At 71.7% G+C, this 55,807-nt stretch carries 51 protein-coding genes (2 of these 51 only partly in view); 22 read left to right on the top strand and 29 right to left on the bottom strand.

Annotation, left to right across the window (positions count from 1 at the left end; all coding sequences use genetic code 11):
* From OEIGOIKO_RS15110 to OEIGOIKO_RS15090, 5 genes are all read left to right on the top strand, one after another.
* Nucleotides 1–506: the 3' portion of a pilus assembly protein TadG-related protein gene (locus tag OEIGOIKO_RS15110; protein WP_125058702.1), read on the top strand. Its footprint begins 220 nt before the window's first position; 506 of the gene's 726 nt are visible here — the last part of the coding sequence; the start codon falls outside the window, past its left edge; its stop codon occupies nt 504–506.
* 32 nt (nt 507–538) lie between these two features.
* Nucleotides 539–1,123, top strand: a complete 585-nt coding sequence (locus tag OEIGOIKO_RS15105) for a hypothetical protein (RefSeq protein ID WP_125054494.1) — start codon at nt 539–541, stop codon at nt 1,121–1,123.
* A 3-nt stretch (nt 1,124–1,126) separates the two neighbouring features.
* Complete coding sequence (locus tag OEIGOIKO_RS15100) at nt 1,127–1,759, top strand: OmpA family protein (protein ID WP_125054493.1); 633 nt, start codon at nt 1,127–1,129, stop codon at nt 1,757–1,759.
* Nucleotides 1,760–1,871: 112 nt separating this feature from the next.
* Nucleotides 1,872–2,453, top strand: a complete 582-nt coding sequence (locus tag OEIGOIKO_RS15095; RefSeq protein WP_125054492.1) for a TetR/AcrR family transcriptional regulator — start codon at nt 1,872–1,874, stop codon at nt 2,451–2,453.
* A gap of 109 nt (nt 2,454–2,562) precedes the next feature.
* Nucleotides 2,563–3,786 carry a Cmx/CmrA family chloramphenicol efflux MFS transporter gene (locus OEIGOIKO_RS15090; RefSeq protein WP_125054491.1) on the top strand — a complete coding sequence of 408 codons (1,224 nt, stop codon included), beginning with the start codon at nt 2,563–2,565 and terminating at the stop codon, nt 3,784–3,786.
* 9 nt (nt 3,787–3,795) lie between these two features.
* Here OEIGOIKO_RS15090 and OEIGOIKO_RS15085 read toward each other — a convergent pair whose 3' ends face one another.
* Nucleotides 3,796–4,239, bottom strand: coding sequence for an ATP-binding protein (locus OEIGOIKO_RS15085; RefSeq protein WP_125054490.1), 444 nt, complete (start codon nt 4,237–4,239; stop codon nt 3,796–3,798).
* Between the two features lie 139 nt (nt 4,240–4,378).
* Here OEIGOIKO_RS15085 and OEIGOIKO_RS15080 point away from each other — a divergent pair, with 139 nt between their 5' ends.
* Genes OEIGOIKO_RS15080 through OEIGOIKO_RS15070 form a run of 3 tightly spaced genes read left to right on the top strand, consistent with a single transcriptional unit; the run spans nt 4,379 to nt 5,885 of the window.
* On the top strand, nt 4,379–5,230 hold the full coding sequence (locus OEIGOIKO_RS15080) for a helix-turn-helix domain-containing protein (RefSeq protein ID WP_125054489.1): 852 nt from the start codon (nt 4,379–4,381) through the stop codon (nt 5,228–5,230).
* 17 nt (nt 5,231–5,247) lie between these two features.
* Nucleotides 5,248–5,436, top strand: coding sequence for a DUF397 domain-containing protein (locus tag OEIGOIKO_RS15075; protein WP_125054488.1), 189 nt, complete (start codon nt 5,248–5,250; stop codon nt 5,434–5,436).
* Nucleotides 5,433–5,885 (top strand): nuclear transport factor 2 family protein, encoded by a 453-nt coding sequence (locus OEIGOIKO_RS15070; RefSeq protein WP_125054487.1) that lies wholly within the window; start codon nt 5,433–5,435, stop codon nt 5,883–5,885. The genes OEIGOIKO_RS15075 and OEIGOIKO_RS15070 overlap by 4 nt, the downstream gene beginning before the upstream one ends.
* Before the next feature lie 370 nt (nt 5,886–6,255).
* Here the strand turns inward: OEIGOIKO_RS15070 and OEIGOIKO_RS15065 are convergent, their stop codons facing one another.
* Complete coding sequence (locus OEIGOIKO_RS15065) at nt 6,256–6,696, bottom strand: DUF192 domain-containing protein (protein ID WP_125054486.1); 441 nt, start codon at nt 6,694–6,696, stop codon at nt 6,256–6,258.
* 245 nt (nt 6,697–6,941) lie between these two features.
* Between OEIGOIKO_RS15065 and OEIGOIKO_RS15060 the strand changes: the two genes are divergently transcribed.
* Nucleotides 6,942–7,484, top strand: a complete 543-nt coding sequence (locus OEIGOIKO_RS15060) for a prepilin peptidase (RefSeq protein WP_307721232.1) — start codon at nt 6,942–6,944, stop codon at nt 7,482–7,484.
* 237 nt (nt 7,485–7,721) lie between these two features.
* On the opposite strand, the gene mgrA is transcribed toward OEIGOIKO_RS15060, so the two are convergent.
* Nucleotides 7,722–8,765, bottom strand: coding sequence for an L-glyceraldehyde 3-phosphate reductase (mgrA, locus tag OEIGOIKO_RS15055; protein ID WP_371858921.1), 1,044 nt, complete (start codon nt 8,763–8,765; stop codon nt 7,722–7,724).
* 117 nt (nt 8,766–8,882) lie between these two features.
* On the opposite strand from mgrA, the gene OEIGOIKO_RS15050 reads away from it, so the two are divergent.
* The 4 genes from OEIGOIKO_RS15050 to OEIGOIKO_RS15035 all read left to right on the top strand — a co-directional run bounded on the left by OEIGOIKO_RS15050 (nt 8,883) and on the right by OEIGOIKO_RS15035 (nt 14,149).
* Entirely contained in the window at nt 8,883–9,680 is a 798-nt protein-coding gene (locus OEIGOIKO_RS15050) for an isoprenyl transferase (protein ID WP_125054484.1), read from the top strand.
* A gap of 370 nt (nt 9,681–10,050) precedes the next feature.
* Nucleotides 10,051–11,373: a PhoH family protein gene (locus tag OEIGOIKO_RS15045; protein ID WP_125054483.1), complete on the top strand. Its 1,323-nt coding sequence runs from the start codon at nt 10,051–10,053 to the stop codon at nt 11,371–11,373.
* A 404-nt stretch (nt 11,374–11,777) separates the two neighbouring features.
* Nucleotides 11,778–12,479 carry an aggregation-promoting factor C-terminal-like domain-containing protein gene (locus tag OEIGOIKO_RS15040; RefSeq protein ID WP_125045199.1) on the top strand — a complete coding sequence of 234 codons (702 nt, stop codon included), beginning with the start codon at nt 11,778–11,780 and terminating at the stop codon, nt 12,477–12,479.
* A gap of 191 nt (nt 12,480–12,670) precedes the next feature.
* Complete coding sequence (locus OEIGOIKO_RS15035) at nt 12,671–14,149, top strand: AI-2E family transporter (RefSeq protein ID WP_125054482.1); 1,479 nt, start codon at nt 12,671–12,673, stop codon at nt 14,147–14,149.
* Between the two features lie 45 nt (nt 14,150–14,194).
* On the opposite strand, the gene OEIGOIKO_RS15030 is transcribed toward OEIGOIKO_RS15035, so the two are convergent.
* The 3 genes from OEIGOIKO_RS15030 to OEIGOIKO_RS15020 form a co-directional block, all read right to left on the bottom strand.
* Nucleotides 14,195–15,910, bottom strand: a complete 1,716-nt coding sequence (locus tag OEIGOIKO_RS15030; RefSeq protein ID WP_125054481.1) for an alpha/beta hydrolase — start codon at nt 15,908–15,910, stop codon at nt 14,195–14,197.
* 93 nt (nt 15,911–16,003) lie between these two features.
* Nucleotides 16,004–16,537 carry an alkyl hydroperoxide reductase gene (locus OEIGOIKO_RS15025; RefSeq protein ID WP_125054480.1) on the bottom strand — a complete coding sequence of 178 codons (534 nt, stop codon included), beginning with the start codon at nt 16,535–16,537 and terminating at the stop codon, nt 16,004–16,006.
* A 32-nt stretch (nt 16,538–16,569) separates the two neighbouring features.
* Nucleotides 16,570–17,124 (bottom strand): peroxiredoxin, encoded by a 555-nt coding sequence (locus OEIGOIKO_RS15020; protein ID WP_030020693.1) that lies wholly within the window; start codon nt 17,122–17,124, stop codon nt 16,570–16,572.
* 361 nt (nt 17,125–17,485) lie between these two features.
* On the opposite strand from OEIGOIKO_RS15020, the gene OEIGOIKO_RS15015 reads away from it, so the two are divergent.
* Both OEIGOIKO_RS15015 and OEIGOIKO_RS15010 read left to right on the top strand, forming a co-directional pair.
* Nucleotides 17,486–17,836: a histone-like nucleoid-structuring protein Lsr2 gene (locus OEIGOIKO_RS15015; RefSeq protein WP_031000825.1), complete on the top strand. Its 351-nt coding sequence runs from the start codon at nt 17,486–17,488 to the stop codon at nt 17,834–17,836.
* 591 nt (nt 17,837–18,427) lie between these two features.
* Nucleotides 18,428–19,384 (top strand): LysR substrate-binding domain-containing protein, encoded by a 957-nt coding sequence (locus OEIGOIKO_RS15010; protein ID WP_125054479.1) that lies wholly within the window; start codon nt 18,428–18,430, stop codon nt 19,382–19,384.
* Nucleotides 19,385–19,476: 92 nt separating this feature from the next.
* Here OEIGOIKO_RS15010 and OEIGOIKO_RS15005 read toward each other — a convergent pair whose 3' ends face one another.
* The 8 genes from OEIGOIKO_RS15005 to OEIGOIKO_RS14970 all read right to left on the bottom strand — a co-directional run bounded on the left by OEIGOIKO_RS15005 (nt 19,477) and on the right by OEIGOIKO_RS14970 (nt 30,422).
* Nucleotides 19,477–21,921: an FtsX-like permease family protein gene (locus OEIGOIKO_RS15005; protein WP_307721231.1), complete on the bottom strand. Its 2,445-nt coding sequence runs from the start codon at nt 21,919–21,921 to the stop codon at nt 19,477–19,479.
* Nucleotides 21,922–21,927: 6 nt separating this feature from the next.
* Nucleotides 21,928–24,366, bottom strand: coding sequence for an ABC transporter permease (locus OEIGOIKO_RS15000; RefSeq protein ID WP_125054478.1), 2,439 nt, complete (start codon nt 24,364–24,366; stop codon nt 21,928–21,930).
* A gap of 109 nt (nt 24,367–24,475) precedes the next feature.
* On the bottom strand, nt 24,476–25,165 hold the full coding sequence (locus OEIGOIKO_RS14995) for an ABC transporter ATP-binding protein (protein ID WP_125054477.1): 690 nt from the start codon (nt 25,163–25,165) through the stop codon (nt 24,476–24,478).
* The gene (locus OEIGOIKO_RS14990; RefSeq protein WP_031000834.1) at nt 25,162–25,686 is read right to left on the bottom strand and encodes a PadR family transcriptional regulator; all 525 of its coding nucleotides are present in this window, start codon (nt 25,684–25,686) and stop codon (nt 25,162–25,164) included. Before OEIGOIKO_RS14990 ends, OEIGOIKO_RS14995 begins: the two co-directional genes overlap by 4 nt.
* Before the next feature lie 109 nt (nt 25,687–25,795).
* Entirely contained in the window at nt 25,796–28,213 is a 2,418-nt protein-coding gene (locus OEIGOIKO_RS14985) for an ABC transporter permease (protein ID WP_125054476.1), read from the bottom strand.
* On the bottom strand, nt 28,210–28,896 hold the full coding sequence (locus OEIGOIKO_RS14980; protein ID WP_125054475.1) for an ABC transporter ATP-binding protein: 687 nt from the start codon (nt 28,894–28,896) through the stop codon (nt 28,210–28,212). The genes OEIGOIKO_RS14985 and OEIGOIKO_RS14980 overlap by 4 nt, the downstream gene beginning before the upstream one ends.
* A 213-nt stretch (nt 28,897–29,109) precedes the next feature.
* On the bottom strand, nt 29,110–29,448 hold the full coding sequence (locus OEIGOIKO_RS14975) for a type II toxin-antitoxin system antitoxin (RefSeq protein ID WP_125054474.1): 339 nt from the start codon (nt 29,446–29,448) through the stop codon (nt 29,110–29,112).
* Nucleotides 29,445–30,422, bottom strand: coding sequence for an SPFH domain-containing protein (locus OEIGOIKO_RS14970; protein WP_125054473.1), 978 nt, complete (start codon nt 30,420–30,422; stop codon nt 29,445–29,447). The genes OEIGOIKO_RS14975 and OEIGOIKO_RS14970 overlap by 4 nt, the downstream gene beginning before the upstream one ends.
* Nucleotides 30,423–30,713: 291 nt before the next feature.
* Between OEIGOIKO_RS14970 and OEIGOIKO_RS14965 the strand changes: the two genes are divergently transcribed.
* Nucleotides 30,714–32,969 carry a transglycosylase domain-containing protein gene (locus tag OEIGOIKO_RS14965; RefSeq protein ID WP_125054472.1) on the top strand — a complete coding sequence of 752 codons (2,256 nt, stop codon included), beginning with the start codon at nt 30,714–30,716 and terminating at the stop codon, nt 32,967–32,969.
* An 85-nt stretch (nt 32,970–33,054) separates the two neighbouring features.
* Here the strand turns inward: OEIGOIKO_RS14965 and OEIGOIKO_RS14960 are convergent, their stop codons facing one another.
* The 6 genes from OEIGOIKO_RS14960 to OEIGOIKO_RS14935 all read right to left on the bottom strand — a co-directional run bounded on the left by OEIGOIKO_RS14960 (nt 33,055) and on the right by OEIGOIKO_RS14935 (nt 41,818).
* Nucleotides 33,055–34,518: a catalase gene (locus OEIGOIKO_RS14960; protein WP_125054471.1), complete on the bottom strand. Its 1,464-nt coding sequence runs from the start codon at nt 34,516–34,518 to the stop codon at nt 33,055–33,057.
* A gap of 163 nt (nt 34,519–34,681) precedes the next feature.
* Nucleotides 34,682–36,853 carry an ATP-binding SpoIIE family protein phosphatase gene (locus OEIGOIKO_RS14955; protein ID WP_125054470.1) on the bottom strand — a complete coding sequence of 724 codons (2,172 nt, stop codon included), beginning with the start codon at nt 36,851–36,853 and terminating at the stop codon, nt 34,682–34,684.
* A gap of 47 nt (nt 36,854–36,900) precedes the next feature.
* Nucleotides 36,901–37,584, bottom strand: a complete 684-nt coding sequence (locus tag OEIGOIKO_RS14950) for a class I SAM-dependent DNA methyltransferase (protein WP_125054469.1) — start codon at nt 37,582–37,584, stop codon at nt 36,901–36,903.
* A 277-nt stretch (nt 37,585–37,861) separates the two neighbouring features.
* Nucleotides 37,862–38,560, bottom strand: a complete 699-nt coding sequence (gene fomD, locus OEIGOIKO_RS14945) for a cytidylyl-2-hydroxypropylphosphonate hydrolase (protein WP_125058699.1) — start codon at nt 38,558–38,560, stop codon at nt 37,862–37,864.
* 68 nt (nt 38,561–38,628) lie between these two features.
* Nucleotides 38,629–40,041: a class II fumarate hydratase gene (locus tag OEIGOIKO_RS14940; RefSeq protein WP_125054468.1), complete on the bottom strand. Its 1,413-nt coding sequence runs from the start codon at nt 40,039–40,041 to the stop codon at nt 38,629–38,631.
* A 106-nt stretch (nt 40,042–40,147) separates the two neighbouring features.
* Nucleotides 40,148–41,818 carry a fumarate hydratase gene (locus OEIGOIKO_RS14935; protein ID WP_125054467.1) on the bottom strand — a complete coding sequence of 557 codons (1,671 nt, stop codon included), beginning with the start codon at nt 41,816–41,818 and terminating at the stop codon, nt 40,148–40,150.
* Nucleotides 41,819–42,028: 210 nt separating this feature from the next.
* Here OEIGOIKO_RS14935 and OEIGOIKO_RS14930 point away from each other — a divergent pair, with 210 nt between their 5' ends.
* A complete protein-coding gene (locus OEIGOIKO_RS14930) occupies nt 42,029–42,775 on the top strand; it encodes a DUF1707 SHOCT-like domain-containing protein (protein ID WP_246178005.1) in 747 nt (248 codons plus the stop codon).
* Between the two features lie 211 nt (nt 42,776–42,986).
* Entirely contained in the window at nt 42,987–43,346 is a 360-nt protein-coding gene (locus OEIGOIKO_RS14925; RefSeq protein WP_063759207.1) for a WhiB family transcriptional regulator, read from the top strand.
* Between the two features lie 125 nt (nt 43,347–43,471).
* Here OEIGOIKO_RS14925 and glpX read toward each other — a convergent pair whose 3' ends face one another.
* Nucleotides 43,472–44,503: a class II fructose-bisphosphatase gene (glpX, locus tag OEIGOIKO_RS14920; RefSeq protein WP_031000860.1), complete on the bottom strand. Its 1,032-nt coding sequence runs from the start codon at nt 44,501–44,503 to the stop codon at nt 43,472–43,474.
* 211 nt (nt 44,504–44,714) lie between these two features.
* Here glpX and OEIGOIKO_RS14915 point away from each other — a divergent pair, with 211 nt between their 5' ends.
* Nucleotides 44,715–45,251 (top strand): DUF4245 domain-containing protein, encoded by a 537-nt coding sequence (locus OEIGOIKO_RS14915; protein ID WP_125058698.1) that lies wholly within the window; start codon nt 44,715–44,717, stop codon nt 45,249–45,251.
* Between the two features lie 90 nt (nt 45,252–45,341).
* On the opposite strand, the gene OEIGOIKO_RS14910 is transcribed toward OEIGOIKO_RS14915, so the two are convergent.
* The 5 genes from OEIGOIKO_RS14910 to OEIGOIKO_RS14890 form a co-directional block, all read right to left on the bottom strand.
* Nucleotides 45,342–45,935, bottom strand: a complete 594-nt coding sequence (locus OEIGOIKO_RS14910) for a malonic semialdehyde reductase (protein ID WP_125054465.1) — start codon at nt 45,933–45,935, stop codon at nt 45,342–45,344.
* Nucleotides 45,936–46,343: 408 nt separating this feature from the next.
* On the bottom strand, nt 46,344–46,646 hold the full coding sequence (locus OEIGOIKO_RS14905) for an exodeoxyribonuclease VII small subunit (RefSeq protein ID WP_125054464.1): 303 nt from the start codon (nt 46,644–46,646) through the stop codon (nt 46,344–46,346).
* A 10-nt stretch (nt 46,647–46,656) separates the two neighbouring features.
* A complete protein-coding gene (xseA, locus tag OEIGOIKO_RS14900) occupies nt 46,657–47,898 on the bottom strand; it encodes an exodeoxyribonuclease VII large subunit (protein WP_125054463.1) in 1,242 nt (413 codons plus the stop codon).
* 205 nt (nt 47,899–48,103) lie between these two features.
* On the bottom strand, nt 48,104–49,618 hold the full coding sequence (locus OEIGOIKO_RS14895) for an APC family permease (protein WP_246177346.1): 1,515 nt from the start codon (nt 49,616–49,618) through the stop codon (nt 48,104–48,106).
* A gap of 715 nt (nt 49,619–50,333) precedes the next feature.
* Nucleotides 50,334–50,900, bottom strand: coding sequence for a hypothetical protein (locus OEIGOIKO_RS14890; RefSeq protein WP_246177345.1), 567 nt, complete (start codon nt 50,898–50,900; stop codon nt 50,334–50,336).
* Between the two features lie 550 nt (nt 50,901–51,450).
* Between OEIGOIKO_RS14890 and OEIGOIKO_RS14885 the strand changes: the two genes are divergently transcribed.
* Nucleotides 51,451–52,083: a hypothetical protein gene (locus OEIGOIKO_RS14885; protein WP_125054462.1), complete on the top strand. Its 633-nt coding sequence runs from the start codon at nt 51,451–51,453 to the stop codon at nt 52,081–52,083.
* Between the two features lie 102 nt (nt 52,084–52,185).
* Here the strand turns inward: OEIGOIKO_RS14885 and OEIGOIKO_RS14880 are convergent, their stop codons facing one another.
* Both OEIGOIKO_RS14880 and OEIGOIKO_RS14875 read right to left on the bottom strand, forming a co-directional pair.
* The gene (locus tag OEIGOIKO_RS14880) at nt 52,186–52,503 is read right to left on the bottom strand and encodes a transcriptional regulator (RefSeq protein WP_125058695.1); all 318 of its coding nucleotides are present in this window, start codon (nt 52,501–52,503) and stop codon (nt 52,186–52,188) included.
* Nucleotides 52,504–52,505: 2 nt separating this feature from the next.
* Nucleotides 52,506–52,931, bottom strand: a complete 426-nt coding sequence (locus OEIGOIKO_RS14875) for a hypothetical protein (RefSeq protein ID WP_125054461.1) — start codon at nt 52,929–52,931, stop codon at nt 52,506–52,508.
* 558 nt (nt 52,932–53,489) lie between these two features.
* Here OEIGOIKO_RS14875 and OEIGOIKO_RS14870 point away from each other — a divergent pair.
* Together OEIGOIKO_RS14870 and ppgK are read left to right on the top strand one after the other, a co-directional pair.
* Nucleotides 53,490–54,551, top strand: a complete 1,062-nt coding sequence (locus OEIGOIKO_RS14870) for a 4-hydroxy-3-methylbut-2-enyl diphosphate reductase (RefSeq protein WP_125054460.1) — start codon at nt 53,490–53,492, stop codon at nt 54,549–54,551.
* 109 nt (nt 54,552–54,660) lie between these two features.
* Nucleotides 54,661–55,539, top strand: a complete 879-nt coding sequence (gene ppgK, locus OEIGOIKO_RS14865; RefSeq protein ID WP_125054459.1) for a polyphosphate--glucose phosphotransferase — start codon at nt 54,661–54,663, stop codon at nt 55,537–55,539.
* On the opposite strand, the gene OEIGOIKO_RS14860 is transcribed toward ppgK, so the two are convergent.
* On the bottom strand, nt 55,505–55,807 hold the 3' end of the coding sequence (locus OEIGOIKO_RS14860) for a DUF6542 domain-containing protein (RefSeq protein WP_125054458.1). The gene runs 483 nt beyond the window's last position; the window shows 303 of its 786 coding nt (coding positions 484–786); its start codon lies off the right edge, out of view; the stop codon is at nt 55,505–55,507. The two genes, ppgK and OEIGOIKO_RS14860, sit on opposite strands and share 35 nt — an antisense overlap.

The following is a 55,807-nucleotide window of genomic DNA, read 5'->3' as shown; positions in this document are numbered from 1 at the left end:
TCCGTACGGGCGCGCCCTGGAAGGACCTGCTCGGCGGCCGCGGCGTGCCCGGCGCCGAGGCGTGCGCGAACGCCCGGTGGTTCGCCGGCCGCAACGACGCCGACGCGACGTGCACGGCCGGCTCGTACCCCACGTCGTTCGCCGTCGAGGCCGACACCCGTAAGACCGTGGGCCGTTCGGTGATCCCCGGGACCGAGAACACCCACGCCTCGGCACGGGCCAGGGCGGTGGTCGAACCACGCTGCACACCGGGCCCGGAGCCGGACCCGACACCGGCACCGACGCCGGGGGAGGGCGACGGCCCCGGCCAGGGCGATGAGCCGCCCGCCGACGACCCGCCCGCCGACAAGCCCCCAGGCGGCGATCCCCCCACCGACGACCCGCCCGCCGGTCCCCCCACCGTGAACCTCACCTGCGAGGACGGCAAGGAGTGGACCGTCGACCCGGCCGACCCCCGCGACCTGCCCGAAGCCGCCGACCTGTTCTCCGTACGCCTTGCCGAATGACCAGCCGACGACGAGCAGAGGGAATCGCATCCATGGACACTGGGCGCCCTTCGAAGGCCACCAGGAGAGTGGCCGCCGCGGCGATCGCCGCCGGCCTCGCTCTCGTCGTGAGCGGCTGCGGCGGTGACGACGGCGGCGGCAGGAGCGGCGCGGACGGTAAGCCGCCGACCCGGGCCACCGCCCCGAAGGACACCGGGCACGGCACCCCGGCCGCCGACTCCCAGCGGGCCATCGGCGAGGTGAAGGGCCCGGACGGGGTGGTCGTCACCCTGCACTCCGCGGTCCGGGACACCGGCGGCTTCGTCACGGTCAGCGGCACCGTCACCAACAACGGCACCAAGATCTTCAACGCGATCAACTGGCGCTCCAACGAGACCGGCATGCGCTCCCGCTCCTCCGTCTCCGGCGCCACCCTGGTCGACAAGGCCGGCAAGAAGCGCTACCTGGTGCTGCGGGACACCGAGGGTGAGTGTCTGTGCACCACCGGACTGAGCGGCCTGAAACCGGGCGAGAGCCGGCCCGTCTTCGCGCAGTTCCCGGCCCCGCCCGCGAAGGTGACCGAGGTCGACTTCCAGCTCCCGACCATGCCGCCCGCCACCGTCTCGATCTCGGACTGACCCATGACGACCCCGTCCGCGACCAGACCCCGCCCCGCCGCACGGTCCGCCGTCACCGCGGCCACTGCCCTCCTCCTCATCCTCACCCCGGCCCCGCCGGCCGCCCACGCCGACGACCCGCCCGGCGTCTCCGAGGACACCACCGCCCCGGTGAAGATCGACCCGAAGGACCCCGACCTCCGCATGGTCCAGGGCGCCACCCTCGCCCCCGCCAAGGTGCTCAACATCAAGTCCATCGTGGAGACCGACGACGGCGCCGAGCGGCGCCAGGACACCAACTCCAACGTGACCTTCGCCCTCCAGGCCGAGGTCCTCTTCGCCAAGGACAGCGCCGAACTCTCCCCCGACGCGCTGTCCCGCATCACCGCCATCGCCGCCGAAATCAAGCAGCAGCACGCCACCAACCTCCGCGTCTTCGGCTTCACCGACAACCTGGGCTCGGACGCGCACGGCCTGGTCCTGTCCAAGGAACGCGCCAACGCCGTCCAGCGCGAACTGGCCGAGAGCCTCGGCGCGGCGGTCACGTTCCAGATCCGCGGCTACGGCGAGCAGTACCCGATCGCCGACAACGCCACGGAGGACGGCCGCAAGAAGAACCGGCGGGTCGAGGTGAGCTTTCCGCGTACGGGGAAGTAGGGGCCCGGCGCCGCGGCACCGGCCACCCGTCCACCCGGCCAACGGCTTCCGGCACATGACGGCGGGCCGAAACGTATTGGACCGGACGATCCAATACATGTACTGTCCTCCCATGGCCCGCCCCAGGAAGTTCGACGAGGAGCGGGCGGTCGGTGCCGCGATGGACGCGTTCCGGGCCGCCGGCTACGAAGCCACGTCCACGCAGGACCTGTGCGAGGCGACCGGCCTCGGGCGCAGCAGTATCTACAACACGTTCAAGAGCAAGCACGACCTTTTCGAGCGGGCGCTGGACCGTTTCATGACGGAACGGAACGGTGAACTGTTCGCGCTGCTGGAGAGCGGCCTGCCGGTGCGGGAGAAGATCCGTACGCATCTGCGGCGCGTCGTGGACGAGGAGTGCGACGGTGAGGAGGCCCGGCGTGGCTGCCTGGTCGTGAACACCGCCATCGAGATCGCGGCCCGCGACGAAGAGGTCGCCGGCGAGCTGGCGCGGGACTACCGGCTGCGGCTGGAGGCGATCCGCGCCGCGATCGCGTCCGGGCAGCGGGACGGCGACATCGACCCGGGCAAGGACGCGCGCGCACTCGCCCACCTGGTCATCGCGGCCGTCGGCGGCCTGCGCGTCTCGGCGCGCTGCGGGGCCGACCGCGTGGCGCTCGAAGGAGTCGTGGAGGGCTTCATGGCGGCGCTGTGACGTGCTGCTCCACTCGCGGCCCGACCGGGCCGCTTCCTTTTGCCTCCGTTTTGGACCGACCCATCCAATACCCATCCGATACCCAACCCTCATCGGGAGTGCGCACGTCATGCCCATAGCCGTCTACCTCCTCGGCCTGGGGATCTTCGCCCAGGGAACCTCCGAGTTCATGCTCGCCGGACTGCTGCCCAACGTGGCCGCCGACCTCGGCGTCTCCATCCCCGACGCCGGGCTGCTGGTGTCCGCGTTCGCCATCGGCATGGTGGTGGGCGCGCCCGTCCTCGCCATCGGCACCCTGCGCCTGCCGCGCCGCACCGCGCTGATCGCCTTCCAGCTCGTCTTCGTGGCCGGGCACGTGGTCGGCGCGCTGGCCCCGGGGTACGGGGTGCTGTTCGCGACGCGGGTCGTCAGCGCCTTCGCGTACGCGGGCTTCTGGGCGGTGGCCGCCGCGGCGGCGGTGAGCCTGGTGCCCGCCGACGCCAAGGGCAAGGCGCTGTCGGTCGTCGGTACGGGACTCACCCTCGCCACGATCGTCGGCGTACCGGCCGGCACGGTGCTGAGCCAGCACGCCGGGTGGCGCGCGGCCTTCTGGGGCGTGGTCGCCCTGACCGCCGCGAGCCTGGTCTCCCTGCTGGCCGCGCTGCCCGTCGGACGCCCGGGTCAGGGCGAACTCCCCTCCATACGGCGCGAGATCGCGGCCATGTCCCGTCCCGCCCTGTGGGTCTCCTACCTCCTCACCACCCTGAGCTTCGGCGCGGCCATCGTCACCTTCAGCTACCTCACGCCCCTGCTGACCGAGGTGAGCGGCCTGCCGGCGAGCCTGGTCCCGGCCGTCCTCGCGCTGTACGGGGTCGGCGGCCTCCTCGGCATGACCCTCGGCGGCCGCACCGCCGACCGCCACCCGCTCCGCACCCTCTTCCTCGGCATCGGCGGACTGACCGCCGCCTCCGCCCTGCTCGCCCTGACGGCCGAGAACCTGCCCGTGACCATCGCCCTGGTCTTCGCCCTCGGCCTCACCGGCTACCTCACCAACCCGGTGGTCCAGTCCCGCGTCTTCACCCTCGCCCCGACCGCCCCGACCCTGGCCCCCGCGGTCAACACCTCCGCCTTCAACGTCGGCATCACCCTCACCCCGATGCTGGGCGGGCTGACGATCGACGCGGGCTTCGGTTTCACGTCGGTGGCGTGGGTGGGAGCGGCGGTGGGCGCGGCGGCGCTGGGGGCTGCGCTCTGGGCGGCGGTTCTTCAGCGCCGTACGGAGGCTCGTACGGTGACGGGGCGGGCGCCGGGCGCGGTCGATGCCCGGCGGGAGGTGCTGACGGCGGCCGACTGAACGGTACGGTCAGCGGTACAGCTCGCACCACACGATCTTGCCGTCCACGCCGAGACGGTTCGGGTCGAGTGCGTACCAGCCCCAGTCGTCGGCGCACGCCCCCACGAGGTGCAGGCCGCGTCCGGCGCCGACCTGGGCCGGCGTCGGGTGCTCGGCGATGCCGGGCAGGGGGCGGCCGGTGTCCCACATGCTCATCCGCACCACGCCGTCCTCCCAGGAGAGCCGAAGCCGCGCCGGTCCGGGTGCGTGCAGGTAGCAGTTTGTGGCGAGCTCCGAAGCCAGGAGCTGCGCACGGTCGCCGAGTTCGTCGAGCGAGTACCGGTCCAGTACGAGACGCACGGTTGCGCGAGCGACGCCAGGGCTGAGCGGGCTGTGGGGGAGCCGAAGGCTGTACTCCCAGTTGCCGTGACGGTAGGCGGGGTGCCGGAGGGGGGTGACTGCGTGCAGGGGCATGCGCATCTCCACTACTGCGAGAAGTAGTTGGTCCGACACGGAAGGTAGCGCACGGCGGGCTCTGTAGTCCACGCGCTGCGTGTACTTCAGTACACCGATGTAGATTTGGGTCCTCACAACCGGGAAGGTGCGTGTCTGTATGCCTGCCAGGGAAGCGCCGACTGTCCGGCAGCGGCGCCTGGGGGGTGAGCTGCGGAAGCTGCGTGAGCGGGCCGGGTTGAGCGCCACCGAAGCCGGCGCCCTGACCGGGCTGGGGCAATCGCGAGTCAGCAACATCGAAGTAGCGCGCATCGGCGTAAGCGCAGACCGCGTGCGCACCTTGGCGCGGGCCTACGGCTGCGCCGACGCCGCGTTTGTGGAGGCGCTTGCCGTCATGGCGGCCGGTGGGAAGCGCGGCTGGTGGGAGGATTACCGGGAGAAGTTGCTTCCGGGCCTGCTCGACCTCGCGGAGATGGAACAGAACGCGACTGCCATAAGAACCGCGCAAGTCTCGCATCTACCCGGCTTGTTGCAGACGGCTGACTACGCTCGCCTGACCTTCCTGCAGAACGTTCCCGAGCCTTCTCCGCCGCATGTGGAGCATCTTGTGTCCCATCGGATCAAGCGGCAGGAGGTTCTGTACCGAAAGTCTCCGGTGCCGTACACGGCAATCATTCACGAGGCAGCGTTGCGCATGGAGTTCGGCGGGCACTCCCTTACGCGGAAGCAGCTTGAACACATCCTCGCCATGAGCGAGCGGGAGCGGATCACGGTGCTGGTGATCCCGTTCTCGGCGGGGATCTTCCCGGGGGCGGGGCAGACGGTGACCTACGCGGAAGGGCAGGTCCCGCAGCTGGACACCGTGCAACTCGACACCGAGCACGGGGCGGTGTTCGAGTACGCGGATGCCCGACTGGACATGTACCGCACGTTCATGGAGCGCTTCGAAGCCATGGCGCTGGGAGAGGCCGCTTCGAGGGACTTCATTCACGGCATTGTCAACAACCTCTGAGAGGGCAGGCCCCAATCGTGTCCATATCCACCTGGCAGAAGTCTTCCTACAGTGGCAACGCCAGCAACTGCCTCGAACTTGCCGAAGCTGCCGATGAGTCCGTACTGCTGCGTGAGAGCGACGAGCCGTCCGCAGTCATTGTCGCCAGCCGTGCGGTGTTCGGAGGTCTGGTGCGGGCCACTCGGTGTGACGTGATCGACTCTTGAGCAATGCTGCTGCGCCGTCCGGTTACCGGGCCGTCGAAAACCTGATCGCCCGCTACGCCGAGCTGGTCGATGACGGTGACTTCGCGGGGGTCGGGGAGCTGCTGGCCGATGCGACGTTCGTCGGTAGTGGGGAGCCCGTGCGCGGCCCCGAAGCGATCGAGCGGATGCTCCGGGAGGCGTTGATCGTTTACCCGGACGGCACGCCGAGGACGCACCACGTCACGTCCAACGTCGCGATCGAGGTCGACGAGCAGGCGGGTACGGCGGACGCGCGTTCGTACGTCACCGTGTTGCAGGCGCTGCCCGAGCTGCCGTTGCAAGCCATCGCCGCTGGCCGTTACCGCGACCGGTTCGAGCGCCGGGACGGGCGGTGGCGTTTCGTGGAGCGGCACGTCCGGATGAGGCTGGTTGGCGATGTGAGCCGGCATCTGCGCCGGACCACCGCGTAACGGCAGACGGCGTTCGATCATCCGTGCGGCGTGGCGCCGTCATGCCCTGGTTGACGGCGCGAAGGCGCCATCTCGCGGCTGTTGGGGCCTCCTGCCGACTGGAAGGGGTAATTGCGCGGCGTCGGAAGCCTGGTTGGCGCTGGAAGATAGTACATATGCGGGTATGTGCCCTATGGTCGTTTTCGCACCGCTCACACGCGATCAGCTGGAAGCGCATCGCGCGGGCCTGCCTGTCTGCTCCTGCCCTGGGAGAGGCCGGTCCGCGGCAGGGAGACGAGCCACCAGCTGATGCGGCGTCCGGGCGGTGCCGAAATGTCGGGTGGGCGGAGGGTCGGGCCGAAGGGCTGGACCGGTAGGCCGGGCTGGAGGGTCAGGGGGTGTCGATCGTGAGGCGGGTGCCGGGGCGCAGGCCCCAGCGGGTCATCGCGCCGGCTTCCGCCTCCAGTACGTGGCGGGCGCGCAGGCGGGGGCGTCCGAGTCGTCCCGGCCGCATGGTGCGTACGGCGAGGACGGTGAGGTCGCGGGTGAGGTATGCGATGTCGAGGGGGAAGCGCATGCGGAACGTGTGCACGCCGCTGGCCGGGGTGAGGAGCAGGGCGCCGTCGATGCCGTCGCGGCCCAGCAGCCCGCGGGTGCGCGCCCGGTAGGAGGCGGCGATCTCCAAGGGGATGGCCAGGGGGGTCGAGGGGGCGGCTGAGGGAGTGGTCGGGGTGGTCGCTTCGGGGGGTGGTGGTTCGTTCGCGGGCGTCGTTTCTCCGGCGTCGGTCTGTACGAAGCGGAGCGTTCCTGATCCGTTCTGCCAGCGGGGCATGAGGAGCGTTTTATCAGCTTAGGGTCGGCCGGGTGGGTGTGATGCTGATGGTTCTCGCCGCTGGGTACGGGGGCGCGGTCGGGGTGCTTGTGCCTCGGCCCGCTTATCGGCTGGCCGTCGAGCCGGGGGAGGGGTGGCGTGGCCGGTGTCCGTGCGGGCGGTCCATCGGCGGGCCGCTGCGGGGGTGGGTGGGGCTGGGGCGTTGCCGCGGGTGTGGGCCGTACGGCCCTGGGGTGGTGAGGACTGTGCTGGTCAGTGCGCTGGCCAGTGCACTGCTCGCCGCCGCCACCGGTGCGCGGCCCGAATTGGTGGTCTGGCTCGCGGTGGTTCCTGTGGCGGTGCTGCTCGCCGTCGTGGACTGGCGGGTGCGGCGGCTGCCCGATGTGCTGACCCTGCCGTTGGCGGGTGGTGTGGTGCTTCTGCTGGGGTTCGTTGCACTGGGCGGGGGAGGGGTGGGGGCGTGGGGTGGTGCGTTGCTCGGGGGGGTGGGGCTTGCGGGGTTTTATTTCGTTCTATATGTGGTTAATCCGGCAGGAATGGGGCTGGGGGACGTCAAGTTGGCGATCGGGCTGGGGGTCACTCTTGGGTGGTACGGCTGGGCAATTCTGATCACTGGCGCATTCCTGGGGTTGCTGCTCGGCGCGCTCTACGGGTGCGGCCTGTTGCTGCGGCGCGCCAGGGGCCCGGAAGCCCGGAATGATGGGCCCGAACCGGCCATGCCGTACGGCCCTTTCATGATCGTCGGGGCTCTTCTCGGGGTGCTGCTGGGGGCCGCCGCGGCGCCTTGATCCGGAAACCGGGCGCGCCGTTCCGCGTGAAGTTGCACTGAGCACCCCCTCTTCGGGGTTATGGTGGAAACCCCCCCCTCGGGCCGGTCCGTATCCCCCCCACGGACCGGCCCGCTTTTTGTGTCCGGGTACGGATCTCGCCATGATCATGACCGGGCAGGTTTCGTACACGGATCGTGCGAACGTCTCTGCGGAGAGTGGGGAACGCCCCGCAAAGGCGTCCGGGACCGAACAGAATCAGCCGCGCTTGGCCCAGATGTTCACACCGTCGGTCGACTTCGCGAACTCCTCGATCTCGGACAGCTCCGCTTCCGTGATCTTCGGCGCGCCGACCGCCGCCACATTGGCCTCCAGCTGCGCCACGCTGCTCGCCCCGATCAGTGCGGAGGTCATCCGCTCGTCCCGCAGCACCCAGGAGAGCGCCAGCTGGGCGAGGGACTGGCCGCGGCGCGCCGCGATCTCGTTCAGGCCGCGCAGCCGCCGCCGTACGTCGTCCGAGAGCAGGCCCGGATCGAGCGACTTGCCCTGCGACGCGCGCGAGCCCTCCGGGATGCCGTCCAGGTACTTGTCGGTCAGCAGGCCCTGGGCGAGGGGAGCGAAGGAGATGCAGCCCATGCCTTCCGCCTCCAGGGTGTCGAGAAGGGCGTCCTCCTCCGTCCACCGGTTGATCATCGAGTAGGAAGGCTGGTGGATCAGCGGGCGGACGCCCGTCCCGCGCAGGATGCGGGCGGCTTCGCGGGTCTGCTCGGCGGAGTAGGAGGAGACGCCCACGTACAGCGCCTTGCCCTGCTGGACGGCGGACGCCAGGGCGCCCATCGTCTCCTCCAGCGGGGTGTCCGGGTCGAAACGGTGCGAATAGAAGATGTCGACGTAATCGACACCCATCCGCTTCAGCGAGGCATCCAGCGACGAGAGGAGATATTTGCGCGAACCCCATTCGCCGTACGGGCCGGGGTGCATCCGATATCCGGCCTTCGTGGAGAGGACGATCTCGTCGCGGTAGGGCCGGAAGTCCTGCGCGAAGATCTTCCCGAAGTTCAGCTCGGCCGAGCCGGGCGGCGGCCCGTAGTTGTTCGCCAGGTCGAAGTGGGTGACGCCCAGGTCGAAGGCGCGGCGCAGGATCGCCCGCTGGGACGCCAGGGCACGGTCGTCACCGAAGTTGTGCCACAGGCCCAGGGAGACGGCGGGGAGTTTGAGACCACTGCGGCCGGTGCGGCGGTACTCCATCGAGTCGTAACGCGTATTCGCGGCAATGTGGACAGAGGCATCAGTCATGGTCATCTCCTTATCACGGAGTTGTGACACACCTGATTGGGCCGCCGGGACGTCCCCGACGTAAAGTTGCCGACTTGAGGGGACGGGGGCGACCGCCATTTGCACGGAGGGGCTTGACCACACATGCTGCGATCTTCCGGGGTGCGCATCCCGTACCCGCCCGCGTTGCGCAACCTCGTCTACAGGCTCTATGCCCGCCGGGTCGAAGGCCGCCTCGACCACGACCAGGTCCCCAAGCACATCGGCGTCATCCTCGACGGCAACCGCCGCTGGGCACGGGCCGACGGCCGTACCACTGTGCAGGGGCACCAGGCCGGCGCCGAAAAGATCAGCGAGCTGCTGGGCTGGTGCGCCGAGACCGACGTCGAGGTCGTCACGCTCTGGATGCTGTCGACGGACAACCTCGACCGGCCCGCCAAGGAACTAGACCCGCTGCTGGGGATCATCGAGAACACCGTGCGCGGCCTGGCCGCCGACGGCCGCTGGCGGGTCCACCACGTCGGCAACCGCGACCTGCTGCCGGACGGCACCCAGAAGGTGCTCAAGGAGGCCGAGCAGGTCACCGCCGACCACACCGGCATCCTGGTCAACGTCGCCGTCGGCTACGGCGGCCGGCAGGAGATCGCGGACGCGGTGCGCTCACTGCTCCTGGAACACGCCGAGCGCGGCACCTCCTTCGAGGAACTGGCCGACATCGTCGACATCGACCTGATCTCCGAACACCTCTACACCCGCGGCCAGCCGGACCCGGACCTGGTGATCCGCACCAGCGGCGAACAGCGGCTCTCCGGCTTCATGCTCTGGCAGAGCGCCCACTCGGAGTACTACTTCTGCGAGGTCTTCTGGCCGGCCTTCCGCAAGGTGGACTTCCTGCGCGCCCTGCGCGACTACGCCGCCCGTCACCGGCGTTACGGGTTTTAGGCCAACCGAGCCGCCCCTTCCGGCGCGGGAGTACTCCCGCGCCAGATCCGTAACCAAGCGTTCACCGACCGTGCGTCATATGCCATTGCATGGGTGCGCACGTTCGCGGGAATATCCCTTCCAGGTCGGTATCCGGCAGTACCAGTCATCGGATGCCGTATCTCAGCGGACGGCACGGGGCCGTCCGCCCGGGAGGCCCTTTGCACATCACGGACGACCGTGCGGACCGCACGGACGACGCGGAGGGCCGGCGTTCGGCCCGTGCAGCGTGGCCCGAGCCCGGTCCCGTCGCCCGCCGCCTGACGGCGTGGCGGCTCCACTTCCGCGACGCCGTCGCACCCCGACCTCATCCGAGGGGGTACGTCCACCCGTGGTGAACAGCAAGCAGCGCCGTGAGAACGGCCGGCGCACCTATGTCCTCGACACCAGCGTGCTGCTGGCGGATCCAGGCTCCATGTCCCGCTTCGACGAGCACGAAGTCGTGCTGCCGGTCGTCGTGGTCACCGAACTGGAGGCGAAGAGGCATCATCCGGAACTCGGCTACTTCGCCCGGCAGGCGCTGCGCCTGCTGGACGAGTACCGGGTACGGCACGGGCGGCTGGACGCCCCCATCCCCATCGGGGACCTGGGCGGCTCCCTCCGGGTCGAGCTGAACCACGCCGACCCCGGGGTGCTGCCGGCCGGCTTCCGGCTGGGCGACAACGACTCGCGGATCCTCGCGGTGGCCCGCAACCTCCAGGCCGAGGGCTACGACGTCACGGTCGTCTCCAAGGACCTGCCGCTGCGCATCAAGGCGTCCGCGGTGGGCCTGCTGGCGGAGGAGTACCGCGCCGAACTGGCCATCACGGACTCCGGCTGGACGGGTATGGCGGAGCTGACCGCGACGGCGGAGCAGATCGACGGGCTGTTCGCCGAGGAGACCGCTCAGCTGCCCGAGGCCGTGGAGCTGCCCGTGCACACCGGGCTGGTGCTCCAGTCCGAGCGCGGCAAGGCGCTCGGCCGGGTCACGGCGGACGGCAGCGTACGGCTCGTCCGCGGCGACCGGGAGGCGTTCGGCATCCACGGCCGCAGCGCCGAACAGCGGGTCGCGCTCGACCTGCTGCTGGACCCGGAGGTCGGCATCGTCTCGATGGGCGGCCGGGCCGGTACGGGCAAGTCGGCGCTGGCGCTGTGCGCGGGCCTGGAGGCGGTGCTGGAACGGCAGCAGCACCGCAAGGTGATGGTCTTCCGTCCCCTGTACGCGGTCGGCGGGCAGGAACTGGGCTATCTGCCGGGCACCGAGGCGGAGAAGATGAGCCCGTGGGCCCAGGCCGTCTTCGACACGCTGTCGGCGGTGACCACCTCGGACGTCATCGAAGAGGTGGTGGGCCGCGGCATGCTGGAGGTGCTGCCGCTGACCCACATCCGCGGCCGGTCGCTGCACGACGCGTTCGTCATCGTCGACGAGGCGCAGTCGCTGGAACGCAACGTCCTGCTGACGGTGCTGTCCCGGATCGGCGCCAACTCGCGGGTCGTGCTCACCCATGACGTCGCGCAGCGCGACAACCTGCGGGTCGGCCGGTACGACGGGGTGGTGGCGGTCGTCGAGAAGCTGAAGGGCCATCCGCTGTTCGCGCACGTCACCCTCACCCGCTCGGAGCGGTCGCCGATCGCGGCCCTGGTGACCGAAATGCTGGAGGACGGCAGGATCTGACCCTTTGTGACGTACGGCGCCGCCCGGCAGGAGCGCAGGAGCTTAGCCGGGCGGCGCCGCGCTGCGCGGGCATTTCCGCAAATCAGCCGTGGCAAACGGGGTGTGAGCTTTCACACGCAACGATGAATTGATTCCGCGCGTCCGGTTCGGGCAGAGTCTGGGTCCTGTCAGGCCCCGCATACGGCACACCGGCACCCCCAGCGGTGCGGAACCCCAGAACTGCATAGCGTCGCCGTATGCCGCCCGAGCACCACGCGGACCCCGAGGGGGACGTACCGGGCCCGTGCCTCCCGTGACCAGCCGTGCCCGTCGATCGATCGGGGGCGGAACAAGGGGAGGCCAGCGCCAGGGGCACGATTGCGTCCGCGAGGTCACCTATGCGGACGATGCTGGAAGGAAAGCGTGTGAGCCGGATTTCGGTCCGGGGATTCGCCGTGGCCTCCGCCACCGCGGTCACCACCGTCGGCGCCGTTGTCGGTGTCGCGTCAGGCCAGGAGCAGGGCTCGGTCGCCCACACCGAGGCCGCCGCGGCCGACGCGACGATCGCCGACGTACCCGCGGGCCTCCAGGCCCAGGTGCAGACGGCCTCCCTTACGCAGCAGGCGGACGAAGCGTCCACCCAGGCGGACGCCGCCGCGCTGAAGTCCGCGCAGGAGTCGGCCCGCAAGGCCGCCGCCCAGGACGCGCAGGACAAGAAGGACGCGGCCGACAAGAAGGCGAAGGCCGAGAAGGACGCCAAGGAGCGCGAGAAGGAGAAGGAAGCCTCCCGCTCCGCCGCGCGCGACGCGTCCACCTTCACCGCCAAGGCGTCGTACTCGATCGCCGAGACGCAGGCCATCGCCCGGCAGATGCTGCCGGCCGACCAGTTCCAGTGCTTCAGCAACATCGTGGACCACGAGTCCGGCTGGAACTACCGCGCCACCAACGCCTCCTCCGGCGCCTACGGCCTGGTCCAGGCGCTGCCCGGCACCAAGATGGCCTCCGCGGGCTCCGACTGGCGGACCAACCCGGCCACCCAGATCAAGTGGGGGCTGAACTACATGAACAGCCGCTACAACAGCCCCTGTGGTGCCTGGGGCTTCTGGCAGAACAACCACTGGTACTAGAAATCAGCCGCTGGTTCCGAGAAATCAGCAGCTCGTACCGGAACGTGAGGGCGGATCACCGCGTAAGGTGGTCCGCCTCTCCGCTTCGTACGCGAAACCCCCGGCCGCGACGGCGTCGGGGGTTTCGTGCGTCCCGCACCGGTAACGTCGTCCTGACAGCACCGGGGGGCGGGAGGGGAAGAGGAAGCGACATGTCCAGATTGCCTCAGTGGGTCGGCGGCCTCGGCGCCGGTCTGACGCGGATCGCGCAGCGGCTGGAGGACCAGCGCCGCCGCGCGGAGGCCGCGGCGGAGGAGAACGACCCGGAAGAGCTGAGGCGAGCCGGGCACACGGCCGGGCCTCGGGTGGCGCACGACGACGCGTACACCGGTACGTACACCGGCGTACGGCTCGACGGCGGACCACCTGACGCGCCCCACGCTCCCCACGCGACCGGCGCGCACGAGGCGGGGGACGCGCCGGAGGACGCGCACCGCCCGCCCGACTCGGTGCCGGCCCCGCCGACCTACGCACCCGCCGTCGCACCCCGCCCCGACCCGGTGGCCGCGGTGCCGTGGGGCGTGCGGGTCGCGGCCGAGGCGAGCTGGCGGCTGCTGATCCTGGCCGCGGCGATCTGGGTGCTGGCCAAGGTCATCACCTCCATCCAGCTCGTGGTGCTGGCGTTCGTCGCCGCGCTGCTGATCACCGCGCTGCTCCAGCCGACCGTCGCCTGGCTCAAGCGCCGGGGCGTGCCGCGGGGGCTCGCCACGGCGCTCACGTTCATCGCCGGGTTCGTCATCATGGGTCTGGTCGGCTGGTTCGTCGTATGGCAGGTTCAGGACAACATCGACTCGGTGTCCAGCCGTATCCAGGAAGGCATCACCGAGCTGAAGGGCTGGCTCCTCAACAGCCCGTTCCATGTCACCGAGGACCAGATCAACAACATCGCCAAGAACCTCCAGGACGCCGTCGGCGCCAACACGGAGGCGATCACCTCGGCCGGCCTGGAGGGCGTCACGGTCGTCCTGGAGGTGCTCACCGGCATCCTGCTGGCGATGTTCACCACGCTCTTCCTGCTGTACGACGGCCGGCGCATCTGGAACTGGGTGCTCAAGCTGGTACCGAGCGCGGCGCGTGAAGGCGTGGCGGGCGCCGGGCCGCGCGCCTGGCGCACACTGACCGCCTATGTGCGCGGGACGGTGATAGTGGCGCTGATCGACGCCATCTTCATCGGCATCGGCATCTACTTCCTCGACGTGCCGCTGGCCGTGCCGCTCGCCGTCTTCATCTTCCTGTTCGCCTTCATCCCGCTGGTGGGCGCGGTCGTCTCGGGCGCGCTGGCGTGCGTGGTCGCGCTGGTGACGCAGGGCGTCTTCGCCGCGCTGATGGTGCTCGCGGTGGTCCTGGCGGTGCAGCAGATCGAGGGCCACATCCTCCAGCCGTTCATCCTGGGCCGCGCGGTACGGGTCCACCCGCTCGCCGTCATCCTGTCGGTGGCCGCGGGCGGCCTGGTCGCCGGCATCGGCGGCGCGGTGGTCGCGGTCCCGCTGGTCGCGGTCACCAACACGGTCGTCGGCTATCTGCGTTCGTACTCACGGGAGCAGGCCCTGCGGATGGCGCCACCGCCGCACGGCGCCACGGCGCTGGGCGTCGCGCCGACCCCGCCGAAGGGGAGCGCGTCGCAGGACTGACGGGGCGTCGCTCGGTACGGCGGCCGGCTGCTCAGCACGGACGTCTCAGTACGGGGCGTCCTTCGCGGCCTCGTACGCCCGCAGCCGCGCCGTGTCCCGGTCGGTCCAGCCCGGCGGCGGGACGACCGCCGCCCAGCCGTCCACCGCGCCGGTGCCGTAGCGGTGGCCGTGCGGCGGCGGCGCGCCGAAGGACACCGCCAGATCGACGGTCGTCTGCCAGAAGGTGACGACCGGCCAGAAGCGCATCTCGTCGGTGACGTCCGGGCCGAGCGGGCGGTCCAGCCAGGCGGGACGGTGGAAGAGCAGGTCGGGGGTCCACCACACCACCGGGTCCGAGGCGTTCTGGAGGTAGACCACCCGGGGGTGCTCCCACGGGCCGTCGGGGCGCCGCAGATCACGTTCCGGGTACTGCGCGAAGCGGACGTGCCGCCCGTGGTCGTACTCCGGGCGCCACACCGGGCTGCCGGGATCGCGCCCGGCGGTCACCTCCCGCCAGATCGGGCTGACGTTGGGCGGCCCGGCCAGCAGCGCGCCGTCCACCTTGTCGAGCATGTCGTCCAGGCCGTCGAAGCCCGCCTCGGTCGCGTACGTACCGAGGCTCTCGCCGCCGACCACCAGTTTGGGACGGTCGTCGGCGGGCAGCGCGGACCACTTGGCGTACACCGCGTCGAACACCGCGCGGGCGTCGCGCGCCGCCTTCTCCTTGTCGACGAGGAAGGAGATCCAGGACGGCAGGTACGAGTACTGGGTCGCGACGACCGCGGAGTCACCGCCGTACATGTACTCCAGCGGCTCCGGCATCCTCGGGTCCACCCAGCCGCTGCCCGTGGTGCCCAGCAGGGCCAGCACCTTGCGGTCGAAGCCGCCGGTGCGTTCCAACTCCTGTACGGCGAGGTCGGCGGTGCGCCGGAAGTGCGCGTCGCCGCCCTCCTGCTCGCCGACGTACACGCGTACCGGGTCCTTGGCGGGCCGGCCGGTGAACGCCGCGATGTCCTGCTTGCGGGGGACCGAGCCGATGAAGTTGCGTCCTTCGGCGCCCAGTTCCGCCCAGTCGACGACGGAGGTGGGGCCGCCGGAGACGTACGCGGAGGCGGGTTGGGTGATGCCGTCGGCGGTGCTCAGGTTCGCGGCCTTGGAGATCCGGTCGACGATGTCGATGAAGCCGCGCTCGTACAGCACGTCCTTGGAGCCGACGGTGACCAGCAGGGCCGTGAGTGCCGTACCGATCACGTACGCGGCCGGGCGCGGCACCCAGCGGCCGAAGAACCGGGCGAGCCGCCGGGCCACCAGCCGTACGCAGCGGGCGAGCAGCACGAACAGCGCGCAGACCGCCACCGCGATCAGGATGATCATCGGGGTGTGCCAGACCAGGGACGGCTCGACCTCCTGGAGGCGGCGGAGGCGGCGCTGGGCGTGGGCGCTCCAGGAGACGGCCGCCGTGGACAGCACGATGCCCAGGACGTGGAAGGCCAGCCAGCAGCGGGCGCGGGTGCGTTCGGCGGGGCGGTACCGGCACAGCGCGCGGAAGAGGGCGCTCGCAGCGGCTCCGGCGGTGTAGCCGACGGCGGCGGTGATGCCGCCGATCAGGCCCTGGAGGTACCAGGGGCGGGGGAGCAGCGACGGGGTGAGGGAGAGCCAGAAGAAGAGCGCCGCGACGCAGCAGGCGGTGAGGTCGGGCCAGCGGCGGACGATCCAGGCGGGGTCGGGGGCGTCCCAGTACGGGCGGCGGAGCCACCGGACGAGGAGGTGCAGGACGGACATTTGTCCTCATTATGCGCAGAGCCCCGCGGACGTGTGGTCCGCGGGGCTCTGTCGTACCGGCCGGGCGCCCCGGCGGGGACGCCTCCGGTTCACCTATTCGGCGAGGGTGGCCTCGGAGTCGAGGGTGGCGCCGACGGCCTGGAGCACGGAAGCGATCTTGATGGCCTCAAGGATCGTCTCGCGGTCCACGCCCGCCTTGCGCAGCACCTGCTCGTGCGAGTCCAGGCACATGCCGCAGCCGTTGATGGCCGAGACGGCCAGCGACCACAGCTCGAAGTCGACCTTCTCCACGCCCGGGTTGCCGATGACGTTCATCCGCAGGCCGGCGCGCATCGTGCCGTACTCCGGGTCCGACAGCAGGTGCCGGGTCCGGTAGAACACGTTGTTCATCGCCATGATGGCGGCGGCGGACTTGGCCGCGGCGTACGCCTCGGCGGAGAGGTTGGCCTTGGCCTCCGGCTCCAGCTCGCGCAGCACCTTCGGCGAGCGCGAGGCGATCGCGCAGGCCAGGACGGTGCCCCAGAGCTGCTGCTTGGGCAGCTCGCTGTTGCCGATCACCGAACCGAGGTTCAGCTTCAGGTCCTTGGCGAAGTCCGGGACGGCGGACTTCAGTTCATCGAGAGCCATGACGGATCTCCTTCCGGTTCGCTAGCTGCGGTTCACTCGCCCGAGAGCAGCGCGACCGGGTCGAGGGTCTCGTCGCCCTTGCTCCAGTTGCAGGGGCACAGCTCGTCGGTCTGCAGCGCGTCGAGGACCCGCAGGACCTCCTTGGGGTTACGGCCGACGGAACCGGCGGTCACCATGGTGAACTGGATCTCGTTGTTCTGGTCCACGATGAAGACGGCGCGCTGCGCGAAGCCGTCCTCGCCCTCGATGCCGAGCGCGCGCATCAGCTCGTGCTTGGAGTCGGCCAGCATCGGGAAGGGCAGGTCGGTCAGGTCCGGGTGGTCCTTGCGCCAGGCGTGGTGCACGAACTCGGAGTCACCGGAGAAGCCGAGGATCTGGGCGTCACGGTCGGCGAACTCGTCGTTCAGCTTGCCGAAGGCGGCGATCTCCGTGGGGCACACGAAGGTGAAGTCCTTGGGCCAGGCGAAGACGATCTTCCACTTGCCTTCGTAGGTCTTGTGGTTGATCTGGTCGAACTCCTTGCCGCTCTCCAGCGACACGCAGGCGGTCAGATCGAACTCGGGGAACTTGTCACCGACAGTGAGCACAGGCTCTCCTTCGTGTGCCGTAAGTCCTGAAACAGGGCTTACGCGAGGGGTTGGACGGTTCCCTACAGTGCCACAGGGGTCATTGATCGGGGAAATAGCCAGATCAAGAAGTGTTGATCGGGGCTGGCTATCAGTGGCCGGGGTGCGTCCGGGCGGCGGTGACCGGGGCGGAAGTGACCTGCCCCTCTGGCGGGCCGGGCCGCCGTGAGGTATGCGCGGCCCTGCACAACAATGCCGGATCGGTCGAAAAGGGGCGGGATTCCGGGGAATCCACCGGCTATCTCCGAAACGATGTTCCCCGGTTCACGCACCTCGCCAAAGAATGGCCCCAGCGCGAGCCGCGAGACGTACAATCACCCGCATGGCACAGAAGATCGTCACTATTTACACGGATGACCTCACCGGGGAAGAATCCACGGAGGTCGCCACGCACTCGCTCGCGGTCGACGGTATTGCTTACGAGGTCGACCTCGCCCCGGACAGCTACGACAAGCTGCTGGAGGCGATCGGTCCCTTCCTGAAGGCCGGCCGCCGTACCGGGCGGGTGAAGGCGGGTGCCGGGGCGCGCAAGGTGAGCGGCTCCGCCTCGGCTTCGGGTTCGGGTGAGACTGCGAAGATCCGCGCCTGGGCCAAGGAGAACGGCTACGAGGTGAACGAGCGCGGCCGGGTGTCCGCCGATATCCGTGAGGCGTACCAGAACGCCGCCAAGTAGGCGTTGCCCGCACCGGCCGAAGACGTCGTGACGGCGGACGGATTTCGGCCGGTCCAGGCTTCTGGCCTGGTGAACGGCGCTGGTGGCAGCCGGTGCGCCGGAGTTTCGGCGTCGGCTGCCGCCGTCCGTACGGCGGCCGGTCGCGGCTGCCGGAAAGCCTGCGGTACGGCGGCCGGGAACGGGACGAATCCCTCCGGAGCCGTATCCCTCCGGAGCCGTATCCGCCCGGAGCGGTATCCCTCCGGTGTCGTATCCGCGATCCGGCCGACGGCGGGTGCCGGTGTGACGTGTGCGCCGCCCTGCGAAGGAAAACGCTGCCGGGTCCCGAGAATCCGGCCGGGCGGCCGGTCCGCAATCCCGCGGACGAGCGGCGAAATAAGATGACGGGATTCCCGGTCCTGGAATGCGCTCAGCGCGCCCGCTGGAAGGTGCCCGCGGGCGCCCGCGCCGAAACCTGCCGGTAACCCGGAGGGGCATTACTCCGGCCACCGCGCCCCGGACCGTTCCACCGCTGCCACCGAAAAGTCCTTCCCCCGGGGAGGCGGCTGCCCCGCGATTAGACTGGATCACTCTGATCGGAGGTGGCTATCGGTGGCATCCCCCACGAATCCCGGGACCCGGTCGCGGCAGCCCAGCCTGGCGCAGCTGCGGGCCTTTGCCGCCGTGGCCGAACACCTGCACTTCCGGGAGGCCGCGGCGGAGATCGGCATGAGCCAGCCCGCCCTGTCCGGTGCCGTATCGGCCCTGGAGGAGGCTCTCGGGGTACAGCTCCTGGAACGTACGACCCGCAGGGTGCTGCTCTCGCCCGCCGGGGAGCGGGTCGCCGCCCGCGCCCGTACCGTCCTGGAAGCGGTCGGTGACCTGATGGAGGAGGCCGAGGCGGCCCGCGCGCCGTTCACCGGCGTCCTCCGGCTCGGGGTGATCCCGACCGTCGCCCCGTACCTGCTGCCCACCGTCCTGCGCCTGGTGCACGACACCTATCCCGACCTGGAGCTCCAGGTCCACGAGGAGCAGACCGGGTCGCTGCTGGACGGCCTCCAGCAGGGACGGCTGGACCTGTTGCTGCTCGCCGTGCCGCTGGGCGCCCCGACCGTCACGGAACTCCCGTTGTTCGACGAGGACTTCGTGCTGGTCGCGCCGACGGACCACTGGCTGGGCGGGCGCGGCGACATCCCGCGCGAGGCGCTCAAGGACATGGACCTGCTGCTGCTGGACGAGGGGCACTGCCTGCGCGACCAGGCGCTGGACATCTGCCGGGAGGCGGGCCGCGACGAGGGCGCGCCGGTGACCACCAGCGCGGCCGGGCTGTCGACCCTGGTCCAGCTGGTCGCGGGCGGGCTGGGCGTCACCCTGCTGCCGCGCACCGCGCTGCGCGTCGAGACGGCCCGCAACGACCAGCTGACGACCGGGTACTTCGCCGATCCGGCGCCGTCCCGGCGGATCGCGCTGGCCATGCGGTCGGGCGCGGCACGCCAGGGCGAGTTCGAGGAGTTCGCGGCGGCGCTGCGCGAGGCGATGAAGGGGCTTCCGGTACGGATCGTGGAGTGAGCCGGGCCGCTCGTCGAGTGAGCCGGGCCGCGGCCCGGCCGTAAGGCTGCCGGCCCCACGGCCCGGCGATTCGTTTCGGCCCGGCCTCCCGCCTACTCCGTACGCAGCCCGTCCGGCCGCATCAGCCGCCACAGCAGCGGCAGGCTGAGCGCGGTCACCGCGAGGATCACCGCCCCGGCCGTACCGGTGAGGACGGCGATGCCCGGCCAGTCCGGCAGCATCGGCTTGCCCACCAGGTGCAGCAGCAGGAGACCGACGCCCAGACCGCAGCCGACCGCGAGGGCCAGGCCGAGGACGACGGGTACGGCGGTCTGCCACAGCACCGACCTGCCGAGTGTGCGGCGCGGCGTGCCGAACGCGTCCAGGGCCGACAACAGCAGTCTGCGCTCGCGCAGTTGCTCCAGTACGGAGATGAGCAGGCCCGCCCCGATGAGGCACAGCACCGCCATCGCACCGGCCTGGAGCGCCGCGCGGACGATGTCGAACAGCTCGGGGTCCCGTTCGCTGCTCCCGGCGAAGTCGTCCCACAGGGGCATGGCTTGCAGGCGCGGGTCGATCTGCGCCGCCGTGTTGCGTACGTACTCGACGGCTTCCGGCCGGTCAGGGTCGAGGTGGACCTCGGCCTCGGTGGAGGGGGACCGCAGCAGCGCGGGGTCCAGGGCGCCGGGCGTCGCGAGGAGGTTGGCCTCGTGCAGGGAGAAGAAGCTGGGGAGCGTGTCGACGGTGCGTACGGTGTGCGGAACCGTCCAGGTGGCCGGACGGTTCCCGGCGTCCGGGGAGACGGCCAGCCGGGTGCCGGGGCGGGGGACCGGCGGCACGTCGGAGGCGGGCAGGCCGGTTTCCGTGCCGTCCTCCCGGAAGGCCTTGGGAGGGGTGTAGAACGCGTCGCCGTCGGCGCACCGGTCGGTACGGACCATCCGGCGCAGCGCGTCGCAGTCGGCCACGACCAGCCGGTAGCGCACGGGGGAGGACTCTTCGCCCGGGGCGTTGCCCGCGGGTGCCCGGCGGCCCTCGGACGGCAGCGGGCCCGCGAAGCTGAGCTGCGCGCCGTACACGCTCCGCACGCCCGCGGTCCCCCGCAACCGGTCGTACATCCCGGGAGCGCCGGCCACCGGCAGCTCCCCGTCCCGGTCCGCGACGGCCATCTGGTGCTCGCGGGGGGCCGGGAGCGGGTCCGGCAGGTCGTTGACCTGGACACCGGCCAGCAGCAGCTGCACCGCGACGACACCGGCGACCGCCACGGTGATGCCGCTGACCGAGCGGGCCGCCGCGGTCGTGCTCAACTGGAGCCGCCGCACGGCCAGCTGCCACGACGGCCCGCCGCCGGCGCCGATCCGGGAGACCACCGCGTCCAGGAGCCACGGCAGCAGCGCCGCGACCCCCAGCAGGAGCAGCGAGGTGCCCGCGACCACCTGGGCCCCGGCCCAGAAGCCCACCACCGCCTTGTGGCCGGCCGTCATGGGCCACAGCAGCGCGACGCCCGCGACGGGCAGCAGCAGCCGCCACCACAGGCGCCGCCGCACCGGCGGCGCCGAGCGGGTCACCCCGAGCGGTTCGACCGTGATCCGGCGCATCGTCAGCAGGGCGACCCCCACCGAGCAGGCGGGAACGGCCGACGCGACGAGGGCGGCCAGCCGCCAGTCCGGTACGACGTCGGAGGGGAAGATCCCGAACTCCAGCACCCGTATCCCCGACAGCGGGTACCGGGCGGCCAGGAAGACGACGGCGCCGGTGAGCAGGCCCAGCAGGGCCCCGGCCAGCGCCTCGCCGGCCGCGATCCGCCGGGTGGTGGCGCGGTCGGTGCCGACCAGCCGCAGCGCCGCCAGCCGCCGGTCCCGGCGCTCCCCGCCGAAGCGCACGGCGGCGGCGATGAACACGGCCACGGGGACCAGCAGGGCCACGCTGCCGACGAGGATGGACAGCAGCAGCTGCGGATTGGTGGTGGGGAAGGCGCTGTCGGGGCCGCCGCCGAAGGAGGCGATGCGCGTGGTGCCCGCGCGGATGTCGGTGAGCCGGTCCGACCCCTGGTAGTACGCCAGTTCACTCGGTCCGGTCAGGCCCTCGGTGCCGATCCGCCCCACTGTACGGACGCCTCGGAAGCGCTCGCGCAGGTCCACGCCGTCCGAGGAGGCCAGCAGGTCCGCCAGAGCGGGCGAGACGACCATCTCGCCGGGTCCCGGAAGGCGCGGCACGCCGGGCGGGGTGGCGGGCCGGTCCCCGTCCGCCCGCACCAGGCGGCCGCGGACGGACCGGCCCTGGTAGGCGGTGTCGGTCTGGGCGACCAGCAGCGTGCGGTCGGTGACGGCGGTGGAGGGGGAACCGAACGTGTCGGAGCGGGCCTTGTCGCGGCCGACGGCGGTGGACACGGCGTGCGGGACGGCGGCGGCGATCAGCAGGACCGCGACGCCCAGCCCCACGCCGAGCGCGGTGAGCGCCGTACGGACCCAAGCCTCCCGGCCACCGCCGACCGCGAACCGCGCACCCATGCCGAGATCACGGCACCAGCGCCCGACCAGGTGCCGTCGGTCCTTCTCCACCTGCGTTCACTCCGTCCGTAGGCCGTCCGGCCGCATCATGCGCCACAGCGGCGGCAGGCTGGCCGCCGTCACCAGCAGGATCACCCCGGCCCCGGCGCCCGCCATCGCCGCGACCACCGGCCAGTCCACGAACACCGCGCTGTCGATCATCCACAGCAGCAGCGAGCCCAGCGCCAGTCCGCCCCCGACGGCGAGCACCAGGCCCAGCGCGACGGGGATCGCGGTCTGCCACAGGACGGACCAGCCCAGCGTGCGGCGCCGGGCGCCGAACGCGTCCAGCACCGACAGCAGCCGCCGGTGCTCGTGCAGCTGCTCCACGGTGGAGATCACCAGGCCGGCGCCGATCAGCAGCAGGGTGACCACCGCGCCGAGGAACAGGCCGGTGCGCAGGCTGTCGTACTGCCCGTCGTGCCGGTTCTCGGCCAGCGAGACCACGGCCATCGACGGGTTGATGCGCGCCGCCGCGGTACGGATGTGCTCCACCGCGTCGGGCACGGCGGGGTCGTAGCGGACCGTCAGGTGCAGCAGGGGACGGTGCATCCGGTGCACGTCCACCGCGGCCGGGGTGATCAGGAGGCCGCGGGCGGGCAGCCCGTCGGGGGCGGTCTTCGCGCGGACGGTACGGGTCGTGGCGGGCAGCGTCCACGGCTGCGGCGGGCGGGTGGGGCCGAAGCCCTCGGGCGGATCGAGGTTGAGCCGGGCGCCCGGTGTGGCGAAGGTGTCGTCCGGCAGGTTGTCGGTCCGGAAGACGTCCCCGTCCCGGCAGGAGCCGATCTCGGCGAGCTGGGCCAGCCCGGCGCAGTCGGCGACCGTGGCGAACACGCCGTCCACCATGCGGAAGTCGCTGCCCTCCATCAGCCGGCCCGGGTCACCCGCGGCCGCCACCGACGTTTCGAGCGCGCCGTCCGCCCGGCTGACCCCTTGGGTGCCGCGCAGCACCGTGAGCGCCTGCCGGGTCTGCTCCCAGCCCTCCGTGCCGCCGGTCATCACGACCACCGGGCGGCCGTTGCGGGCGTAGGCGTCGGCGAACCCGGCCTGCATCCCGGTGAAGGTCATGTGGACGGCGATGGCCCCGGCGACCGCGACGGTGATGCCGGCGACCGCGCGGGTGGCCGCCCCGCTGTGCAGCTGGAGCCGCCGGGTGGCCAGCTGCCAGGGCACCGGGCCGCCGTGCAGCCGCCGCACCACCGCGTCGACCAGCCACGGCAGCAGCGCCGTGACGCCGAGCAGCAGCAGGGTCGCGCCGGTGGCGAGCCGGACGGTGTTCAGCGGGCTGTCCACCCCCTCGACGTCGCGGGAGACGGACACCAGCAGCCCGGCCCCGGCCAGCGGCACCAGCGGCCGCCACCACAGCCGGCGCCGCACGGGCGGCCGGCTGCGCACGACACCCAGCGGTTCGACCGTCACCCCGCGCTGCGCGAACAGCGTCACCAGGACCGCGGCGGACGGCACCAGTACCGCGATCAGTGTGGCCAGCAACGGGTCCGGAGTGATGTCGGACGGGAAGACGTTGATGTCCCACAGGGTCACCAGCGAGGCGAACTGCCGTCCCCCGAGGAAGAACCCGGCGCCCAGCACCAGTCCCGCCAGCGAGCCGAGCAGCGTCTCCCCGGCGGCGATCCGCCGGGTCGTGCGGATGTCCGCGCCGACCAGGCGCAGCGCGGCGAGCCGCAGTTCGCGGCGTTCGTTGCCGAACCGTACGGAGGTGCCGATGAAGACCATGACCGGCGTCAGCAGCGCCACGCACGTCATGATGACCAGCACCACCGCGGGGGCCCGCATCGGGCGCTGGACGAACTCCAGCCCGAAGTGGTCGATGCGGTCGGCACCGAGCCGTACGTCCAGGGCGGAGCTGCCCGCGAGAAAGGTCAGTTCGGCGGGCCCTTGCAGCCCGGCGTCGCCGATGGTGCCCACGACGCGGTACGGGAGCCGCTCGCGCAGCGCCGCGCCGTCGGGCGAGTCCAGCAGCTCCTTGAGGCCGGGGGAGACCAGCATGGTCCCCGGGGCCGGGAGCGCGGCCACGCCCGGCGGCTTCGGCGGGTGCGCCCCGTCGGGTTCGACGAGCCGGCCGCGGATGTTCTGGTGGCGGTACCGGGTGTCGGCGTGGGCGTAGAGCAGCGTGTCGTCGGCGGGGCGCGGCGGGTCGGCCTGGCCCAGGTTCTCGCGGGCCTTCTCCCGGCCGTGCCAGGAGTCGATCAGGGACGGCACGGACGAGCCGAGCAGCAGGACGGCGACGCCGAGGCCGACGCCGACGGCGGTCAGCGCCGTACGGATCCAGCCCTCGCGGCCGCCGCCGGCGGCGAAGCGCAGGCCGGTGGCGAGGTCGCGGGCCCAGACGGCGGGCCCGGCGGGAGACGGGCCGGGTACGGCCGCCTTCCCGGGGGCGGCCGACGGGCCGCCGGGACCTGCGGGGCCGTTCCTGGTACGGGGGCCGAGCAGCGTCATCCGGCGGTGCCGATCGGGGCAGCGGTCCTGCCCGGACCAGTGGTGACGGGTGTGACGGGTGTGACGGGTATGACGGGCGTGCTGGGCGCGACCGGGGCGTCGGGCGGACTCACCGCAGGCCCGCCAGCATGTCCTTCACCTTGCCGTCGCGGACGACGATCTCGCGGTCGGAGTAGGCGGCGACCCGGGCCTCGTGGGTGACCAGGACGACGGCGGCGTTGGTGTCCCGGGCGGCGTCGGTGAGCAGCGTCATCACGCGTTCGCCGTTCAGGGAGTCGAGGGCGCCGGTGGGCTCGTCGGCGAAGATCACGCGGGGGCGGGCGGCGAGGGCGCGGGCCACCGCGACGCGCTGGCCCTGGCCGCCGGAGACCTCGCCGGGCCGCTTGCCCTCGGTGTCCTCGACCTCCAGCCGCTCCAGCCACTCGCGGGCGTGCCGCTCGGCCTCCTTGCGCTTGACGCCGTTCAGGCGCAGCGGGAGGGCGACGTTCTCCCGGCAGGTCAGTTCGGGGACGAGCTGGCCGAACTGGAAGACGAAGCCGAAGTCGGTGCGGCGCAGGGCGCTGCGCTGCGCGTCGTTCATCTCCGTCACCTCGTGGTCGCCGTAGCGGACACTGCCGGAGTCCGGCAGGACGATGCCCGCCAGGCAGTGCAGCAGGGTCGACTTGCCGGAGCCGGAGGGGCCCATGACGGCGACGACCTCGCCGGGGTGGATGGAGAAGTCCACCCCCTCCAGCGCCTGGGTCTGCCCGAACGACTTGTGCAGGGCCTCGGCGGCCAGCAGCGAACCCGCGGGCGTCACCGGGCGATCACCGCGGCCAGCTTGTCCAGGCGGGCGGCCGTCAGCTCCAGCCAGCGCAGGTCCGCCTCCAGGTGGAACAGGGCGTGGTCGCAGATGAGCTGGTCGGCGAGGTCGCCCTTGCGCTTGCGCTCGGTCAGGCCGCGCATCAGGCGCAGGTGCTCGGTGCGCTGGGTGTCGAGCAGCTCGGCGGCGTCCCGCTCGGTGAGCAGGGCCAGCACCACCTTCGTGTAGAGCGTGGACTGGAGGTACGGTTCGGGCTTCTCGGGGCGGGCCAGCCACTGGGCGACGTCCGTGACGCCGGCGTCCGTGATGGCGTAGCGCTTGCGCTCCGGGCCCGCGCCCGCCTCGACGCCGTCGACCTCGACGAGACCGTTCTTCAGCAGGCGGGACATGGTCGAGTAGACCTGCCCGTAGTGCAGCGGGCGGTCGTGGCCGAAGTGCTCGTCGAACGCCCGCTTCAGGTCGTAGCCATGGCGGGGCCCGGACTCCAGGAGGCCCAGAAGCGTATGACCGATTGACATGCCGACCACCTTACTTCGTCGCTACAGCCGTGGTGTATACGCGTCGTGCATAGCGCCGTCGGCGCCCCGGGGCCCGTCGCGCGGGCCCCGGGACACCGGCGGCGCCGGATCACTCCGTACGCAGCCCGTCCGCGCGCATCATGCGCCACAGCGGCGGCATGCTGAGCAGCGTCACGAGCAGGATCAGAGCGGCGCCGAACAGGGGCAGCGGCCACACCACCGACCACGCGACACCGGTCTTGTCCGCCAGGCCCAGCAGCACCCGGCCGAGCCCCAGGCCGCCGGCCACCGCGAGCGCCAGGCCGAGGACCATCGGGACGGCGGTCTGCCACAGCACGGACCAGGCGAGGGTGCCGCGCCGGGTGCCGAAGGCCACCAGGACCGACAGCAGGCGGCGGCGTTCGCGGAGCTGCTCCAGGGTGGTGACCAGCATGCTGGCGGCGATCAGCGTCATGGTGGCGACGGAAGCGATCAGCAGGCCGTTGCGCACGCTGACGAAGCGGCGGTCGTCGGTGGTGTCCATGAGCTGGAAGACGTTGGCCGTCAGGTCGAAACGGGCCGCGGTGTTCCGGGCGTGCTCGGCGGCGTCCGGGACGGACGGGTCCAGCCGCACCAGGGCCCTGGCCGTGGGGTCGTCGAGCTTCCTGACGTCGACCGCGCCCATGGTGGCGAACAGGCCGGTGGCGTGCTCACCGGTCGGGTCGGGCCGGCCCTGGACGGGGCGGATCGTCCGGGGCAGGGTCCACCGGCTGGGCGGGCCCACGAACTTGCCGTCGTCGTCGAAGCCGTTGAGCAGCACCTGGGCGCCGGGACGGACGACCTTGGGCAGGTCCTCGTCCACGAACGCGTCGGGGCCGCTGCCCTTGATCTCGAAGACGTCGCCGTCCTTGCACGGGCCGGGCCGGCTGAGCTCCTGGAGCGTCTCGCAGGTGCCGACCGTGATCGAGGTGTTCAGCGGGTAGCCGCCCTCCCCGCGCTCCGGGCCGGGGGAGGAGACCCGCGACCCGACGGTGGCGATGACACCGCTGACGCCCTCGGTCCGCTCGAACGCGGTGATCATCTTCTGCGTCGTGGCGCCGTCCCTGGCGGGCAGCATCACCTGCATCTGCGCACGGGACGTGTCCTGTCCGGTCGCCTTGGTGTAGTCGTCCCCGACCGCGGTGAAGAGCATCTGCAAGGCGATGGCACCGGCCACGGCGACCGTGATGCCACTGACCGCGCGGGCCGCGCTGCTGCTGCTCAGCTGGAGCCGGCGGGCGGCCAGCTGCCAGGGGACCGGCCCGCCCTTGAAGCGCGCCACGACCGCCTCCACCAGCCACGGCAGCAGCATGGTCAGGCCCAGCAGCGTCAGCGCCGCGCCGCCGGCGATCGCGTACGTGTTGACGTCCCCCGACTTCTTGTCGACCGTCCCGAACACCGCCAGCAGTACCAGCCCGACGACCGGGATCGGCAGCCGCCACCACAGCCGCCGGCGGCGCGGCACCGCGCTGCGGACGACGCCCAGCGGCTCGATGGCGATGCCGCGCAGCGCCAGGAGCGTGACGACGACCGCCGACGCCGGTACGGCCAGCAGGATCAGGACGGCCAGCGCGGGCACCGGCGACAGGTCGGTGGGGAAGGCGTTGAGGCTGCTGATGTCGACCGCGCCGATGAACTGCCGGCCGAACAGGAACAGCCCGGCGCCGACGACCAGCCCGAACAGCGAGCCGAGCAGAGCCTCCCCGGCGGCGATCCGGCGCGCCATGTGGTTGTCCGCGCCCACCAGGCGCAGCGCGGCCAGCCGCCGGTCGCGGCGCTCGCCGCCGAAGCGGACGGCGGTGGCGATGAAGATGGCCACCGGCATCAGCAGGACGACGCAGCCGATCAGGATCAGGACCAGCAGGACCGGGTCCATGTCGGGGGACTGGATGTTCCACCCGTAGACGGACGCGCGGCCGGTGCCGCTGTCCTTCGGGGAGAGCTGGTCGCTGCCCGCGTAGTAAAAGTGCTCGGAGGGGCCGATCAGCCCCGCCTGGCCGATGGTGCCGACCACGCGGTACGGGAGCCGGTCGTGCAGCAGCTTGCCGTCCGGGGAGTCCAGCAGCTTCTTCAGCGGAGGTGAGACGACCGCTTCGCCCGGACCGGGCATCTTGTCCACGCCGGGCGGCAGCGTGGGGTGGGCGCCGTCCGGACGCAGCAGGACGCCGTCCACGCTCTCGCCGCGGAACTGGGAGCCCACGCGGTGGAAGAGGAAGGAGTCGTCGGTGGGCTTCGGCGTCTCCGCACCGAACTCGATGTTCCGCGCGTTGCTGCGCTCGGAGCGGTTGCCCAGCAGGCTCGGTACGGAGGAGGCGCCCAGCAGCAGGGCCACGCCCAGGCCGACGCCGACGGCGGTCAGCAGCGTACGGGTCCAGCCCTCGCGGCCGCTGCCGACCGCGAAGCGCATCCCCATGACGAGGTCGCGGAACCAGACGGCGATCCCGGCCGGGGCCTTGGCCCGGGACTCCTCCTGATCCGTGGGGCCGGGGCGCTGGTCGACGGCGGTCATACGGTGCCCGCCATTTCCCGGGCCTGGCCGTCGCGGACGACGATCTCGCGGTCGGAGTAGGCGGCGACCCGGGCCTCGTGGGTGACCAGGACGACGGCGGCGTTGGTGTCCCGGGCCGCCTCGGTCAGCAGGGTCATCACGCGTTCGCCGTTGAGGGAGTCGAGGGCGCCGGTCGGTTCGTCCGCGAAGATCACCCGCGGCCGGGCGGCGAGCGCGCGGGCGACCGCCACGCGCTGGCCCTGGCCGCCGGAGACCTCACCGGGCCGCTTGGCCGCCACCGCGCCGACCTCCAGCCGCTCCAGCCACTCCTGGGAGCGCTGCTCGGCCTCCTTGCGCTTGGTGCCGTTCAGGCGCAGCGGCAGGGCGACGTTCTCCAGGCAGGTCAGTTCGGGCACGAGCTGGCCGAACTGGAAGACGAAGCCGAAGTCGGCACGGCGCAGGGCGCTGCGCTGGGCGTCGCTCATCTGCGTCAGGTCGCGCGAGCCGTACATGACGCTGCCGGAGTCCGGGCGGACGATCCCGGCCAGGCAGTGCAGCAGGGTCGACTTGCCGGAGCCGGAGGGGCCCATGACGGCGACGACCTCGCCGGGGTGGATGGAGAACTCGGCGCCGTCGAGCGCGTTGGTCGAGCCGTACGCCTTGTACAGCGCGCTGGCCTTGAGCAGGGAACCGGCCGGGGTCATACGAGGGCCTCCGGAAGTACGGACAGGGACGGTCCGGGCGGCGGGGCCGGGGCTCCGCCGGGGAGAGCGGGCGGGTGCCGCGTACGGCTCCCAGTGCTCCCGCAGGACGTGAGCGTCACTCTACATGGTGTGTATACCTGTGGTGTATACCGACTCCGTGAGCAGCCGGAGGGCCGGCCCGCGTACGGACCGGCCCTCCGGCACCCCTCGTTCTCACTCCTCCGGACCCGGCGGCTCCGGTTCTTCGCCGCCCGCCGTCTCGCGCGGCCCGGCGGCCTTCGGCGGCCGCCCCCGGCGCGGCAGCCCGCCCGCCCCCTTCGGCAGCCGCCCCGCGTCCGCCAGGGCCTTCCGCAGCAGGAACTCCACCTGGGCGTTGGCGCTGCGCAGCTCGTCGTCGGCCCAGCGGGCGAGCGCGTCGTGGACCAGCGGGTCGAGCCGCAGCAGCATCTGCTTGCGCCGCTGCGCCCGCCGCTTCGGCGCCTGGTCGCCGTCCGCGGGTCCGGCGGCCCCGGAAGCGTCCCGGGGCGCGTCCTGGGAGCCGCCCTCGCTCACTGGTACAGGGATCCGGTGTTCAGTACGGGCTGGGCGGCCCGGTCGCCGCACAGCACCACCATCAGGTTGCTGACCATGGCCGCCTTGCGCTCCTCGTCCAGTTCCACGATGTCCTGCTCGCTGATGCGGGCCAGCGCCATCTCGACCATGCCGACCGCGCCCTCGACGATCTGCTGGCGGGCCGCCACGACCGCGCCGGCCTGCTGCCGCTGGAGCATCGCCGAGGCGATCTCGGGCGCGTACGCGAGGTGGCTGAAGCGGGACTCGATGATCCGTACGCCCGCGGCCTGCACCCGGGCGGTCAGTTCGACGGCCAGCTTCTCGGTGATCTCCTCGGCGTTGCCGCGCAGCGACAGTGCGTCCTCGTCGTGCGCGTCGTACGGGTACTCGATGGCGATGTGCCGTACCGCCGCCTCGGTCTGGGTGGCGACGAACTCCAGGAAGTCGTCGACCTCGAACAGCGCCTGCGCGGTGTCCTCGACCTGCCACACGACGATGGAGGCCAGCTCGATCGGGTTGCCGTACGCGTCGTTGACCTTCAGGACCGCGGTCTCGTGGTTGCGGACCCGGGTGGAGATCTTGCGGTCGGCGGTCAGCGGGTTCACCCAGCGCAGGCCGTCCTCGCGGATGGTGCCGACGTAGCGGCCGAAGAGCTGGATGACCCGGGCCTCGCCGGGGGCGACCATCTTCACGCCCGTCATGCAGAAGAACGAGCCCACCAGCAGCAGGACGCCGACGATGATCAGCGGTACGCCCGCCGCCTTGTTCCCGCCCGCGGCGAGCACGCCACCGCCGATGATCATGCCGAGCCCGGCGAACACGCCGAGGACGGTGAGCAGCAGGCCCAGGCCGCCCGGGATGCTGTGCGCCACCGTCTCGCGGACCTGCGGGCGGGGCATCTCCGGCGCATCGGCCGTGAGCTGCGCGCCGCCGGCCGTCCCGTCGTTGCCGCCGGGCGGTGTCTGGTCGGACATGTCGTCTCCCCGTTTCTCGTGACATTCCTCGTGGTCCGGGCCGGGCCGCCGCGTGGTCGGTGCGGTGGCCGGATCCGTACGGACCGGCTGTGCTCTCGTCAGGTTAGCAAAGTGCTAGCACTTTAAGAAGGTTCTCAGGACGGTGCGGCATCATCACGGGACGGTTCCCCCAGTCCGGGTGCTCTTTGTCACGTCGGGAAAAGCCTTGATCGATGAGCATTTGTTGACAGATGCGGTGTTAGCTTCGTGAGCTGAGTTATTGGGGGCGGAACGACTGGAGTTGCGGGAGCGATGGGGCGAGCGGACGCGAGGCGAGCGGCTCAAGGGCGTAAGCGCCGGGCGAAGCCGAAGGGCGAGAAGGGCGGCATACGCCGCTTCTTCACCTGGAAGAAGGTCCTCGGAGCCGTCCTCGGCGTGTGCCTGCTGGGCATCCTCGGCTTCCTCGGGCTGTATCTGTACGTGGACGTCCCCGACGAGGGGAACTTCCAGGCCACCAGCCAGAGCAACGTCTACAAGTACGCCGACGGCTCGGTCGTGGCCCGCAAGGGCGCGGACAAGGCGGTGAACCGCGAGATCGTCAAGATCGACCAGATCCCCAAGCACGTGCAGCACGCCTTCGTCGCGGCCGAGAACAAGACCTTCTACCAGGACTCCGGCGTCGACCTGAAGGGCACCCTGCGCGGCATCCTCAACACCCTCGCGGGCAAGGGCAAGCAGGGCGGCTCGACCATCACCCAGCAGTACGTCAAGAACTACTACCTGAGCCAGGAGCAGACGGTCAGCCGCAAGCTCCAGGAGATCGTCATCTCCCTCAAGGTGGACAACAAGCTCGGCAAGGACGAGATCCTCGCCGGGTACATGAACACCAGCTACTACGGCCGCGGCGCGTACGGCATCCAGGCGGCGGCCCAGGCGTACTACGGCGTGGACGTCGACAAGCTGACCGTCAGTCAGGGCGCCTACCTGGCCTCCCTGCTCCAGGCCCCCAGCCAGTACGACTGGGCCATCGCCTCCGACGCCGGCAAGAAGCGGGTGCAGGAGCGCTGGGCGTACACGCTCGACAACATGGTCGAGATGAAGTGGCTCGACGCCGCCGACCGGCAGAAGCAGACGTTCCAGCAGCCCATCAAGCCCAAGCCGCTGCCCGGTGTGGCCGGCCAGGTCGGCTACTTCATCAAGGCCGCCGACGATGAGCTGATCCGCCGGGGTGTCGACGAGAAGGAACTGGCCGCCGGCGGCTGGACCATCACCCTGGCCATCGACAAGAAGAAGCAGCAGGAGCTGGAGAAGGCCGTCAAGACCAAGCTCACCGACGACCTCAAGCCGTCCCTCCGCAAGGCGGACCGGGACGCCCAGCTCGGTGCGGTCTCGGTCGACCCCGCGACCGGCCACGTCGTGGCGATGTACGGCGGCGCGGGCTACACCAAGCACTACACGAACAACGCCACCAGGGCCGATTTCCAGCCCGCCTCCACGTTCAAGCCGCTGATCTTCGCCTCCGCCCTGGAGAACCACGCCAAGACCCAGTCCGGGCTGCCCATCACCCCCGACACGGTCTACGACGGCCGCAACCGCCGCCCGGTGGTCAACAGCATCAAGCCGTTCGCGCCGCCGAACGAGGACGAGCAGCAGTACGGCCACATCAGCGTCCAGCAGGCGACGAACAACTCCGTCAACTCCGTCTTCGCGCAGATGGGCGCCGACGTCGGTCTGGACGCGGTCAAGAAGACCGCGGTCAGCCTCGGCATGGACGGCAGCCGGATGGACGTCCAGCCCGCGATGACGCTCGGCAGCATGGGCGCCAGCCCGCTCCAGATGGCCGCCGTCTACGCCACGCTCGACAACCACGGCAAGAAGGTCGAACCGGCCCTGGTCGCCAAGGCCCAGCACGGCGCGCAGGACGTCGAACTGACCGACCCCATCGGCTCCCAGGTGCTGACCCGCGGGACCGCCGACACCGTCACCTCCGTCCTGCGCGGCGTGGTCAACGACGGTACGGCCAACAAGGCGATCGGCGGCGCCGACTACCAGGCGGCCGGCAAGACCGGCACCTCCGACGACAACAAGTCGGCGTGGTTCGTCGGCTACACGCCGAAGCTGGTCACCGCGGTCGGCATGTTCGGCGAAGAGGCCAAGGGCGGCAAGCAGGTCTCGCTCAAGGGCACCGGAGGCGGCGGCCGCGTCAACGGCGGCGGCTACCCGGCCGAGGTCTGGGCCGCCTACACCGCGGCGGCGATCGGCGACGACTCCGGGGCCAAGTTCGACCTGGAGACCGACCTCGGCGCCGGGGTCGCACCGACCAACGCCCCGCCGCCGTCCAACACCCCGTCGCACTCGCCGTCCCAGACGCCGAGCCAGACCCCGTCGCACTCGCCGAGCCAGACTCCGTCGCACACTCCGTCGCACTCGCCGTCGCACTCGCCGTCGCGCACCCCGTCCCGGACGCCGTCGCCCCCGGAGACGCCGCCCGCCACCCCGACCGACGGCAGCGGCGGCAGCGGCGGCAACGGCAACAACCGCCCGCCCGGCCTCGACGACCTGGACTGATCCGGCGCTCCGCGCCGACGGCCGTGGCCCCCACCGCACAGGTGGGGGCCACGGCCGTTTCCGTCCCGACCGTCCGCGCTCCGGCTCAGCCGCCGTTGAAGCGCGCGGCGATCCGGTCGCCGAGCGCCTTGTCCACGTTGCGCCAGTACTGCAGGGCGCGCAGCAGCACCGGACGGCTCACGCCCTTCGACAGGTGCCCGGCGACGTTGTCCACCAGCCGGGCGCGCGCCGCGTCGTCCAGCACCTGGCGTACCTGGGTGCCTGCCTGGCTCCAGTCGTCGTCATCGCGGCGCAGCTTGTACGCCTCGCGCACCATCTCGCCCGCCGCGTGCCAGCCCGCCGGGTCGCCGAAGTTCTGCGTGTCGGCCGCCGGACCGCCGTACGAGTTCGGCGCGTACACCGCCGCCGTACGGGACGGCTCGTACCGCATCGGGCCGTCCTTCGCGTACGAGCTGACCGTCGAGTGCGGACGGTTGGGCGGCAGCTGCGTGTAGTTCGGGCCGATGCGGTAGCGGTGGGTGTCCGGGTACGAGAACAGCCGGCCCAGCAGCATCTTGTCCGGCGACGGGCCGATGCCCGGCACCATGTTGGACGGCTCGAACGCCGCCTGCTCGATGTGGACGAAGAAGTCCTCCGGATTGCGGTCGAGGGTCATCCGGCCCACTTCGATGAGCGGATAGTCGCCGTGCGGCCACACCTTGGTCAGGTCGAACGGGTTGAAGCGGTAGTCCGGCGCGTCGTCGAACGGCATCACCTGGACGTACACGGTCCACGAGGGCGCGTCGCCGGCCGCGATCGACTCGTAGAGGTCGCGGCGGTGCAGATCGCCGTCCTCGCCCGCCAGCCGGTCGGCGTCCTCCTGGGTGAGGAAGTCGATGCCCTGGTCGGTCTTGATGTGGTACTTGACCCAGAACCGCTCGCCGCCGCCGTTGACCCACATGTACGTGTGCGAGCTGTAGCCGTTCATGTGCCGGTACGTCTTCGGGATGCCGCGGTCGCCCATCAGCCAGGTGACCATGTGCGCCGACTCGGGCGACAGCGTCCAGAAGTCCCACTGCATGTCGTGGTCGCGCACCCCGCTGTCCGGGCGGCGCTTCTGCGACCGGATGAAGTCCTGGAACTTGCTCGGGTCCCGTACGAAGAAGACCGGTGTGTTGTTCCCGACCAGGTCGTAGTTGCCGTACTCGGTGTAGAACTTCAGCGCGAAGCCGCGCGGGTCGCGCCAGGTGTCCGGCGAGCCCTGCTCGCCCGCGACCGTCGAGAAGCGGGCCAGCATCTCGGTGCGCCGCCCCGGCTGGAAGAGGTCCGCCTTGGTGAACTCGCTGACGTCGTTGGTCACCTCGAAGAACCCGTACGCGCCGCTGCCCTTGGCGTGCACCACCCGCTCGGGCACCCGCTCCCGGTTGAACTGGGCCATCTTCTCGATGAGGTAGTGGTCCTGGAGCAGCAGCGGACCGTCGGCGCCCACCGAGAGCGAGTGCTCGTCGCTCTCGACCGGGACGCCGGCGTTGGTCGTCGTACGCGGGACGTCGTGCGCGGAGCTGGTCATGGCGGAGCGCCTCCCGGAGGTGGGGTCGTCAGTCCCTTCGCACCCCAGAAGTCAACTCCGCCGACGCGGTGTCGGCAACCGTTGGACGGCGTCCGGTTCGAGACGAAGTCCGGCCGCCGGCGCGCCTCGCGGCGCCCCGGCGGCCGCGTCCGGAAACCCCTGTCTACGGGGCGCCCCCGAACGGCATGGACAGCTCGAACCACACCACCTTGCCCGTGCTCAGCCGTGTCGCGCCCCAGCGCCGGGCCATCCGGTTGACCAGGTACAGACCGCGCCCGCCCTCGTCGGACGGCCGCGCCTGGCGCAGCCTGGGCAGCTGCGGGACGTCGTCGCCGACCTCGCAGCGCAGCACGTCCGTCCGCAGCAGCCGCAGCGTGATCGGCCGCTCCGCGTACCGCACCGCGTTCGTGACCACCTCGCTGACCAGCAGTTCCAGCTGATCGGTCAGCTCCTCCAGGCCCCACCGGGACAGCGCCCGGCGGGCCAGCCGGCGCGCCTGCCCGGCCGTCTGCGCCTTCGGGTCCAGATACCAGTACGCGACGTCGCTCGGCGCGATCCCGTCGAAGCGGGCCGCGAGCAGCGCGATGTCGTCGTCCCGGTCGCCGGGGCCGAGCATGTCCAGCACCTCGTCGCACAGCGGCTCCAGCGGCGGCGGGTTGGGCCCGGTCAGCCGGGCCGTCTCCGTCAGCCGCTCCCGCAGCTGCTCGATGCCGGTCCACACGTCCCGGATACGGGACTCCACCAGACCGTCCGTGTACAGCACGAGCGTGGCGCCCGCCGGCGCGTCCAGCTCGACCGCCTCGAAGTCCACCCCGCCGACGCCGATCGGCGCGCCCGGCGGCACCCGCAGCACCTCCGGGCGCCCGCCCCGGTGCAGCATCACGGGCGGCGGATGCCCGGCGTTGGCGACCATGATGCGGTGCGCCACCGGGTCGTAGACCGCGTACAGGCACGTCGCCATCCGGTCCGAACCCAGCCGCTGCGCCTGCTCGTCCAGGTGGTGCAGCACCTCCTGCGGCGGCAGGTCCAGCCCCGCGAGGGTCTGCGCGGTGGTGCGCAGCTGGCCCATGATCGCCGCGGAGGTCATGGAGTGGCCCATCACGTCGCCGACCACCAGCGCCACCCGGCTGCCGGGCAGCGGGATCGCGTCGTACCAGTCGCCGCCCACCCGCGCCGTCTCCGCGGCGGGCAGATAGCGGCTGGCCAGCCGTACGCCGGTGGGCTGGGGCAGCGAGTCCGGCAGCATCGTGCGCTGGAGCGCGTCCGCGATGTACGCCTCGCGCCCGTACAGCACCGCCTTGTCGACACCCAGCGCGGTGTGCGTCGCCAGCTGCGCCGCCACCAGCAGGTCGTCCGCCTCGAAGGCCGGGCGGTCCGGGCGGCGCAGGAACACCGCCGCGCCGATCACCCGGCGGCGGCCGCGCAGCGGCGCCAGGATCACCCGGTGCCCGGCGGGCAGGTGGGTGAGCGGGCCGAGCAGCTCCGGCAGCGCGGCACGCGCCGCCTGCACCTCGCCGAACAGCGGCCGTACGCCGCGCAGCACCTCCGCCAGCGGCCCGCCCGGCAGCACCTCGGACAGCTCCGCCGCGCTGCCGCCCATCGCGGGACTCAGGTCCGGCTGCGCGGGCAGCATCGGCAGCCGCCCGCCGTTGGTGTCCGGCTCCTCGGGAATCCGGTCGGTACGGCGCAGCCGCAGCACCACCGGGCCGGTCGGCCGCTCGTCGCCCACCGGCAGCGGGTCGCGCAGGTAGACCAGGATCGCGTCGGCGAACGTCGGCACCGTCGCCCGGCACAGCCCCAGCACGATCTCGTCGAGGTCTATGCCGCGGGCGATCCGCCGGGTCGCCGCGCCGATGAACCGCAGCCGGTCACCGCCCGCCTGACGCGCCGCCAGCAGCTCGACGCTCTCGGCGGGCGGTGCGGGGTGCGCTGAGCGGGCGGGCGGCGCGCCGGGGCCGCCGGCCGGCTCGGGGGCGCGTCCGGCCGCCCCGCCGCGGGCACCGGTCTCCACCGGCACGCCGTGCGGCGCGGCGGGCGGCGGCACCCCGGGCGTCTCCCCGGGCGTCTCTCCGGGGCGCGGCCGGGGCCGGCCCGCACCGGCGTCCGCCCGGCCGCCGTCCGCGGCGCACGCAGAAGAATCGTCACCGCGCGGCGCGGCGGCCGACATGTCAGCCACCTCGGCCGGTCCGCCGGCCGAGGACTGCCCCGGAAGACCGCGGGGATCGGCGGCCGCGGCGTACGGCGCCGGCTCGGGCGGGCCCCCGTGCGGGGTCGCCGAGGACGCGGCAGGCGGGGCGGCCTGCCGCGGTTCGTGGGAGGTCGGGTGCTCCGTCACGCGTGGGATTCCATCCGTCCGGGGCTGCGCGCGTGGCGCGCCGCGTCTCAAGCGCGTCGCAGGTGCAGGAAGAGCTGGAACTCGGGTGGGGTGTCCGTACTGGCCGGGGCATACGCATACGAGTCCTCCCCGGTGACTTCGAAGCCCGCGTCGTGCACGACCTGGCGCAAGTCGTCCCGCAGGTAACCCGATACCCGGATCGTGCTGCCCAGGAACGGAATCGGGCAGTCGTCCAGGTCGGCTTCGACCATGGACAGGGCCAGCAGCCCGCCGGGCTTCAGCAGCGTGTGCAGCATCCGCAGGGTGTACGGAATCTCCGCGCGGGGCAGCATCAGCAGCGAGAAGAAGGCTACGGCACCGTCGAAGGAGCCCGGACCGCCGAGCCGGCCGTCGCGCAGGTCGGCGATGTCCAGCCGGTGGAAGCGGGCCGCCGGGACGTTGTCGCGGGCCAGCGCGACCATCGAGGGGGAGAGGTCCACACCGACCACCGTGTGTCCCGCGTCGGTCAGCTGACGGGCCGTCGGCAGGCCTGTGCCGCAGCCCACGTCCAGCACCTGCGACCCGGGCGGCAGCGCGGCCGCGAGCCGTGCGCCGGCCGCGAGCTGTCCTTCCTTGTGCGGGAAGGCGTCGTCGTACCGGTCGCCGATCGCGTCGAACGCCTCCGCCTGCCCCGCCCGGTCCAGGACTAACCGGTTCAGGCCCTCGTATCCGTCGTAGCCTTCAGCGCTCACGACCTCGCCTCTCCTGCGACCGCGGTCAAGTTCGGGGCTCCGCCTCGGGAGCCACGTCCGTGCAGTTCCGTGCAGTCTTGAGTTACGCCTGTGCAGTCTTGTGGAGGACGATCCTACGGTTGATCCCCAGGGGCGCATCAAGGGGGCTCACTCGCACGCCGCACCGCGCCCTCGCCCGCTCACCGGTGCGCCCGGAGCCGCCCCCTCGGACGACCGGCCGGTGAGCCGTTCCCGCGGACGGGGCGGACGCCCGCGCGGCCGCCCCGGAACCGGGTCCTCAGCCCCGCGCGGCCCGGTCCCAGTCCTCCGGCAGCCCCGGTACCCCCCACGCCGGATCGGGCCGCCAGTCCTCCCAGCCGGAACCGAACGGCACGCCCCAGGCGGCGATGTGTTCGACCGCCGCCCGGCCCGCCGCCCGTACGTCCGCCGCCAGCGCGGCCGGCATCAGCCCGTCCCGCTGCGCCTGCGCGAACTCGTCCTCGTCGCGCCACTCCCAATGCCGGTCCGGGTACACGCAGATGTCCAGGAAGTGGTCCTGCGAGTCGATGCCGCCCGGCCAGCGGCGCCGCGGCTCCTCCAGGTTCACGTACCAGTTCTTGAAGTGCCAGCCGGGCTCCCAGAACAGCCACACCGACCAGGGGTCGCGCGGCCGGGCCAGCTTCAGCACCCCGGTGCCGAACCACTGGTCACGGGTGGTGCGGCGCGGTTTGGTGTAGCGGCTGGCGAGCGGCTCGCGGTGGACGGGCGTCCCGTCGGCCAGCACCGGCTTGACGCAGGGTGTGCCGGGCGCCATCCACACCGCGAGCAGCTCGTCGGTGTCCTGGACGACGGTCATCGGACGGCAGATGTGGATACCGTCACCGGCGTTGTCGCGGTACCGCCACAGGATCTGGTCACCGGGCGCCCAGCGTCCCGGCCGCTCCGCGGCGGCCCGCGTGCCCTTCGCCCCGGCGGCGCCCTTCCTCGTCTCCACCATGTCCGCTGTCATGCGCAGATCTTAGTGGCGTGCCGATGCCCTGGCTGTGACGGAGGCCGCACGGACCGTTACGGATGTGTCATGCGCAGTACGTCCAGTGCCTCGTCCAACTGCTGTTCCGTCAGCAGCCCCTGGTCGACGTAACCGGACTCGATGACCACCTCGCGGATCGTCTTCCGCTCGGAAAGGGACTTCTTGGCGACCTTGGCGGCCTCCTCGTACCCGATGTACTTGTTGAGCGGGGTGACGACGGAGGGCGACGACTCGGCGTACTCCCGGGCCCGTTCGGCATTGGCGGTGATCCCGTCGACCGTGCGGTCCGCCAGCAGCCGGGAGACGTTGGCCAGCAGCCGTACCGATTCCAGCACGTTCTTCGCGATGACCGGCAGCATCACGTTCAGCTCGAAGTTGCCCGCGGCGCCCGCCGCGGCCACCGTCGCGTCGTTGCCGGTGACCTGCGCGGCCACCATCAGCACCGCCTCCGGGATCACCGGGTTGACCTTGCCGGGCATGATGGACGAACCGGGCTGGAGGTCGGGCAGGTTGATCTCGGCGAGGCCGGTGCGCGGCCCCGAGGACATCCAGCGCAGATCGTTGGCGATCTTCGTCAGGCCGACGCCGATGGTGCGCAGCTGCCCGCTGGTCTCCACGATCGCGTCCCGCGCGCCCTGCGCCTCGAAGTGGTTGCGGGCCTCGGTCAGCGGCAGTCCCGTCGTCCGCGCCACCTCGGCGATCACCGCGGCCGGGAAGCCGGGCGGGGTGTTGATGCCGGTGCCCACCGCCGTACCGCCCAGCGGCAGTTCGGCCAGCCGCGGCAGCGCGGACCGCAGCCGCTCCACGCCGTAGCGGATCTGCGCGGCGAAGCCGCCGAACTCCTGGCCGAGGGTGACGGGCGTGGCGTCCATCAGATGCGTCCGCCCCGCCTTCACCACCTCGGCGAACTCGGTCTCCTTGCGCTCCAGCGCGGCCGCCAGGTGCTCCAGCGCCGGGATCAGGTCGTGGGTGACGGCCGCGGTCGCCGCGATGTGGATCGAGGACGGGAAGACGTCGTTGGACGACTGGGAGGCGTTGACGTGGTCGTTGGGGTGCACGTCGCGGCCCAGCCGCTCGGTGGCGAGGGTCGCGACCACCTCGTTGGTGTTCATGTTGGACGACGTGCCGGAGCCGGTCTGGAAGACGTCCACGGGGAAGTGGTCGTCCCACTTGCCGTCCGCGACCTCCGCCGCGGCCTCCTGGATCGCCGTCGCGACGTCCTCGTCCAGCACGCCCAGCCCGGCGTTGGCCTTGGCCGCCGCGGCCTTGATACGGGCCAGCGCCTCGATGTGCGCCCGCTCCAGCCGCTGCCCGGAGACCGGGAAGTTCTCCACCGCGCGCTGGGTCTGCGCCCGCCACTTCGCGCGGGCGGGCACCTTCACCTCGCCCATCGAGTCGTGCTCGGTCCGGTACTCGCCGTTGTCGCCGCTCAGGCCGTTGTCGCTCATGTCTATGTCAGTGCCCGGGAACAGCGGTTCTGTTCCCGGGCACCGGCAGGTTTCGTCCGTCAGGCGGTACGCGCACAGCGAAGCACCCGGCGGAGCCGTACGGCGGTCAGGCGGTCCGTACCGGGATGCTGGTGAACGTCGGAGCGGGCGCCGGGTCCTGGAAGAAGTCGTTGCCCTTGTCGTCCACGACGATGAACGCCGGGAAGTCCTCGACCTCGATCCGCCAGACCGCCTCCATGCCCAGCTCCTCGTATTCGAGGACCTCGACCTTCTTGATGCAGTCCTGCGCCAGGCGCGCCGCCGGGCCGCCGATCGAGCCCAGGTAGAAGCCGCCGTGCGCGGCGCACGCGTCGGTGACCTGCTTCGAGCGGTTGCCCTTGGCCAGCATGATCTTGGAGCCGCCCGCCGCCTGGAACTGCTCGACGTAGGCGTCCATCCGGCCGGCCGTGGTCGGGCCGAAGGAGCCGGACGCGTAGCCCTCGGGGGTCTTCGCCGGGCCCGCGTAGTAGACCGGGTGGTTCTTCAGGTACTCGGGCATCTCCTCGCCCGCGTCCAGCCGCTCCTTGATCTTCGCGTGCGCGATGTCGCGGGCGACGACCAGCGTGCCGGTGAGCGAGAGCCGGGTCTTGACCGGGTGCCGGGTCAGCTCGGCCAGGACGTCGTCCATCGGGCGGTTCAGGTCGATCCGTACGGCGTCGAGGTCCGGGCCGGCGCCCTCGGTCAGCTCCGCCTCGGTCGTCTCCGGGAGGAAGCGCGCCGGGTCCTTCTCCAGCTGCTCCAGGAAGACGCCCTCGGCGGTGATCTTCGCCACCGCCTGGCGGTCGGCGGAGCAGGAGACGGCGATGGCGACCGGGCAGGACGCGCCGTGCCGGGGCAGGCGCACCACGCGCACGTCGTGGCAGAAGTACTTGCCGCCGAACTGCGCGCCGATGCCGATCTTCTGCGTCAGCTCGAAGACCTTCTCCTCCAGCTCCTTGTCCCGGAAGCCGTGGCCGGTGGGGGAGCCCTCGGCGGGCAGCTCGTCCAGGTAGTGCGCGGAGGCGTACTTCGCGGTCTTCATGGCGTACTCGGCGCTGGTGCCGCCGACCACGATCGCCAGGTGGTACGGCGGACAGGCGGCCGTGCCCAGCGAGCGGATCTTCTCCTCCAGGAACTTCATCATGCTCGCCTCGTTGAGGACGGCCTTCGTCTCCTGGTAGAGGAAGGACTTGTTGGCGCTGCCGCCGCCCTTGGCCATGAACAGGAACTTGTACGCGTCCCCGTCGTTCGCGTACAGCTCGATCTGGGCCGGCAGGTTGGAGCCGGTGTTCTTCTCGTCCCACATGGTCAGCGGGGCCATCTGCGAGTACCGCAGGTTGAGCTGGGTGTACGCGTCGTAGATGCCGCGGGAGAGCGCCTCCTCGTCACGGCCCTGGGTCAGCACGTTCTGGCCGCGCTTGCCCATGACGATGGCAGTGCCGGTGTCCTGGCACATCGGCAGCACGCCCGCCGCCGCGATGTTGGCGTTCTTCAGCAGGTCCAGCGCCACGAAGCGGTCGTTGGCGGACGCCTCGGGGTCGTCCAGGATGCGGCGCAGCTGGGCGAGGTGGGCCGGGCGCAGGTAGTGCGAGATGTCGTGCATCGCCTCGGCGGCCAGCTTGCGCAGCGCCTCCGGCTCGACCTTGAGGAACGTACGCCCGTCGGCCTCGAAGGTGCTCACGCCCTCGGAAGTGACCAGGCGGTAGGGGGTGTTGTCCTCGCCTACGGGCAGCAGGTCGGTATAGGCGAATTCCGGCATCAGGGGCCATTCCTCACTCGGCGGTGGATTTCGGCTGACATCTGCGGCAGCGCCTGACCAGCGTAGAACCCCCGCTCCCGGTCACCGCTGTGAGGTAAGGCTCACCTGGAGCCCACCCGGGCTCGCGCATCCCCTAGTCGCGATCTATCGCGTTTCGGTAGGCTGCCTCCCGTGGACGAATCGTCGCTCGCCAAGCGAGCCCAGCAGCCGGTGAACCTGACCAAGCCCGTGGCCGAGGCCGAGCTGAGGGCCTCCGACGCCGACCGGGACCGGATCGCGGAGATCCTGCGCGAGGCGCTGGCGGTCGGGCGGCTGGACGCCGAGGAGCACTCCGAGCGCATCGACCTGGTCTACCGCGCCAAGACGATGGGCGAACTGGAGCCGCTGGTACGGGACCTGCCGGTGGAGGGCGGCGCTCCCGGGCCCCGGCCCGCGGCCGACGCGTACCCGCCGGAGCCGGGCGGCGCGCTGCCGGACCAGAACATGGTCGCGATCTTCAGCGCCGCCACCCGCAAGGGCCGCTGGCGGGTGCCCTCCCGCATCAACGCCGTCGCGGTCTTCGGCAGCGTGGAGATCGACCTGACCGAGGGGATCTTCCAGCAGCAGCAGGTCCGGATCAACGTCACCGCGATCTTCGGCAGCGTCGAGATCCGGGTGCCCGAGAACGTCACCCTGCGCAGCAGCGGTTCCGGCGTGCTCGGCGCCTTCGAGGTCGAGACCAACGAGTCGGTGGACCCGGACGCCCCGGTCGTCCTCGTCAACGGCTACGCGGTGCTCGGCAGCGTCGAGGCACGGGCCAAGCGCGGCAAGTGGCTGCGCGATCTGCGCGACGATCTGCGCGGCGCCCGGCGCGCGTGGCAGGAGCAGCGGCGCGACGAGCGCCGGTCGCTGCACGAACACCGCCGGGACGAGCGGCGCGAGCGGCACGCGCGGTGGCACGGCGACCACCGCGACTGACGGGGACGACGACGGCGACCCGGCCCCCGGAGCCGGTGTTTCCGCGGCGCGTCCGCACTGCTCGGCGGCCGTTCGCAACCGTGTGCATAAGCACGCGTACAGCGGGTAGGGCTGGTGCATCGTCTCTCGTACGGCTGCGGGGTGCGAAAAGTCGTGCGCAGCGAGACGGGCAAGGGTGACTCTTCGCCGAAGCCGTCGTCAGGAGTAGACCGTGCTGCTACCGCATCAGCCTCTGCAGGACACCGCAGTTGTTCCGTCCCAGCGGGTTCCCTCTCGCGAAGAGGCCGGTCCCTGGCACGCGGAGGCGGTGTGCCGCCGTGACGAGGCGGGCCTGTTCTTCGCACCGTCCAAGGAGCCGACCGCCGCGCGCCTGGCGCGGGAGGAAGCCGCCAAGCGGGTCTGTGCCCGCTGCCCGGTGATGATCGAATGCCGGGAGCACGCCCTCGTGCAGCCCGAGCCCTACGGCGTGTGGGGCGGCCTGACCGCCGCCGAACGCCGGGTCGTACTGGCCCGCCGCCGGCGCCGGGAGACCGAGCTGCAGCGCTCGGCCCGTATGCAGGCCGCCGGTTGAGCGGCCCGTGCGACCGGCACGCGTGACGGGCCGGGACCCCGCCGGGAAGACGGCGGAGTCCCGGCCCGAGTGTTTGCGGGCGCCGGCCGGGGCGGCCGGGCCCGGGCCGGGCCGGGAGGCGCGCCCTAGTTGGGGCGCTCGAAGTCGACCGAGCTGTACGCGCGCAGCTTGGAGAGCCGGTGCTCGGAGTCGACCCGGCGGATCGTGCCGGACTTGGAGCGCATCACCAGCGACGAGGTGGTGGCGGTCTCGGCGCGGTAGCGCACCCCGCGCAGCAGGTCGCCGTCGGTGATGCCGGTGGCGACGAAGAAGACGTTGTCGCCGCGGACCAGGTCGTCGGTCTGCAGCACCTTGTCCAGGTCGTGCCCGGCGTCGATCGCGCGCTGCCGCTCCTCGTCGTCCTTCGGCCACAGCTTGGCCTGAAGGGTGCCGCCCAGGCACTTCAGCGCGCACGCGGCGATGATGCCCTCCGGCGTACCGCCGATGCCCAGCAGCAGGTCGACGCCGGTGCCCTCGCGGGCCGCCATGATCGCGCCGGCCACGTCGCCGTCGGAGATGAACTTGATCCGGGCGCCCGCCTCCCGTACCTCCTTGACCAGGCCCTCGTGGCGCGGCCGGTCCAGGATGACGACGGTGACGTCCTCGACGGCGGACTTCTTCGCCTTGGCGATCCGGCGGATGTTCACGCCGACCGGCGCCGTGATGTCGACGAAGTCGGCGGCCTCCGGGCCGGTGGCCAGCTTGTCCATGTAGAAGACCGCGGACGGGTCGAACATCGCGCCGCGCTCGGCCACGGCCATCACGGAGACGGCGTTGGCCATGCCCTTGGCCGTCAGCGTCGTACCGTCGACCGGGTCCACGGCCACGTCGCACTCGGCACCGGTGCCGTCACCGACCCGCTCGCCGTTGTAGAGCATCGGGGCGTTGTCCTTCTCGCCCTCCCCGATGACCACGACACCGTTCATGGAGACGGTGTGGATCAAGGCACGCATGGCCTTGACGGCGGCGCCGTCGGCGCCGTTCTTGTCGCCGCGCCCGACCCAGCGGCCCGAGGCCATGGCTCCGGCCTCGGTCACCCGGACGAGCTCCAGCGCCAGGTTGCGGTCGGGAGCCTCGGGGCTGACCTCTAGTTGGGACGGCAGATGATGCTCGGTCATCGAGCGCACCTTTCTGTACGGCGACGGCCGGAATGGTGAGGGTGGCTATGACTTTATCGGTACGTCGCCAAAATGAGCAGCGGGCCCTACGCATGAGCGGCGACAAGGAGCCATGCGGGCGAGTCCCCGCACGGCCGGGGCCGGACACCCGTTGGGCAGGGGGCGTGTCTTCGCGCAGCCGGGGATGGGGGACCATAGAGGCGTGGCAGGTATGCGAGGCAAGCAGACGGTTCGGGACATGATCCTGTCGATGGCGGTGATCGGCGCCCTCGTCGCGGGCATCTATGTCTTCATTCCGCACAACGACAGCAGGACCGCGGAGGTGAACGCGGTCAAGACGGTCGACTACCGCGTCGAGCTCGCGACCGCCCGGCGCGCCGCGCCGTACCCGGTCGCCGCGCCCAAGGGCCTGCCCGAGGGCTGGCGCGCCACCTCCGTCTCGTACAAGGCCACCAAGGACGGCAAGGGCGGCGCCTGGCACCTGGGCCTCCTCGACCCGGAGCAGGAGTACGCGGCGCTGGAGCAGAGCGACGCGCCCGCGAAGAAGTTCGTCCAGGACGTCACGCTGGGCGCCGAGAAGGCCGCGGGCAAGCAGGTCGTCGGCGGCACGAAGTGGGACCGCTACAAGGGCGAGAAGTACCGCGCGCTGGTGCGCGAGCAGGAGGGCGTCACGACCGTCCTCACCGGCACCGCGCCGTACGGACGGCTGGCGGAGCTGGCGGCTTCGCTGGAGGCGAAGAAGGAGTGACGGGCCGGCTGGTCCAGGCATACGACGAGGCCGCCGCACCCGGGAGGGGTGCGGCGGCCTCGTCGTACGTGCTGGTCGGGCGGCGCCGGATCAGACGGTGGTGACGGCCTCGTCAAAGCCCAGGCGCGGCGAGCGCGGGAAGAACGCGTCGGCGCCCGGCTTGCCGATGTTGATGACCATGAAGGACTTCTGCTTGCCGTCGCCGAAGAACTCCTTGTCGATGCCGGCGAAGTCGAAGCCGGTCATCGGGCCCGCGGCCAGGCCCGCCGCGCGGACGCCGACGATGAAGTAACCGGCCTGCAGCGTGGCGTTCTGGACGCCGGCGACCTCGCGGACGGCGGCCTCGGAGAAGAACGTGTCCTTGATGCCCGGGGCGTGCGGGAACAGCGTCGGCAGCTTCTCGTGGAAGTCCAGGTCCGTGGAGAGGATCACGGTCAGCGGCGCGCTCAGCGTCTTCGGGCCGTTGGCACCCATCGCGTGCTGCACCAGGCGCTCGCGGGCGTCCTCGGAACGGACCATGGTGATGCGCAGCGGCGACTGGTTGAAGGCGGTGGGGGCGAACTTCACCAGGTCGTAGATGGCCTGCACCTGCTCGTCCGTCACCGGCTCGTCCGTGAACGAGTTGGCGGTCTGGGCCTCGCGGAAGAGGAGGTCCTGGGCGGCGGCGTCGAGCGCGAGAGACATGAGGGCACCTCGTGGGTCGGGATTTCCGTGTTCGTCATCAACTGTAACCAAGATAGATTAAGTTTCAACTAATACGGGGGAATCGTGACCCGATTCACAAGGGGGTGCTGCGGGTTCGGTGCTTCGGTGCTTCGGGACCTCGGTGCTTTGGGCGCTGTGGGATGTGAGGGGCTGATGTGCAGGGCTGATGTGCAGGGGGTGAGGGCGGCGCGGGGCCGGGTATGGGGGAGCCTTGTGGGGTTGCCCGGGTGCCCGGGACCGTATCCGGGCGCCCAGATCCGGCCCCGGGCACCCGGGGATGCCGGAGCCCGTTGCCGGGGCGCCGGACGAGGCTGACAGGCTCCCCGGACTGCCCGGACTGCCCGGACTGCCCGGACTGCCCGGACTGCCCCTCGACTCCCCCGACCGCTACCCGGCCGCGCCCTCCCCCGCCTCGCCCTCTCCCTCGTCCTCTTCCGCTTCCTCCGCCAGCGCCGCGTCCAGGCGCGCCCGCGCCCCGTCCAGCCAGCGGCGGCAGACCTTGGCCAGCGCCTCGCCGCGCTCCCAGAGCGCGAGGGACTCCTCCAGCGTGGTCCCGCCGGCCTCCAGGCTGCGGACGACCTCGATCAGCTCGTCCCGGGCCTGTTCGTACCCGAGCGTGGACCCGTCCGACTGCGCCGCGTCCGCCGTGCCGTCCGCCACCGTGTCGTCGTCCGTCTTCGCCTTCGCCATGCCTCCCACCCTATTCCGGGGGTGTGACATCGGACCGCGAGCCGTTCCCGGACACCCGTACCCGGAACTCGCCCTCGGCGACCCTGGCCCGGAGTTCGTCGTCCGGTGCGACCTCGCCCGGTGACCGTACGGCCGAGCCGTCCGGTTTCTGGAGCACCGCGTAGCCACGCTCCAGAGTCGCCTTGGGGGAGAGGGCGACGACCCGGGCCAGCGTGTGCGACAGCTCGGAGTCGGCGCGGTCCAGCAGATGGCCCAGGGTGCGCCGGCCGCGCTCCAGGAGGGCCGTGACCTGGTCCTCGCGCTCCTCGACCATCCGGTGGGGCCGCTGCATGGAGGGCCTGCTCAGGGCCGCGGCCAGGCCCCGCTCCTCGCGGTCCAGGCAGCCGCTGATCGCGCGCAGCGCCCGCTCGCGCAGCTGCTGGATGCGGGCGAACTCCTCGCCGACGTCCGGTACGACCTTCTTGGCCGCGTCCGTCGGCGTCGAGGCGCGCAGGTCGGCGACCAGGTCCAGCAGCGGCGAGTCCGGTTCGTGGCCGATCGCGGAGACGACGGGGGTACGGGCGGCGCCCACGGCCCGTACGAGCTGTTCGTCCGAGAACGGCAGCAGGTCCTCGACGCTGCCGCCGCCGCGCGCCACGATGATCACGTCGACCTCGGGAAGCGCGTCCAGCTCCTTGACCGCCTCGATCACCTGGGGCACCGCGTGCACGCCCTGCACCGGCACGTTGCGCACCTCGAAGCGGACCGCCGGCCAGCGCAGCCGGGCGTTCTCCAGGACGTCCCGCTCGGCGGCGCTGGCCCGGCCGCACACCAGGCCGATCAGCTGCGGCAGGAACGGCAGCCCCCGCTTGCGCTCCGACCGGAACAGGCCCTCCGCCGCCAGCGACTTCTTCAGCTGCTCCAGGCGCGCCAGCAGCTCGCCGACGCCCACCGGCTTGATCTCGGCGGCCCGCAGCGAGAGCTGGCCGCGCGGGGCGTACCACTCCGGCTTGGCGTGCACGACGACGCGCGCGCCCTCGCTGACCACGTCCGCGACCTTGTCGAAGACCTGGCGGTAGCACGTCACGCTCACCGAGATGTCGTACGACGGATCGCGCAGCGTCAGGAAGACCACACCGGCGCCCGGCCGCCGGGACAGCTGCGTGATCTGCCCCTCGACCCAGACGGCCCCCAGCCGGTCGATCCATCCCCCGATGAGCCGCGACACCTCGCCGACGGGGATCGGCGCCTCCGCAGACGTCCTCACACTCATGCCACGAGCGTATAGCCCGGCACTGACAGCGCCCGGGCGCGCGGCTCCGGGACCGTACGGCCGGGCGCGGTGTCAGCGACCTGGAGCCACCCGCCGCCGTTCCGTGCCCGTACGAGCCGCCGCCGTTCCGTGCCCGTACGAGCCGCCGCCGCTCCGCACCTGTACGAGCCGCCGCCGCTCCGCGCCCGTACAGGCCGTCGCGGCGTCAGTCACCCGCCGCGCCACCCGCCGCCCCGGTCCTCCGTCGCCCGTACTGCACCCCCAGTACCACCAGCCCCACCACCAGCCAGACCGCGCCGACGATCTGCGCGGTCCGGGACGCCTCCACGACGACCGCGACCACCACACCCAGCCCCAGCACCGGCACCAGCACGTGCTTGAGGACGTTCGGCCGCCCGGCCCGCTTGCGTACCCAGAACCAGCCGATCACCGAGGCGTGCAGCAGCCCGAAGGCGGTCAGCGCGCCCACGTTGACGATCGAGGACAGGTGGTCCAGCCCGTCGTCGCGGCGGGCCGCCCACACCGCCGCGACCAGCGTCACCACCGCGGCGCCCAGCAGCGCCCGGCGCGGCACCCCGCTGCCCGCGTCCACCTTCGCCATCGCGCCCGGCAGCCGCCGGTCCCGCGCCATCGCGAACAGCAGCCGCCCGGCCGCCGCCTGCCCCGCCAGCGCCGCGAACGCCGCCCCGATGGCCTTGCTCGCCGCCACCAGCTTCTGGAGCCACTCGCCGGCGGCCGCGTCCGCCGTCCTGTAGAAGGCGTCGCCCTGCCCGGCGGGCTCGGCCGCCAGCTCAGCCGCCGACATCGGCGCCAGCAGAGCCGCCAGATACGTCTGTACGGCGAACAGCACACCCGCCACGACCAGGCAGGTCAGCACGGCCCGCGCCACCCGCACCCCGCCCGCCCGTCGCCCACCACCACCCTTCGCTGGACGCGCTTCGCCCGGCGCTTCCTTCGCCTCCTCCGCGAACGAAGCGATCGCATCGAACCCCAGATACGACAGCACCGCGACCGACACCGCCGCCAGCACCGCACTCGTGGAGAACGCCCCCTCGCCGGTCAGCGGCACCGACCAGCCGCGCTGCGCCCCGTCCGTGGCCAGCACCCACACCGCCGTCACCACGAACACCACCAGCACCGCCAGCTCCATCGCCAGCACCACGAAGCCGGCCACCGCCGCCGTCCGTACCCCCAGGAGGTTCAGCAGCGTGGTGACGACCACCGCGAGCGCCGTCCACACCCACTGGTGCACCGACGGCACGAGCGCGTGCATGGCGATGCCGGAGAACAGGTACGCCACCGCCGGGATCAGCAGGTAGTCGAGCATCGCCATCCACCCCGCGACGAAGCCCGCCCCGTCGCCGAGCCCGGCCCGCGCGTAGGTGAAGACCGACCCGGCCTGCGGCGCGACCCGCACCATCTGCGCGTACGAGTACGCGGTGAAGGCCATCGCGACCGTCGCCACCACATAGACGGTGACGATCGCGCCGTGCGACTTGGCCTGGAGCGTGCCGAAGATCCCGACGGGCGCCATCGGGGCGATGAACAGCAGCCCGTAGACGACCAGGTCGCGGAAGGACAGCGTGCGCCGGAGCCCGCCGCCGTCGGGGGCGGCGGACGCCCCGGACGAGGCGGCGGAGGCGGCGTCGCGCGAGGCGCGCTCGGGGGAGGGCGGCGGTGAACGACGGGCGGGCGGGTTCGGCTCGGACGGTGCGCTCATGACGGTCACTCCAGCAGGGGACGTACGGCCGACGATGATCGTCGGCTGTCTCCCAGCTTCGGGCAAGGCCGCGTCCGGGGCGGGGGTGACGCGCCAGGGGAGGCGGCAGGGAGGCGCAGATGCCCGACAGTGGTTCGGTCGAGGAACGGCTGGAGTCGAAGCGGTCAAGGAGCGCTGGGCCGGCGGTGAGTACTTGAGCCCGTACGACCCGTACCAGGTTCTCGATCTCTTGGTCGGCACCGCCCACGTGAAATGGCAGACCGAGTCGGCTCCCGAGCCGACGCCGCGCACGCCGGCCGGATGGGGTCTCGCCCGGCGGGGCGATCCTGGACGCGACGGGTGGGGACGTCGATGACGCATTGCGGCGACGAGCAGCGGTGACCTCGTCCCCTGGCCGGAGCCGCTTCAGTACCGGCTCCGAAGCGTTGAGAACACGGTCCGGTCCCAGTACGGCGCGCCGAAGAGGGCCGCCTCGTAGGTCGTGTTCCGCCGGTCGGCTCTCCTTGCCGGGCCGGAAGCCGTGCCACGCGCGCCGCGCTCCGGACCTGCCGCCTCCCCCTCCCGGGTGGCGGCATGAGCACAACAGGCGAACATCACCGGCTCTTTCCTCCCGGGCTCCGGCGATGCGCGGAGATCCGGTGGAAGCGTCCCAGAGGTGGCACGGCAGGCGCCAGGTGAATCCGACGGGCCGGCACATACCGTTCGCCGGTGGTCCTCAGTGGCCGCCGCGTGGCTCGAAGCAGCCGGTCTCCAGGTACGGGCCGCTGACCTCCAACTGGCTGCCGGAGGGCTGCACGGCGCCGTGCACGCAGGCGTCCTTGCGTACCCGTAAGGCGAAGAGGGCGCCCTCGGGGGTGATCGGGTCGATCTGGGTGAGGATGTGCCGTTCACCCATGCCGCTCACGATGAGCGTCCCGGGTTGCAGGCCGTCGCCGGTTCGGTAGCCGAGACGCAGCAGCGCCGTGCGCACGCTGTCCGGATCCCATCCGTGCTCCTTCCAGAGGCGCTTGAGGACGGGCTCGATGCGGGCGGCTTCCTTCCGGGCGGCTTCTTCGCCGGCGGGAGTCATCTCGCGGGGGACCTTGAAGCCGTTGTTCTCACGGTAGTGCGGGGCGCCGCCGTCGGAGTCGGCTTCCACGTTGCCGCGTGCCGGGCCGTGGGCGGACGGCGTGGGAGACGGGCTCGGGCCGGAGCCGATGTGCTGCCGGCCGCAGGCGGTCAGGGTCAGGACGGCCGTGCCCAGCAAAACACCCGCAGCCAAGGGGCGGGACGGGGATCTCATGAGGAGGACTCTGCCACGGCGTCAACGCGGACAACGCTGACGAGATGTCTTGCGCAATTCCAAGCTCAAGAGGCGCACTTCCATGCTCCAAAGCGGCCGGCCGCCTGTCGGGAAGGCGGTTGCCACACCGGCAGCATGACCGGCGGATTGGCAGAACCCGCCTTCGAAGCGCCGCTGATGTCGTAAGCGCGCCACGGGCGAGAGCTTTGCCGCGCGCCAAGAAGCGTGAGCAGCCCATCGGTTGGACTGAACGGCGAGGTGACGGATGGCCGTGAAGGCGCTGTCGGCCCGGAGTGCCGGGGGCGGACGCGAGCTGCTGTGGGCTGGGATCAGGCTGTCAATCGGGGCATTTACCGAAGTTTACTGAAGTTTGGCAAACGCCTGACCTGGGGTGATAAGTTCGCGTCGTCCAGCCCGGCGGTCTAGACCAACCGTTGGGCAACAGCAGTGCCCAGGGGGGAAGCCGGGGCGAAACCTGTGGTTTCGTAGGCCGGGGCATCGCCGCGACTTCCACCCCCTTGTGCACGAACACGCAAGGGAACATGCACAGATGAACAAGCGTACCCGTCTCAGCGCCGTGGCCGTCTCCGCCCTTACCGCGCTGGCCGTCGGCGCGACCGGCGTCTCGCAGGCCTACGCCGTCAGTAGCGGCGCGGACCGCTCCGCCGTCCAGGCCGGGCAGGTCACGCAGGCGCAGATCGACGAGCTGACCCGCTACCTCGAAGCGCTCGACCGGGGCGAGCACCTGGACGCCGACGGCAACTTCGACTACGAGGCCACCAAGGACAAGCTCGGTGGAGAACTCGCCGACGCGCTCAAGCCGTACTTCGACAAGGCGTCCGATGCGCAGCGGGAGGGCGTGCAGCGTTCCTACGCCAGCTGCCTGCTGGACGCGATCGGCCTGGGCGGTATCGGTGGACTCGCCGACAAGATCAACGAGCACATCAAGAAGAAGAACTGGCGCAAGGTCGCCGAGATCGGCCTGAAGGAAGCCGCCAAGCGCGGCGTCAAGATCGCGGTCAAGGGCGGGGTCGCGGGCATGGCCGCGGTCCTGGCCGGCGCCTCCATCTACTGCATCTGGAAGGGCGCGCCGGAGCGTCCGGCGGGCCAGGCGGAGCTGACCGGTTTCGCGCCGGTGTCCTTCGCCGGTCGTGACGCGGCCTCCTTCGCCCTGGCCGGCTGAGCGGGTGGCACCTCGTCCGTGACGTGCGGGGGTGACGCGGCGGGGCCTTCGGCGGTGATGGCCGAGGGCCTCGGTCGCGTATCCGATCGCGGGCCCCGCGGGTCAGTCCCTGCCGTGCACGATCGCGTTCAGGTTCACCAGATATGCGGCGAAGCGTTCCCGGCCGCTGTCCGAGAGGCGGACATGGGTGACGGCGACGCGCCGGACGCGGAGTTTGGCGACCTCGACCATGCCCTCCTTCTCCAGGATGGCGATCTGGCGGGAGAGCTCGGGGGCCGACAGGCGGAGGCTGTCGCGCAGGTCGGCGAAGGCGACGTGCTGCACCCGGTTGAGGGTGGCGAGGATGGCCAGGCGGACGGGCGAGTGGATGACGTTGACCAGCGCCTCGCGCGGCTGCAACGCCCCGGCGTCGTCGGCCATCGTCACCGCTTCCAGCGCAGGACGAGGTAGACGGCGGCGGCCGCGGTCGGCACGGCGGCCGCGACCAGGTGCGCCACGAGGGTGTCAGGGCCCTCACCGAAGATCAGGTCGACACCGGGCAGGGCCAGCAGGCACACCGCCGCGAACCGCGCCGCGTTCTCCGTACGGGTCTGCGGGCGCCTGCGTGCGGCGCCGTCGTGATGGTTGTTCCAGGCGAGCAGCAGAGCGAGGGCGGCGACGAAGACCGCGATCCCGGCCGGGCGGGGCAGGTCGCACTCCATGGCCACGACCAGGCCGGCGTACAGGACGGCCAGCGTCGCCAGCCCGGCGGCCCGCTCACGGGCGGAGGCCGGCCTGCTGAGGTCGGGAGCGGTGGCTATCGCGGCCAGCTGGTCGGCCGCGCCGGGGCGGGACTCGTCGTACGTCATGGTTCCGACACTCGCACCTGGTTGCCAAAAGTGCAACTGCTTGCATTCGCTGCTGTGTACCCGAGGGGGGCTGGGGAACTGCCGAGATGCGGCGCGGCTCGGCGGCAGGGCACGTCACCGGGCCGCGTCGGCTGCGCGCGGCATCGCTGAGCGGGAATGAAGCCGTGATCACCGCCTGTGGAGGTCGTCGCAGCCGGCGCGACGGGTCCGTGAAGGCGAGGGGGGCTCCGTGCAGCGCGATGAGGCAGGGGGGGAGTTCGGGTGACGGCCACGGGCCGGGCGGTCCCCAGGCGCCAGCCGGACACCTGCGGCCCGGCCCGGACCGTCCCGGACTTGTCCCGGACCCGTCCCGGCCCTCTGACACGCGTCGCTGACCCGTCAGCGACGGAGGACGCGTATACGGCAGCTTTCGAAACTCGCCCGAGTGCTGCGGTGCGCCCGCGTGAACCCGCGTGAAGCGGAACCCGCGCGCCCCCGCCGCGCCGCACGCCCCCCGGCCCCGCCGCACGCCCCGCCACACCCCGGCGGCAGCACGAACCCCGAAGTCGGCCCCGTACGATGGATCGTATGACTGCTGCTACGCCCAGCCCGTCGCCCGCCACCGTTCCGGACGGCGCCACCGTTCCGGACGGAGACGCCGCGCCGCGCGAGGACCGCCGCCGGGTCCTGCTCGCCGCGCCCCGCGGCTATTGCGCGGGCGTGGACCGTGCCGTGATCGCCGTCGAGAAAGCCCTGGAACAGTACGGCGCGCCCGTCTACGTGCGCCACGAGATCGTGCACAACAAGTACGTCGTGAAGACCCTGGAGAAGAAGGGCGCGATCTTCGTCGAGGAGACGGCGGAGGTGCCCGAGGGCAACATCGTCATCTTCTCCGCGCACGGCGTCGCCCCGGTCGTCCACGACGAGGCCAAGCAGGGCAAGCTGGCCACCATCGACGCCACCTGCCCGCTGGTCACCAAGGTCCACAAGGAAGCCGTCCGGTACGCCAAGGAGGACTTCGACATCCTCCTGATCGGCCACGAGGGCCACGAAGAGGTCATCGGCACCAGCGGCGAGGCCCCCGACCACATCACCCTGGTCGACGGCCCCGAGGACGTGAAGAACATCGAGGTCCGCGACCCGGACAAGGTCGTCTGGCTCTCCCAGACCACCCTCTCGGTCGACGAGACCATGGAGACGGTCGACGCCATCAAGGGCCGCTACCCCAATCTCCTCTCCCCGCCCAGCGACGACATCTGCTACGCCACGCAGAACCGGCAGACCGCCGTCAAGCAGATGGGCGCCGAGGCCGACCTGGTCATCGTCGTCGGCTCCAAGAACTCCTCGAACTCCGTCCGCCTGGTCGAGGTCGCTCTCGGCGCCGGCGCCCGCGCCGCCCACCTGGTCGACGGCGCCGAGGAGATCGACGAGAGCTGGCTGGAGGGCGTGACCACCGTGGGCCTGACCTCCGGTGCCTCCGTCCCCGAGGTCCTGGTGCACGGCGTACTGGACTGGCTCGCCCAGCGCGGCTACGAGGACGTGGAGACGGTCAAGGCCGCCGAGGAGTCCATCACCTTCTCCCTGCCGAAGGAACTCCGCCGCGACCTGCGCTCGGAGGCGAAGACCGCCGCCGAGGGCTGAGGCTCCGGGTGGCCCGCCCGTGCCGCTCCATCCGTTCCATCCGCCCGGACCACGCGCCGAACCCGCAAGTCGAGGGGTGAACCGGCCCGACCCCGCCTAGCCTCTAGGCATGAAGGTCTTTGGTGTGGACATCGGCGGCTCGGGCATCAAGGGCGCTCCGGTGGACCTGGAGCGCGGTGACCTGGCGGACGAGCGGTACAAGGTCCTGACCCCGCATCCGGCGACCCCGGACGCGGTCGCGGACTGCGTGCAGCAGGTCGTGGAACATTTCGGCTGGTCGGGGCCGGTCGGCGCGACGTTCCCCGGCGTCGTGACCGACGGGGTCACCCGTACGGCGGCCAATGTCGACAAAGGGTGGATCGACCGGAACGCGGCCGCACTGCTGGCGGGCCGCCTCGGCGGCGGGACCGGCGGCTGCCCGGTCACGGTCCTCAACGACGCGGACGCCGCCGGCCTGGCCGAGATGCACTTCGGCGCGGGCAAGGGCCGCGAAGGCACGGTCGTCATGCTGACGTTCGGCACCGGCATCGGCAGCGCCGTCTTCACCGACGGCAAGCTCGTGCCCAACACCGAGCTGGGCCACCTGGAGCTGCACGGCCACGACGCGGAGAAGCGCGCGTCCACCAAGGCCAAGGAGGACGAGGACCTCAGCTGGCAGCAGTGGGCGCACCGGGTGCAGAAGTACCTCGCCCACGTGGAGATGCTCTTCTCGCCCCGGCTGTTCGTGATCGGCGGCGGTGTCAGCCGCAAGGCGGCGAAGTTCCTGCCGCTGATCGAGGGGATCCGGGCGGAGATCGTGCCCGCTCAGCTGCAGAACAACGCGGGCATCGTGGGCGCGGCGATGGCCGCGCGGGCCGCGGGCCAGGAGGGCACGGCGGCCCCCGCCGGCCCAGGCGCCACAGCAGGCCCACTCTCTTCGGGCGCTCCTCCTTCCCCTTCCCCTTCCCCTTCCCCTACGTCGCAGGTCGGCTGGCCGGCCGATCCCTGACCTGCCCCGCCCGCTGAGCGGCGGGCTGCCCGGGCGTGCGGCCGGGGCGGTGCGGTCCCTGGCCCAGCCCCGGGCGCTGTCCCGGCCCCGGCGTCCGCTCCACGCGCCGGCGCACGCGCTCCGGCTCCGCGCCCGGCTCCTTCCCGGCGCTCTGCGCCCGGGCGGGCGCCCGGCCTCCCGCACGCGCCGCCTGGCGCCGCGCGAGCCGCTCGGCCTGCCGTCGCGCCAGGGCAGCCGCCTTGCGTACGAGGACGATCAGCGCGCAGGC

It is taken from the genome of Streptomyces paromomycinus, from assembly GCF_003865155.1.
GTDB lineage: Bacteria > Actinomycetota > Actinomycetes > Streptomycetales > Streptomycetaceae > Streptomyces > Streptomyces chrestomyceticus.
This window is presented reverse-complemented; position numbering and strand designations above follow the sequence as displayed.

What these genes read in the sequence shown, in the direction of transcription:
- OEIGOIKO_RS15030 (WP_125054481.1), bottom strand. Translation starts at nt 15,910, where the DNA reads ATGTCCGTCCTGCACCTCCTCGTCCGGTGGCTCCGCCGCCCGTACTGG.
- OEIGOIKO_RS14910 (WP_125054465.1), bottom strand. Translation starts at nt 45,935, where the DNA reads ATGTCTCTCGCGCTCGACGCCGCCGCCCAGGACCTCCTCTTCCGCGAG.
- OEIGOIKO_RS15025 (WP_125054480.1), bottom strand. Translation starts at nt 16,537, where the DNA reads ATGGCTCTCGATGAACTGAAGTCCGCCGTCCCGGACTTCGCCAAGGAC.
- OEIGOIKO_RS14985 (WP_125054476.1), bottom strand. Translation starts at nt 28,213, where the DNA reads ATGACCGCCGTCGACCAGCGCCCCGGCCCCACGGATCAGGAGGAGTCC.
- OEIGOIKO_RS14960 (WP_125054471.1), bottom strand. Translation starts at nt 34,518, where the DNA reads ATGACCAGCTCCGCGCACGACGTCCCGCGTACGACGACCAACGCCGGC.
- OEIGOIKO_RS14890 (WP_246177345.1), bottom strand. Translation starts at nt 50,900, where the DNA reads ATGAGATCCCCGTCCCGCCCCTTGGCTGCGGGTGTTTTGCTGGGCACG.
- OEIGOIKO_RS14970 (WP_125054473.1), bottom strand. Translation starts at nt 30,422, where the DNA reads ATGTCCGACCAGACACCGCCCGGCGGCAACGACGGGACGGCCGGCGGC.
- OEIGOIKO_RS15080 (WP_125054489.1), top strand. Translation starts at nt 4,379, where the DNA reads ATGCCTGCCAGGGAAGCGCCGACTGTCCGGCAGCGGCGCCTGGGGGGT.
- OEIGOIKO_RS15100 (WP_125054493.1), top strand. Translation starts at nt 1,127, where the DNA reads ATGACGACCCCGTCCGCGACCAGACCCCGCCCCGCCGCACGGTCCGCC.
- xseA (WP_125054463.1), bottom strand. Translation starts at nt 47,898, where the DNA reads ATGAGTGTGAGGACGTCTGCGGAGGCGCCGATCCCCGTCGGCGAGGTG.
- OEIGOIKO_RS15000 (WP_125054478.1), bottom strand. Translation starts at nt 24,366, where the DNA reads ATGACGCTGCTCGGCCCCCGTACCAGGAACGGCCCCGCAGGTCCCGGC.
- OEIGOIKO_RS14990 (WP_031000834.1), bottom strand. Translation starts at nt 25,686, where the DNA reads ATGTCAATCGGTCATACGCTTCTGGGCCTCCTGGAGTCCGGGCCCCGC.
- OEIGOIKO_RS14870 (WP_125054460.1), top strand. Translation starts at nt 53,490, where the DNA reads ATGGATCGTATGACTGCTGCTACGCCCAGCCCGTCGCCCGCCACCGTT.
- OEIGOIKO_RS14885 (WP_125054462.1), top strand. Translation starts at nt 51,451, where the DNA reads ATGAACAAGCGTACCCGTCTCAGCGCCGTGGCCGTCTCCGCCCTTACC.
- OEIGOIKO_RS14875 (WP_125054461.1), bottom strand. Translation starts at nt 52,931, where the DNA reads ATGACGTACGACGAGTCCCGCCCCGGCGCGGCCGACCAGCTGGCCGCG.
- ppgK (WP_125054459.1), top strand. Translation starts at nt 54,661, where the DNA reads ATGAAGGTCTTTGGTGTGGACATCGGCGGCTCGGGCATCAAGGGCGCT.
- fomD (WP_125058699.1), bottom strand. Translation starts at nt 38,560, where the DNA reads ATGGTGGAGACGAGGAAGGGCGCCGCCGGGGCGAAGGGCACGCGGGCC.
- OEIGOIKO_RS15085 (WP_125054490.1), bottom strand. Translation starts at nt 4,239, where the DNA reads ATGCCCCTGCACGCAGTCACCCCCCTCCGGCACCCCGCCTACCGTCAC.
- OEIGOIKO_RS14965 (WP_125054472.1), top strand. Translation starts at nt 30,714, where the DNA reads ATGGGGCGAGCGGACGCGAGGCGAGCGGCTCAAGGGCGTAAGCGCCGG.
- OEIGOIKO_RS14905 (WP_125054464.1), bottom strand. Translation starts at nt 46,646, where the DNA reads ATGGCGAAGGCGAAGACGGACGACGACACGGTGGCGGACGGCACGGCG.
- OEIGOIKO_RS14895 (WP_246177346.1), bottom strand. Translation starts at nt 49,618, where the DNA reads ATGAGCGCACCGTCCGAGCCGAACCCGCCCGCCCGTCGTTCACCGCCG.
- OEIGOIKO_RS14980 (WP_125054475.1), bottom strand. Translation starts at nt 28,896, where the DNA reads ATGACCCCGGCCGGTTCCCTGCTCAAGGCCAGCGCGCTGTACAAGGCG.
- OEIGOIKO_RS15105 (WP_125054494.1), top strand. Translation starts at nt 539, where the DNA reads ATGGACACTGGGCGCCCTTCGAAGGCCACCAGGAGAGTGGCCGCCGCG.
- OEIGOIKO_RS15065 (WP_125054486.1), bottom strand. Translation starts at nt 6,696, where the DNA reads ATGCCCCGCTGGCAGAACGGATCAGGAACGCTCCGCTTCGTACAGACC.
- OEIGOIKO_RS14935 (WP_125054467.1), bottom strand. Translation starts at nt 41,818, where the DNA reads ATGCCGGAATTCGCCTATACCGACCTGCTGCCCGTAGGCGAGGACAAC.
- glpX (WP_031000860.1), bottom strand. Translation starts at nt 44,503, where the DNA reads ATGACCGAGCATCATCTGCCGTCCCAACTAGAGGTCAGCCCCGAGGCT.
- OEIGOIKO_RS14940 (WP_125054468.1), bottom strand. Translation starts at nt 40,041, where the DNA reads ATGAGCGACAACGGCCTGAGCGGCGACAACGGCGAGTACCGGACCGAG.
- OEIGOIKO_RS15050 (WP_125054484.1), top strand. Translation starts at nt 8,883, where the DNA reads ATGCTGCGATCTTCCGGGGTGCGCATCCCGTACCCGCCCGCGTTGCGC.
- OEIGOIKO_RS15090 (WP_125054491.1), top strand. Translation starts at nt 2,563, where the DNA reads ATGCCCATAGCCGTCTACCTCCTCGGCCTGGGGATCTTCGCCCAGGGA.
- OEIGOIKO_RS14880 (WP_125058695.1), bottom strand. Translation starts at nt 52,503, where the DNA reads ATGGCCGACGACGCCGGGGCGTTGCAGCCGCGCGAGGCGCTGGTCAAC.
- mgrA (WP_371858921.1), bottom strand. Translation starts at nt 8,765, where the DNA reads ATGACCATGACTGATGCCTCTGTCCACATTGCCGCGAATACGCGTTAC.
- OEIGOIKO_RS15095 (WP_125054492.1), top strand. Translation starts at nt 1,872, where the DNA reads ATGGCCCGCCCCAGGAAGTTCGACGAGGAGCGGGCGGTCGGTGCCGCG.
- OEIGOIKO_RS14915 (WP_125058698.1), top strand. Translation starts at nt 44,715, where the DNA reads ATGCGAGGCAAGCAGACGGTTCGGGACATGATCCTGTCGATGGCGGTG.
- OEIGOIKO_RS15015 (WP_031000825.1), top strand. Translation starts at nt 17,486, where the DNA reads ATGGCACAGAAGATCGTCACTATTTACACGGATGACCTCACCGGGGAA.
- OEIGOIKO_RS15035 (WP_125054482.1), top strand. Translation starts at nt 12,671, where the DNA reads ATGTCCAGATTGCCTCAGTGGGTCGGCGGCCTCGGCGCCGGTCTGACG.